The sequence below is a fragment of the Portibacter marinus genome (assembly GCF_021533195.1).
Taxonomy (GTDB): Bacteria; Bacteroidota; Bacteroidia; order Chitinophagales; family Saprospiraceae; genus Portibacter; species Portibacter marinus.
Genome location: NZ_JAJNKB010000005.1, coordinates 230,687 through 288,357, shown reverse-complemented (window position 1 = coordinate 288,357; position 57,671 = coordinate 230,687). Strand labels below are relative to the sequence as shown.

Below are 57,671 nucleotides of genomic sequence, written 5' to 3'. Positions count from 1 at the left end.
TGATTGACTAGGACCAACGCTTGTTTTTCATAGCTGCCGGCATCGCCGATTCGACGCCCCTTCCAGCCGGCTTTTTCTATCAACCATCCTGCAGGCACCTTTATATTGTGTTGATTCACAGGATAAGAAGGAATCAAAGGATATTTATGCTTAAGCGCTTCAAATTCTTCGATGGAAATGATTGGGTTTTTAAAAAAACTTCCGGAATTACCTAATTTTGCAGGATCAGGAAGCTTGCTTTGTCTAATTTCAATGACAGCATCACTGATTGCTTTAATCGTAGGTATATCATTGAATCTTGCTGCTAAAGGAGCATAGCTGATGTTTATTTTATGATTGGACTTAGTCAACTGAAAGTAGACGTAGGTAATAAAATATTGGCCTTTCAATTCTTTCTTAAAAACAGAATCCCGATATCCAAAATGACAATCCTCCTTTAAAAATGTTGTTTTTTTACCATTTTCAATCCTAATCGCATCAAGTTTCAGAAATATTTGATCCAATTCCACTCCGTATGCCCCTATATTTTGTATGGGAGAAGCTCCTACCGTACCTGGTATCAATGATAAATTCTCCAGCCCTCCATAGTCATGTTCAACTGCCCATAAAACCAATGAGTGCCAATTGACTCCGCCTCCCACTTTAAGGATTACACTTTCAGCAGTTTCTGAATCTATGATGATGCCATCAATTTCATTTTTCAAAATGGTCAGCTCTTGATCACTTGAAAGTAAAAGATTGGAACCACCACCTAGAATGAAGTAAGGTCCATCTGTTTCTGATAAAACTTTCTGTAGTTGATGTTCAGAGGAAATCTTGTATAACAGTCGACATTTTACATCAATACCAAATGTATTGTATGCTTTAAGGCTGACATCTTCATATTTCTTCATATTACAATAATATGAAATATAAAGACATTTTAATCATCAAATCTATCCAGCTTTCTTTTCAATTTGGTAAAGCCTCGCAAATTGATGTTATAAGAAATACCCACATTCAGGGTCGAAGCTTTGGATTGAGTGTCCCAGCCATATCTGATAAAGGATTCTACTATAAAACCACTGATTCCGTATCCATATCCTATTTCACCAATCATCACAGGATAGAATTCGCGGACAACGTCTTCCTGAGCGGCACTGGTATTGACTCCATACCATTCAGTTCTTGACATTTGGTACCCACCACCAATTGACCAGCCTGATGTCAACTCTGTGTTGAACCCACTATTGGCATTGAAATTTAGTTTGGCAAGCAGAGGAAGTGCAAGATTTCCCATTCCTTTATAATCGCCTACGGACAATGCCGTAGAGCCCCAATTTGCGTGCGCTTCTACAGAAACAGAAAAATTTTGACCACCTATCCAAATCTTGGGTCCAATGTGGAGATTGAGAATGGCATTTCCCGCTGAACCACCATCCGGGTTAACATATCTTTGGTAAACATCGTTACCTACTACAAATCCCAAACCAACCTGGGCTTGCATAGATGTCAAAGAAAGTAAGGTCAGAAGAACAAGAAGAAAGAATTGTTTCATTTTAATAAAGTTGGGTTGTATAAATGATCTAAACTTTCGACGAATGAATGTTTTTAAAAGTTACACATTATTGCCTTGAAATTGCAATTTAGCCAGACTTGAATATGCGCCATCTTCTCTGTCAGCCAAATCCCTGTGTGTACCTTGCTCTACAATATGGCCATTTTCTAAAACGTAAATCTGATCAACATCCACAATAGTAGATAATCTATGTGCGATAATGATAGAAGTTCTTCCTTTCATTAAGGTATTCAGCGCGTCTTGTACCAATTTTTCAGATTCGGAATCCAATGAAGAGGTGGCTTCGTCGAGAATCAGGATTTTTGGATCATTGAGAATGGCTCTTGCAATGGCAATTCTTTGCTTCTGACCACCTGATAATTTAATACCTCTTTCTCCAATCAATGTTTCAAAGCCATCTGGAAATCTTGATATGAACTCATAAGCATTGGCTTGTTCTGCAGCAATGCGAATTTCTTCATCTGATGCATAAGGTTTACCATACGATATATTTTCCTTTATAGATCCACCGAAAAGCAATACTTCCTGTGGAACAATCGAAATGACTGACCTAAAAGCTGTTAAGTCAAACTCCTGTATATCCTTGCCATCCAATGTAATGATGCCACTATTCAAGCGATACAATCTCATCAAGAGCTGAACAATTGTAGATTTGCCAGAGCCACTCTGACCTACCAAAGCAATCTTTTCACCCGTATTAACAGATAAGTTAATTCCTTTTAATACTGGAAGATCCGACCTGCTGGGATAAGAAAAGTGAACATCTTTGAACTGAATACTACCTTGTACGTCAATGGCCTCTATATCCTGATCCAGCGTCAAATTCATCTCTCCATCAGTCTCTAATATTTCTCTTAGTCTCTCAGTACCTCCTAATGTGGAAAGTATCTGGGTGTAGAAAGTGCCCAAACTTCCTAGTGATCCCCCAATAAAGGCCATATATGTAATAAAAGCAATCAATTCGCCAATGGTCATAGTTCCATTATCTACCATTCTGAATCCATACCACAGGATGAAAAATATTCCTCCGAAAAGTACTACTATAATGAATGTCGAAAACAATGCCCTATATTTTGCAAGGTCAAGCGAAATTTTAACAAGCTTGCTTATCTTCTCACCATATCTTACAAACTCGAATACTTCATTCGCGAAAGCTTTAACCGTACGAATTCCTTGTAGCGATTCTTCAACCACTATATTTGTTTCTGCCAATTCCTCTTGTCTTTTCTTCGATAACTTTCTGACAAATCTCCCAAAGAAAACCGCCCCCACTACAATAAAAGGGAAGGATACCAGCATGACCACGGACAACCTAGGTGCTGCATAAATAACGTAAGCAATTCCAACCACCAGAATAAAGATTTGTCTGAGAAACTCAGCAAGTGTCACAGAAAATAATTGTTGTAACTGGTCAACATCTGATGAAATTCTACTCATTAAGTCCCCTACTCTATTCTCTTCAAAAAAGAAAACAGGTAAAGTGATTAATTTTTGATATAGATTCTTTCTGACATCTGCCATTCCACGTTCGCTTACCTGTGCAAAGAAAATCACTCTGAAATATGAAACCAATCCTTGCACCACTAGTAAAACCAGAAGAATCTTAGCAATAGATTGAAAATCTAGGCCATATTTGGAATTTCCCGTTGCGATATCAGCCATTTGACCTGTTAACCATGGAAACACCATCACCAATAAACTGGAGATCGATAACAAGATCAGTCCGCCGATAAAATACCACCGATAAGGCCTAACAAACTTTAGCATTTTCCATGCTTCTGAAAGTTGGGCTCTAGTTAATTTCTTAGGTTTTTCCTCTTTTTCTTTCATATCTTAAATTGCCGCAAAGGTAGTAATTCTGAACCACTCTTAATTTGGAAAGTTTTCAGATGATTTTAATTTTGTAGTCAAATCAAATTTCTAAAGTGATGAGATTTTATATTTTGTTGTTTTTATCGGCCATCCTTTTGACACAATGTGAGGAAAAACCTGAATCTGTACCCGGAGGGATCGATCTTAGTAATTTTGAAACGAAAGCCATCAACGGAAGCAATGCTTTCTATGTGGTAAAGAAAGGGCCTGCAGGCAACAATTTGGAAGAAGGCATGGTCGTCAATGGTCTGCAGGATGGAACTTGGGTAACCTACTGGCCTGATGGTGATGATATGAATAAGATTAAATCCGTCATTTCATATGTCAATGGTGTCGTAAATGGCCCGTACATGGAATTTAACAATCGTGGCCAGGTGGAAAAACGGGTAACTTATGTCAATAATCAATACCATGGATTATATTCAGAATACAAATTCGGAAGACCGATCAAGGAGTATATGTATGACGAAGGTATACTGGACGGTGTATCCAAAGAATATAGCGATCGTGGCAAGCTTACCAAGGAAACTGGGTATAAGGAAGGCAAAATTCACGGCACTTACCGGCAGTATGATGAAGAAGGGAATGTGGTGTTAGAATATGAGTATAAGGACGGTGAAAAAATCAGTGGTGGTATCGTTACGAACGAATAAATACCATTTATTCAACATATAAAATTATTTTTAATATGTATATTTGGCCTTGCTAAAATATGCATACTTGAATACCAATCCCTACAGTCTAAGCAATAAAGAAGTAGAAATACTTGAATTTTTAGGAAAGGATGGAGCCATCGCATTTCTAAAATCTTCCGATTTGTCCAGAAGGACACTCGTCTTAAAGTCATTCCTATTTGCACGACTTGCGGAAGGAAATACCTTCATCTTTAGGACTTCTGCTAAAAAACAGTTGCTTAATATATTGGATGAATGGGGCTTGAATGATTTGGTTTTAGAATTGATGAAGGACACATACATCACCAGAGATCAACTTGATAAGAATGTCTATACAGACAGAGATTATCAAGTAGAAGCCATCAGATCACATATAAAATACAATACGCTCCTATCGAAATTAAGATCTATTCAAAGTAGCTACAATGAAAATGTTTTTGGCAACTATTCGCGAAAAAAATTAAACGAGTTTTTGTATTTATCCAATAAAAGAAATTTAAATCACAAACTTGATTTGGATATTTCTGCTAAAAACTACACCTACACCCAGAATGAATTCTGGACCATTAGAAATAAGATTGAGAAAGCCAGCAAATACTTTAAGAGTACTTATAATTTCTTGAAAACCAGTGATGATTTTAGTAGCGATATATATAAAGATTTTCATCTGTCTGAAAATCAATCCATCATTTTCAGTTATCTGAATAAATTCCTTCAGGATGCCGTAAATCTGTCAGATCAATATAGGAATGCCTTTCAAACTATCAGTAATCAAATGTACGCCAAGTTCAGAGCTCAAATTCAAAAAATCAAGGCATTAAGTGAAGAGCTGGAACTTAAAATTTCTTATTTTCAAATAGAGCAGGATCTTGCCCCAAAGAAGAAAGTTTTTCAAAAAAAGACTGATCCATTAGATGAATCTAAAAAAAATTTGCGGGCGATTTACCAGTTACTGATCGATGCAATTGCAGAAACCCCGCTCTATAAAATAACTTGTCCTGATAACGATTGGAATCCTGATGTAGAAAAGCTCAAAAGCTTTAACATTGACCTACAAAAACTACTGAAGAACGCACACATTATCATTCAGTCAAAAGTGGAGGAGCAGTTGGAAATCATTAATGCCAATAATTATCACGCTCCCGAGCTTATCGATATTAATCAGGAGCAGCAAGCATTGATTTTTGCCATCAATGGTTCTAAAATCTTTAAGGACGCCATACATAATCTCAGTATCAGCTCATGGAAAAATTACAGTTTTCTTAAAGAATTGGTCAGTAAACTCAGAAAAGCAAAACTCTTTCTTGAGGCCAATATGCAATATGCCATTTACCGTAGCTTTGAATTTTCACTAGACAGTAAGACCAATGCCATTATCACCGCCATGGAAAATGTTAAAACTCATCTTTGGTTGGATTCATTTGAAGCATGGTATTTTAAAGCACTTTTTGACAAGTACTATATTCATGAATTGACTGGTATAGAATCTAAGTATCAACTGCTTGCTCAATATAAGCATCTGGACATCAATTTCGAAAGCTTTAGAATTGCTCATGCCTTTGACCGATTGAGATACAACAAAGATTTATTACACAAGAAAATTGGAAAGAATGGATTGGACTGGAAATCAGCCCTCATTGCGGATCGTGATGGATTTAAGTATAATTTCCCGATCATCGTTTGTGATGAGGATTTTTTCACTTCTGAAATAGCCCATTTAAACTATGAGCATTTGATATGTATTGAGAACGAAGATGTACCGTTAAATTTGTTTGCCAACTCGCACTTCAATTCTATTCTGATGGTTGCTGAGAGAAATTTTAGTCGTTCAGTTTTAGAAAATGCTCATTCGGCGAAGAATTACCAACACAAACGGCAATTTCATCTTAAGAGCAAAGCCATTCCTTCCGGGGAAAAATTAAATGACAGCGTTGGATTTAATCTTCAGATGGCTAAATATCTCACCTATGTTCTTCAGGAAGTTTCTTATGAGAAGCAATTCTACAGTGGTAAAGACTTCAGCATCATTACATGCATGTCCGATTTTTGTTCCAAATTGTTGGAAATCGAATTACTGGACCATCGAATAAAAGCGCTTCGACACGATGGGATCGATTCTGGAATCGTTGATGATGTTATTATTAAAGATGATGTCTCTAAATACCTGATCATTCAGGATGGGTTTTTAGATTCCGAAATAGATCTGGAATGGCAAATTTCAGCACTCCATCATTTACAACGCGCAGGCATCAAAGTCCTAAGCCTGGATTCTTTTTCCTTAGCCATGGCGGAAGATGGCAAAATTTTACAACTACTTGAAATTGCTGAGTTGCCATTGAAAAGAAAAGCGACGGTAAAGCATGAATCTTAACCTGGACCTCTTAAAGCAATCAGGCAAACTTGAAATTTCCGAATCAGACGGAAAAAAATGGGTGTATGATATCATTCGCAAGAAACCAATTGTGTTGTTGCCCGAAGAATTGGTACGTCAATGTATCATTTGGTATCTGGTTGATGAAAAAGGGGTTTCAAAGAATTTAATCAGTGTGGAACGAGGGATTAAGGTCAATGGCTTATTTAGAAGATGTGATTTGATTCTCTATGATCGCAATATTTTACCGTACATGATTATCGAAGTAAAAAGACCCGGGCAAGCCATAACACAAAAGGTATTTAACCAAATCGCCATGTATAATATACCTCTCCGAGTTCCTTACCTGATGGTGTCTAATGGCATCGACAATTATGCCTGCCACTTGAATTTCGAAAAAAAGTCCTTCGCATTTATTGATTACATTCCGGCACCTGAAAAATTCTAAGGAAAATCATAAATTTGATAAAAAACAAGTCATGAATTGGAATCAGGAAGAATTTATAGCTTATTTACTCATTTATGCGTCCTATGCTGACGGAGAATTTTCTCCTGAAGAACGACAGCTCATTCTTGAAAAAGTAAGCAATGAAAGTTTTCATCGAATAATGGCTGAGTTTTCTTTAGACACCGAAGACGATAGACTTCGCAAAATCAAGGAGTACGAAGGTGTCTACTACCCTACTTCTGATCAAAAACAAGAACTCAGACACATGGTTCGACAACTTTTTTATTCCGATAAAGTCTTTTCAGATCAAGAAAAAAAGATGTGGGACAGGTTATCTAAAATCATTTAAGTTTTCTTAACGATTTTGTTAAAAAAGCGCTAAGCTGACCCTTGCATTGATACTTACTTCGTTGGTTTTTCGTCTCTAGTGAAAATCAATATTATGAAAAAGACAATAGCTTTATTTTTATTTCTTGCTTTCGGATTCGTAGCAATCCAAGCACAAGACAATTGGAAAGGAGGATCCAATGAGATCAATGTTGGTGTCAAACCATTTCGTTTTGGACCTACAAGTCTTCAGTATAAAGCCAAGATCAGCAGGAAAAATTGGATAAGAATGGGGATCACTGATCTGGGACTTAGAGACGGTGAAAGCGGATTTAGACTGGGTTTAGAAAAACAAAAGAACCTTCTTTTGAGATCTAGATTGGTTTATGGTTTAGAACCAGGAATCCACTTTGATTACGACCGAATCGATAACAATTTCGCCGCTTATGATGTGGATCTGGGGTTTCCCGTTGGAGTACAAATACACTTAACTAAAAAGTTATTGCTCGGATTTGAGTCCCGACCCCATGTTGGCATTTATGAAAGTTACGTAGTAGACGATCAGCCAGAGAGAGTCAGTAAGTTTGGAGGTGGTGTCGATTTATTCAATGGAATAAAATGCAGATTGGGTTACAGATTTTAGTTTAGATAATAAGTTGGAAGTAGGCTGCTTAATGAACAACCAGCAGCCTACTTTTTTCTAATCATGTCAGGCACATCTTTCACGACGATCTGAATCGTCTGGCGTAGCCTTTCTTCGAAAAGCACTATTTTCCCTTTCCTCAAGCTGGTAATAAGGTCCTCTGTATAATGCCTTAATGTGATTAACTCTAATCCATGATCTATTACAATATTAAATTCGTGTTGAACATCTTGAATCAAATGCTCGATACGTTCTTTTATATCGTTGGTACAAACAGAAAAACTGATGGCTGTGTTTCGCATCATATTTATGCGCACTCTGTGATCATTAAATTTTTTAAATAGTTTACTTAAATGTTCTTCACCAACAAAGGAAAAATCTTTGGTTGAGATATGTATCAACGCCTGATTAGGCTCCACAACGATCATGGGTGGATAAGTCAATTCGATTTCTCCACTGATTAAGGTACCTTCTGCTTCTGGGTGTTTAAAAGACTTAACCCACAGTGGTATGTTCTTATTCTGAATGGGCTTGATCGTCTTCGGATGGATAACTTTAGCTCCATAGTAGGTCATCTCAATGGCTTCTTTGTAGGACAACCGGTCTATTTTTGCAACATTTTCAAAAAGTCTGGGATCAGCGGTCAGGATGCCGGGCACATCTTTCCAAATCGCCATATACTCAGCATCCAAACAAAAGCTAAGGATAGCTGCGGTGAAATCTGAGCCTTCACGCCCTAAAGTAGTGGTAAGTCCATCGTTAGTCCCTCCGATAAATCCTTGTGTAATGACTAAGTTTTTGTCTGCAAGAGTCTTCTTGACATGTTTTTCGGTGGTTTTCCAATCAATGATTCCTTCGCGATAAGTGTCATCAGTACGAATAATCTCTCTTGCATCGATTAATTCATTGGTGATACCGATCTCATTCAAATATTCTGAAATGATAGTTGTTGAAATGAGTTCACCGAATGAAACCACCTGATCATAAGCCATATCATAAGGCATGTCTTGAAATTTCACAAGATTTTCCTCAAGTTGGTCTAATAATCTCGATAACTGCTGATTTTGCTTACTGGAGCCATAGAGATTTGTAAGAATCTCCTCGTGACAAGTTCTTAACTGAGTGACTAATTCGCTTTTATTTTCATTATTTCTGGTAGCTCTCAATATTTCCTCTAAGGCGTTAGTAGTCTTACCCATAGCGGAAATGACGACGACTAATGGACCTGATGAATAAGCCTTAATAATGGCTGCAACATTTTTAATATTCTGAGCATCGGCTACTGATGCTCCACCAAATTTATAGACTACCATTTAACCCCAAAGATTAGCAGGATATACACCCTGCTCTATTAAATTATTCAATTTTTCAACCACCACAGGTTTATCCTCCTTATAAGTAACTCCGAACCAAATGGATTCTGACTTTAAAATTTTCACGCTAATGGTGCCTTTTTTAATCAATGTATCGAGCGCAGATGGTATATAAAACTCAGACTTTAGTTCCTGGCCGCGTTCTTTTAAAAATTCTGCAAATAATTGATTGGTATATTCGAAAATAGAGGGCTGAAAGGCAAAAAGATTCATGGAAACAAGGGTATCGGGAGATAATTCAGTCATCCCATTTTCTTCAGGATAAGCTACTTTACCGTTGCTATGAACTCCAATTTTTACGCATTCTTTGATATCAATTAGATTTCCATTCTGATCGACATTACATACTCCTCTATTAACTGTTCCATGTTCGGAAAGTGTATTCTCAAGCAGGTAACTGATTACTGCATAAGTGTCTTCATCTGGTGCACTTTCAAAAAACTGGGCCGCGATTTTAAAAGCTTCTTTACCGTAGTAGTCATCACCGTTGATAACACAAAATGGCTCTTTAATTTGGTTCTGAGCAACGAGAACAGCGTGCATGGTTCCCCAGGGTTTTTCCCTTTCTGGATGTACTGCGATGCCCTCTGGTATGTCATCCAATTCCTGTGCAACATATTCTAAAGCTACTTTATCACTGAATTTTCCATCAAAAACCTCTTTGAATTCGCTTCTAAAATGTTCCCGTATGATAAAAATAACCTTATTAAAACCTGCTTCTATCGCATCATAAATAGAGTAATCTATAATCGTCTCACCATTTGGCCCAAAGGCATCCATTTGCTTTAGACCTCCGTATCTGCTTCCCATGCCAGCTGCTAAAACCAGTAATGTTTTTTTTTTCATTGACTTTAATTTAGGTGCGCAAGATAATAAATTAAAAAAATTCTTAAATTGATCATTGATTTAAAATCACTCCATCAAGACTTCTAAGATTTAACAACAAAACGAATTAGATGACTTTATCAGGATTAGACTGGACGATCGTAGCTATATATTTTGTATTTGTCCTGGCGATCGGTCTTATGGTATCGCGCAAAGCTGGAGCCAATGTTTCTGAATTTTTCTTAAGTGGTCGAAATATGCCATGGTGGTTATTGGGCATTTCAATGGTGGCTACTACATTTTCAGCTGATACTCCTAATCTTGTTACTGATCTGGTCCGACAGAACGGAGTATCGGGAAATTGGGGCTGGTGGTGTCTACTGATTACGGGTATGTTGACTGTTTTTGTCTATGCTAAGTTGTGGAGAAGGTCAATGGTTTTAACAGATATAGAGTTTTACGAGTTGAGGTACAGCGGAAAGGCAGCAGCCTTTCTCAGAGGTTTCAGAGCACTCTATCTTGGTTTGATATTTAATGTGGTGGTGATGGGTGCTGTTTCACTTGCAGCTGTTAAATTCGGTGAGATTATACTAGGCTGGCCTGGTTGGGAAACTCTTTTGATTGCTGGATCTATCACGATATTATATAGTACGCTTGGAGGACTTAAAGCTGTCGTTATTACAGATTTTGTTCAATTTATCCTTGCGATGATTGGGGCGATTTGGGCTTGTATTTATATTGTCAATCTTCCTGAAATCGGAGGGGTGTCTGAGTTAATTACGCATGCCAATGTAGTCGACAAGATCAGAATCTTTCCTGATTTCTCAGATCCATCGATATATGTACCGGTGTTGATTGTTCCACTTGCTGTTCAATGGTGGGCATCTTATTATCCCGGGTCTGAACCTGGAGGTGGAGGATATATTGCCCAGCGAATGTTTTCAGCGAAAGATGAAAAAAATGCCATAGGTGCAACGTTGATTTTTAATATTGCACACTATGCGCTCCGACCATGGCCGTGGATTCTAATCGCGTTGGCTTCACTCATCATTTTTCCGGAATTAAGTGACATTCAGGAGGTCTTTCCTACGATTTCAGAAGGTAAGCTCGGACACGATACGGGTTACCCTGCTATGTTGACCAAACTTCCTTCGGGTCTCCTGGGCCTTGTTGCAGCATCGCTTATTGCAGCTTTTATGTCTACCATGTCTACACAAATGAACCTGGGATCCTCTTACCTTGTCAATGATTTTTATCAGCGATTCATCAAACCAGAAGCCACTGAAAAAGAGAAGATCATGTGGGCCAGAATATTTACAGTAGGTTCTGCTATTTTAGGTCTTGGTTTTGGACTTTTACTTACCGACGCTTCAGGGGCTTTCAATTTACTTTTATTGCTTGGCGCAGGGACTGGTCTGATCTACCTATTGAGATGGTTTTGGTGGAGAATCAATGCGATGACTGAAATCATTGCCATGATTGTTTCCCTGATTGTAGCTGCCTACTTTAGTTTCATTAATCCTTATTTCTCACGATTGAATGCCGAGGTGGGTATTTCACCTGAGGACGTAGTTATCAATCATGGGCTGGAAGGCTGGCAGACTCTTATCGTAGGTACCATTATTACTACTATCGTCTGGATCTTGTCAGTCTACTTTACCAGATCCACAAAAATGGCCACACTTATTGATTTCTATCAAAAAATAAGACCTGGCGGCCCTGGTTGGGATAAAGTTAAAGCCTACGCAGCCACTAAAAATATACCGATGCCTACGGAAAATGGTAATCTTCCGCTTGAATTGACATGCGTTGTGGTAGGATTTGTATCCGTATATGCCTTGTTGTTTTGTGTAGGAAATTGGATCTACGGTCAAATCACATTGTCCATTATTCTAGGAGTTGTTTCTGTGCTAGGAATCCTATTTTTACAGTATGCCTGGAAACGATTAAAGTTTTAAATTATTCGAACATGTATAGACTTTCTGAGTTTACTTTAATACATTTGTAGAGCAAATTAAAACCTGGAGAATTAAATATATAAGAAAATTATTTAATATATTTGATCGTTCCATAACCGAATAATTACTTCCATGAAGCATTTCTTAACGTCTGCTTTTGTACTTGTAATAACCCTTCAGTCTTGTGTCAAAGATCAGATGACGCCTATACCTGATTTGGACTATGAATTGAAGGAACTTCTTTCTGAAGTTTCGCCCAATCGTAAATCAGATTTCTTCATCACCCCCAATCGTGATGACCTGAACAATATACCACAAGATCCTAAAAACCCTCTTACCGTATCCAAAGTCGAATTAGGTAATCTCCTTTTTTATGAAACTGGTATTGCAAAGGATGCCTTAAATGAGGAAGGAATTGGTACTTACTCATGTGCTACTTGTCATATTCCTGAGGCTGGATTTAAGCCTGGAAAAGCACAAGGTATTGCAGATGGAGGTGTTGGATTTGGAATTTTCGGTGAAGAAAGGGTTCGAAACATCAATTACGCTGAAGAACAAATGGATGTGCAGGGAGCCAGACCTCTAAGTATGATCAACGTTGCCTATGCAGAAAACTCTATGTGGAACGGTTCCTTTGGATCAACTGCTACAAATGCTGGACAGGAGCATTTATGGGAGCAAGATGAAGCATTTCATGGAAATCTAGAAGGATTTCACGGATTAGAAGCTCAGAATTTCGAAGGAATGAAGATTCATCGTTTATTTATCGATAAAAGCATTGCTGAGGAGTTAGGATACACAGAATTGTTTGATGCTTCATTTCCGGAATATGAAGGGGATATAAGATATTCAAATACTACAGCTGCTCTGGCATTGTCTGCATACATCAGAACCATATTTCCAAATGAGGCTCCATTTCAGAAATGGCTAAAAGGGGATCATTTTGCAATGAGTACGGATGAAAAGAAAGGGGCGATATTATTTTTTGACAAAGCAGGATGTATCAACTGTCATAAGTCTCCTGGATTAAGCTCGTTAGAATATCACGCTCTGGGAGTTAAAGATATGTATCAGCAACCCTCTTTTGGTACTTCGGCAGAAGACAAAAGAAACCTTGGGCGAGGTGGATACACGCAGTTAGCAGAAGACAATTATAAATTTAAAGTTCCCCAACTTTATAATTTGTCAGATACTCCTTTCTATTTTCATGGAGCAAGTTATACTGATTTGGAAGAACTGGTAAAATATTTCAATGATGCTATTCCAGAAAACCCAAATGTGCCTGATGAGCAAATCTCACCACTATTTAAGCCTTTGAACTTAACTGATGAGGAGATTGATCAATTAACCTTATTTTTGGAAAGATCTTTAAGAGATCCGTCTTTAGAAAGGTATTATCCAGATCACATCTTCTCTGGAAATTGCTTTCCGAATGCAGATTTCCAGTCACGAATGGATTTAGGGTGTAATTAGGTTCTTCTTCATTTTAAAATGCGGAATTCCTACTTCAACAAATTGATCTCCGACTACTTTATATCCTAATTTTTTGTAAAACTCGACCACATTATCCCTTGCATTTAACTCTATTATATCGTAACCTAAGTGAGTCAGGTAGTTTTCAGCATATTGAACCATTTTTGAACCTAATCCCTGGGATTGTAAATCTTCTACAACCGCAACTTGTCGCATTTTAACCACTTTATCTGAAAGTGGTACCAATACCATACAAGCGCAGAGTCTTCCCTCTTCAGTGAAACCCCCAAGGTGAATATGCGCATATTCCTCGCTTAGTTCTTCTTCTTCAAACACAATACCCAAAGGTGCACGTAGAATCTGGTCTCTTAGTGCAACACTCAGAGCATACAATGGAGTAGCAAATTCATAAGTTTCAAAATTGACCTCTCTCATACTCTTATATCTTTTTTTGAGCGTACTGATGAATCGAACACTGTTAAGGAAATATTAATTTATATTGTGAAAACCTGTATCACTGGATTTTTATAAAATAAAGTTGTAATTTTAGAAAATATAGGCCGTATATTCTCGTTATGGATATATAAAATGCAAAATAGAAGTCATTTTGACTTGAAAATATAAGTAGTGAGAGTTTTTTCGTAAGTGGGTTAGAGCTGGAGAGTTCTAACCCTTTTTTTTGGACTACTTTAACAAATCTAGAGCCGATCACTATCTAACAACTCTTGAGCCGATCACTATCTTTTAACTTCTAAATATTTAGAGTTATATCCGGCAAAGATTCCAAATCCTTTGTTAATCCCAGATTGCTTGATATTAGAATAGACCCTCACTGCAGAAGTGTTGGCAGATCCTATAGACGATTGTGCTAAATTGTATTCCTCTAAACTTTTGTAGTATTCATATAACTCAGGACTTGCATTCACCATTCTAATAACAGAGGTTTGATTTCCATTTGCTTCATCAAGGCTCTTCTTGCTCAAAAAATCGAGCGATTTCTTCTGTCCGTTAAAGTTTTCATCTTGTATAAAAAGCCTCCTTGCAACATTCCTGTCTCCATATACCTGAACATCAGAACCATATCCGGATAAAGGTGCCAGCTCGCCATTAGGCAATTCAATTTGGAAAATATATTTCTCCCCCATATCCATACCGTCATCGATAAGTGCTGAAATTTCCATAGCCGGACCATCAGAAAGCAGAATAGTATTGGTATCCAAAACAGAATCATTACCTAATAAAGGAACAGAGCTGGTAGCTGTGAAAACAGTTTCAGGCCAATTGGGATGTGTAACTTCCAGGCTGTATCGTCGCCCGGGAAAGGCAGTCAACTTTGAGGAGGATTTGTAAATTCCTAATCGGTTACTTTCAGTAAGTACTTCTATCAATTTTCCTTCTCCATCCTTTATGGCAACATAAGCATCAGATACAGATTCATTCTTACTGTTGGGGTCCAGAATGTTCCGACTCGTCTTCAATTTGACATTGAATCGCTTGTTAACGTTGAAGGTACAATTGATGATTAGTTTAGGCTCAATTTCATTACTAGCAAAATTAAAATCCTTCGTGCATGTGACCATGGAAATAGCACAAAGCAAAAATAGACACACCTTCTTAAAATTTAAGGCTTTATTCATTGCTAGTAGTTAGTGAAATATGAACAACTCAAATTTAAGTCATTTAATTAACACTTACCAGCAATAAATTATTTTACACGATTTTATTTAACAAGTAATTTTATGAACAGTGATGATACCGGCACTCACTGAATACTCTACATTGAACAGCAAGTCTAATTCTTGTAAAATCTCCAATACCGTAGAATTTTGAATTTTTGTAGTGAGTCTACACGATAAATCAATGGAAGAGGGTGCAATTTTCAGATTTCCATATTCGGTTGCTAAATCATTCAAAACATTAAATAGCGACTCATCTTCATATGATTTTGCAAATAGTCCCCAGTCTTCATCTGCTATATTGCTAATAGATACATCATAATCGTCATTGATTAGAATCTGCCTTCCCTTCTCTACCGTATATGTTGCACCATCATAGTTGGTAATCAGAACCTTACCATCTCTGACTTTAATAATTGTTTCATCATTATTTTCACTCACTTTAAATGATGTTCCTAAAACTTTCAAAGACACTCTTTCCGTTTCTAAGGTAAATGGTGCCTCTGTATTATGAGCCACATTGACAAAGTAACTTCCCTCGGTTCTAAGAAATCTTGAATCTGCCTTGAAATTAGTAGTATAGATTTTCGCATCTTGACTCAGAAACAATTCACTTCCATCATTTAACACTGAAAATTTAAATTCATTTCCGGACAAATAAGAGGCACTGTTGCCCACGCCATTCCCAACAAAATTCCAAAGTGTCGCGGCCAACACAAAAATGAAAATCGCTGCGGCTGCCATGATCTGTCGAGTGATCCTTAGCCCTTTACTTCCAATCTCAGACTGAAATTTATGCCAGGCCTTTTTATTGTCAAAAGTTCTCCAATCTTTTAAATTATTGATTATTTCTAATAGTCGGATCAGCTCTTCGAAAAGTTTCACATTACCTGACGATGATCTTTTCCAATCATCTAAGGAATTCAATTCTTCCTGCGAAGCCTGACCCGAATGAAACTTATCAATGAGGATGAAAGCCTTTTCATTTGAGTTGCTCATATTTTAATTCTATCATTCGCTTTATATGACGAATTCATTCATATAAACCCCCAAATTAGTCCTGAAAAAGAAGAGTCTATATCTTCAACTTTACATTTATATATGGTAAAATGGGAAAAATACTGATCTGTCGCAGAGAATATTCATCAGTGTTGGGGTTTTGGAATAGATAAACATAGTATGGATTTTGCCGATTATACAGATTGTAAGCGCCAATAGACGAGCTGAATTTATAATTTCCGAATTCCCGGTCGTAATTAAGGCTTATGTCGAAACGGTGATAAGGAGGTAGTCGGAAATTATTCCTGGTCTGGTAATTCAAAATTTCATTGCCATTGTCATCCAGAAATCCTTCTAACGGCAGTGTGATCGCATTACCTGTACCATAAATCCAAAGAGCGCCAAGACTTACCCTAGGGTTGATATGAAAGACGGAAGTTACACTAACATCATGTTTTCGGTCATATCGATATGGAAAAGCCTCTCCTCTGTTTATTTCTTGAAAAGTTCTGATAGAACGACCATAGGTATACGATACACTACCTGTCCATCTACCCTCGCGCCTCTTTATCTGTGCTTCCCACCCGTACGCCAGGCCCGTCCCTGAATCAACCCTTGATTCCCAATCCCTGGATTCTTCAAAAACGGGTTGCTGTGATAGGTTGTTGACAACCGGATTAAATAGATCATAAGCCGATCTAAATTCTATTAGGTTCTTAAAGGTCTTATAGTAAACAGAGGTACTGACTCGGTAATTTTCAAAAACATCCATATTATAGCCCAAAGAAAACTGATCTGAAATTTCGGGAGCTAATTCTGTCGTGCTGGGAACCCACAAATCGACAGGCAATCCCAATCCCGGATTGCCCAAAAGGTGAATGAACTGATTCATTCTTGAGTATGATATTCCCAGGAATCCTTGCCAGGGTAATCCCAGATTTACGGAAAGTCTTGGCTGAAGTGACCTATAAGTTTTATCTTTTAATACGTAAGTCGCAAAATGCAACCCTGTATGAATACTTAAATTAGCAAAAGGTCTATAATAACTTTCACCGTAGGCCGTAAATTCAGCAGTATTGGTCGCAATAATATCTGGAAAAATTTCTTGGATGCTACTGCCAAGAAACCGACTCGCTTGCTTAACAGATGGGTTGTAAGTATGTAAAGTATAACCCAGTCCATATTTAATATCTAACTTATTGGACCTGAAATAATCAAAATCAAGCTTAACAATCCTATCCAGTATTCTACTGGTAGAAGCAACGTTTAGCCTCTGATCCTCAATCGATGGATCTACCATATTTGCCAAATCATGTTGTACATTATACAAGTAATTGTAATTAACAAATCCCATGGTTAAGTTGGCAAAAACCTTAGGCCCAATCAGTCTGGACCAGCGCATAGAAGCTACATCCGTGCCCCAGCTCAATTGATTATTGGTGCTTAAATTAAAATCTCCAATTTTTCTTGAATTATCGATGAAAGAAATATTATCTCTCCCATGGTAGGCACTGAAGGTCAATGAATTACTCGTCTGAAACTCCCGTTTAATTTTTACATTAAAATCGTAATAATTAAACCTTGTCCCTTCTACTTCCAGAAAATTATTGACCGTGGGTCCAACAAGGCCTCCTATCCATGAAGTTCTGCCTGCAACATTGAACGAAGATTTCTCTTTTTGAATCGGACCTTCCACATTAAGCTTTCCTCCCAGGACACCTAAGGTTGCAGAACCGCCAAAATTCTTATAGTTTCCATCTTTTAATTGAATATCTACCACCGAAGAAAGCCGGCCTCCGTACTTAGCAGAAAAATCACTTTTATATAAATTAACATTGTTAATCGCATCTTCATTGAACATGGAGACCAATCCAAAAAGATGGTTTACTTCATAAAGTGGTATTCCATCCAGCATGATCAAGTTTTGATCAGGGCTTCCTCCCCTCACCAGCAGACCTCCCTGTGCTTCATTTCCTGATTGAATACCTGGCAACAACGAAATAGACTTTATAACATCTACTTCACCAAAAACTGCAGGTAAATCCCTTATTTCATCCAGTGAAATTTTCTCTCTACCACGCCAAATCATAGAACTGTCCTGATCAATAACGATGATTTCCTCAATTTCATAGTCAGATTTCAGATAGATATCTGCTCGAAGCCGCTTATTGACTTTAAACGTTCTGGATACGGGTGAATATCCAACAAAGGAATAGTTAATGGTTTGAGAACCTTGCGGCATGGTAAAACTGTAATAACCAAATTCGTTGGTAATGGTTCCTCTATTGGTAACCGGATTATAGACTGAAGCACCTATCAGTATTTCACCTGTTTCTGCATCTTTCACATATCCATTAATGGTAAAAAAGTTTCTGGGTCGGAGTCGATTAAAGGTGATATTCTTACTTGGATCTGGTATAATCAGAATTTTTGCCCCTCTGGAAATTGCTCTTACAGGTTGCTCTTCCAGTAAAAGCGAAAACAACTCTGAACAGATATAAGTAGTCGTATCTAGTGTTTTGCGAGCAGAAATATCTACAATACTTGAGCTATAGCTCACCACCACATCATTGTTTTTTTCTAGATTTTCGAAGATTTGTTTAAGTTCACCCTGCTCAATGGTGAGAGTCACTTTGCGGTCGAGGATATCTTTTTGGGCTACAGAAGGCACCTGTAACAGCACCGCGCTTAATATAGCACAGGCAATTCGAAGAATATTCCTCATTAAGTGTAGCGTTACTGAATAATGTAAGTATTTCCTTCTCTATTATACTTAATTCCGGTGATCAAAACAAGTGTTTCCAGCACACTTTCGAAATCTTCACCTTCAAATATATCAGTAACTTGTTGATTCATCGCCTTTGAACCTCCTGAGAAAACTAACCTGGTATGATAATGACGACTGAGGTCCTGTACTACTTTGTGTAGAGGCGTTTCTTCAAATATAAGTTTGTTGGATTTCCAACTAAGATAATTTCCGCTTGGTACAGCTATCTGCTCTATTCTACCATTGCTGCAGCTAACCATTTCATTTTTAGAAAGGATTACTTCATTTTCACCTGAAACAACCTTCACTTTACCTGAAGTCACATAAATATCCACTTTTCCGTCGTGCTCCTCAATGTTAAAACTGGTTCCCAAAACAGTTACTTCAGCTTCATCAGTTACAATGGTAAAAGGACTTTCTTCATCTCTGGCCACATCAAAATATGCTTCACCGTCAAGGATGATACTTCGATTATCAGCAAAATTTGTGGCATAATCCACAGCAGAGTTGCGGTTAATATAGATATCTGAACCGTCTGGCAAAGTAAAACTTTCAATTAATCCATCAGCTGTGATATGATTGTAACCATCAATTGTTCCAACGTCCAGCGTGAATATTGAGAATAGTATGATTGCGATGGTAGCTGCGATTCCCGCTGCCCATTTCAATTGTAAAATTTTATAAGATTTCTTAGGAGTTTCTTGAGGTGATTGCTCTTCAATCTGAGAGTTAATAAGATCCCAGGCGTTATTCTTATCAAATTCTTTATAGTCTTTCAAATCAATCGAGTCATTCCAAATCGATTGCATTTCCAGAAGTTCATTCAGATTATCCTGGGATTCTTGCTTCCAGGTCTCAAGTGCGTTCCATTCTTCCTTTGTCGTTTTATTCACAAGAAAGCGTGCAATTAGGTTATGTATTCTCATTGTCCGATCTCATTTTAGTTAGCTTTTCTCTCAATAACTTTAATCCTCTGCCTATTTGATTTTCCACTGTCTTCACGGAGAGATCAAGCTCTTCGGCAATTTCACCGTAAGTTAAGCCATTCATCTTGCTTAACACAAATATTTTTTGACATTTGGGAGGTAATTGTCGGATAGACTTAAATAATTGTTCTTTGAGAAGATAATTTTCGGACTCATCTTCTAGTTCATAAGTGGTTTCAGCCTTCTGAATCTCTTCATCTACGTAGGCTGCTTGCAGCTTATTTCTCCTTATCAGTTCAATGGCCTTATTTCTGGTAGACTGAAATAAATAGCTTTTAATGCCACTGGTCAATTTAATCTTTTCTCTTTTTTGCCACATTTGCACAAAAACCTCCTGGACAACATCTTCTGCTGTATCTGAGTTGTTCACATACTTGTAGGCAAAATTACACAGAGGATTATAATACTCCTCAAAAACCTGCTTATACTCTTCTTTCGACTGAAATAACAATTCTCATCCTATTTGCACGACTCACATCATAGTTAATTAAAATTAATATCAGATCACTTCGCTATGAAATCTCTCCATTAATTTAAGGCATATACAACACAATATATTTTATAACGGAAATATCTTCGAAGACATTTTAAGCGCCTTTTCAAATTCTGTCATATTCAGATTTAACTGCTCTTTCTTTGACTCAAAGAAATAGAGTACATTTTCCGTCGCCATATTACCTGTCAGATCATCCTTAGCCATTGGACACCCGCCAAACCCTTTAATTGCTGAATCAAATCTCTTGCACCCTGCTGAATATGCTGCTTCTAATTTTTCTCGCCAATTATGAACCTGCGTATGCAAATGTGCACCAAACTCTACATCCGGATATGGAGGAATCAAATTAGAAAATAAGTAGGTAATACTATTTGGATTTGCAACGCCAATAGTATCCGACAAAGCTATAGTTCTAATGCCCATATCAGCCAGGATATCCACCCACTTTTGACAAATTTCAACATTCCAGGGATCCCCATATGGATTACCAAAACCCATCGAAATATATATCACAAGAGACTTTCCATACAAAACAGCTAATTCCTGTATTTTATCAACGCGTACCAGTGATTCCTCAATACTGCTATTGGTGTTTCTTTTCTGAAACGTTTCAGAAATCGAAAAGGGGTAGCCCAAGTAGTTGATCTGTTCAAAGTCACAAGCATCTCTGGCCCCTCTTTCATTAGCTACAATTGCAAGTAATTTCGACCTGTTTTTATCCAAATCTAGTTGCGACAATACTTGAGCGGTGTCTCTCATTTGAGGGATGGCCTTAGGAGAAACGAAACTCCCAAAGTCAATAGTATCATATCCAACTTTGAGCAGCTGGTTAATATATGCTGCTTTCTTTTCTACAGGAATGTACTCATGTATACCCTGCATTGCATCTCTTGGACATTCTATAATCTTGTACACCAGATATTCGCTTTACTTTCAAAGTAACGAAATAAGCACTGAAAATCTTAAGTGAACAGCAATCTAAAATAAAAAAACCTGAATGGGTACATCCAGGTTTAAAAAGTGTTCAGACAAATACTCAGGGTATGAGTCCTACGGCCGGGGTCAAAAGGGTTGTGTTTTTCAGTTATTGTATAAATGACACATTATCTGCTATTCTTCCCCTATTGGAACCCTATAAAATACTGATTTGCATTAGTTATTGAATTTTTACCACATAATTGATGGTTGCAAGAGATGTTTTAAGTTTTTAATGGTATTTTAAATCACTAGATAAAAGCTTAACTATTTCATGCTTGAGGTAAACGAAAAGTTCTATCTTCTGTTTATTTAATATCTTTACGGACGAAATCTGATACATGAAGAAAGCGCTATTTACCATTCTCGGTTTTACCTTATTAATCATTGGTTTTCTATCATTGATTCTGATGGGACTGGGATTACAATTAAGTTATCTGAAATTCATCGACAATCTGGGTGCATTGTTGGGTTTCTTGATTAGAATAGTTATGATCGTTGCAGGATTGATCATTATTTATGTTACAAGAACCTCGACTGCTGTTTCAAAATAAAAAAGGGTCCGAAAATGAATTTTCAGACCCTGGAGTATTAATTAACGTATCTGTATCTTAACTGCTAACAGTTTTTATTATTCTGGCAGCCACCTTATAAGGATCTGCCGCAGAATTTGGTCTACGGTCTTCCAGGTAACCACTCCAATCATGTTCTACTGTATACAGCGGAATTCTAATAGAGGCTCCTCTGTCTGAAACACCGTATGAAAAATCGGTGATTGCAGCTGTTTCATGTAATCCTGTCAGCCGTTGATCGTTGTCATGCCCATATACCGCGATATGCTCATCGACAACATCTCTGAATTTCTCACATATTTCATAAAACTTTTCTTTTGAATTGGCTGTACGTAACTCCGAATTTGAAAAATTAGCGTGCATTCCAGATCCATTCCAATCTCCTTTGACAGGCTTACATTCCCAATTGATGCTTAAACCATATTTCTCAGCTGTTCTTTCTAGTAAGTATCTTGCCACCCAGATCTGATCCCCTGCAGACTCAGCTCCTTTTGCAAAGATCTGAAATTCCCATTGACCACACATTACTTCAGCGTTAATCCCTTCTACATTCAGACCAGCCTCAAGACATAGATCTAAATGCTCCTCTACAAGTTCTCTTCCGACAGCATTGCCTGTGCCGACTCCACAGTAATAAGGGCCTTGAGGTGCAGGATATCCATTGGCAGGAAATCCTACCGGCAAATCCGTTTCTGGGTTCCATATGGTATATTCTTGTTCAAATCCAAACCAAAATTCATCACTTTTATCTTGTACAGTAGCTCGCCCGTTAGACTCATGTGGTGTTCCATCAGCATTCAAAACCTCACACATCACCAGAAAAGCATTTTTTCTATCAGCATCAGGACAAATGAATACAGGCTTCAGAACACAATCTGAAGAATTACCTTCAGCCTGCTGAGTAGAAGAACCATCGAATGACCAATTAGGACAATCTTTCAATTTGCCTGAAAAGCCCGAATCCATAATCTTCGTTTTGCTTCTCAATCCTTGCATTGGTTGGCTACCATCCAGCCATATGTACTCTAATTTAACTTTTGACATCGCTTAATATTAGTTTTGTAATTAAAATTCAATGCATGCAAAAATATCATAAGGTGTGCCAATTCAAAGCAGCATTTAGCCTTTATTGTTATCTCTAAGTGATATACACACGCATTAATCATTTGATTATCAGTATAATATATTATTATTAATTGTTATGCCAAGTAAATAGACGCTTAAATTTCTCAGGGATTTTATACCTTCAATCATATGTTACGGTGGTTACTCATTCTGGGATGCTGTTTTTTGATTTCAAAAGGAATTGCTGCTCAATCTCTCGAAGCGCAAGAGTGGATTGAAAGCATTCTTGCGAATCAGGATGAAGATGGAGACTTAGATCTGAATACCATCCTGGAACAAATCAATGAGTACTTAGACCGACCTGCTGACCTGAATGATATCACAAGAGAGCAACTATCTGCATTGTTTTTTCTGAGTGATCTAGAGATCAACGCTATTTTAAAACACAGAGAAGATCACGGAGATTTCGTCAGCGTCCTGGAACTTCAGAGTGTAGAAGGACTTTCTATTGATAAAGTCAGGCTTCTGTCATCTCTCGTAAAAGTGGGCGCTCAGTCTGACCGGGAATTTAATCAGGGCTTATTGAGAGATCAAAAAAGTGAACTTTACCTCAAATGGCGCCGGGTTTTAGAAACACAAAGAGGTTATACCGATGAGCCTCTGAATCCCTATCTCGGAGATCCTAATAAACTGTATGTAAGATATAAATACACTGCAGGACGAAAGGTACAGCTGGGTCTGACCGCAGAGAAAGATGCAGGTGAGGAGTTCTTTAGAGGTTCTAATCAGCAAGGATTTGACTACTACTCAGGACACTTGCAAATTAAGAATCCGATCAACACCGTTGATCAGATAATCATAGGGGACTATTCAGTAAGTATGGGACAAGGGTTGGTAGCAGCCATGGGGTTTGGCACTGGAAAAAGTACTCAGGTGATGAGGGTGAAGAACAGAACAAGAACACTTCGACCCTATACTTCAGTAAATGAATTTAATTATCTACGTGGTGCGGCTTTTGATATCCGTTTAAACGACCACCTCTCACTAACCAGTTTCGCTTCCTATCAAAAAAGAGATGCAAATTTCTTTGTAGATACCATTAACAATAACCCCTTTACCTTCTACACCTCATTGCCATCTGACGGATTTCACCGGACTATCAACGAAATAAGAAAGGAAGACCAGTTAGGATATACAGACATTGGTGGAAGTCTGAGATATCGTAAAAATGTTTTTAACTTGAATGCTAATTTTCTGTATTCCGGCTTTAACGGGTCACTCAATACGCGCACTCAGCTATATCAGTTATTCAGCAGCCTTCAGAGGTCTTATGTCAATGGTAGTTTGGATTATAGTTATATCTGGAAAAACTTTAATCTTTTCGGTGAATTTGCCTCTGATAAAGAGGGTGATCTAGCTATATTGAACGGACTTATTCTTGGGCTGGATAAAAGTTTTGAACTATCGATTGTCTACAGGAATATTGCCCGGGACTATCAAACCATCTATGCCAATTCATTTACTGAATCAAGTACTGCCAGAAATGAAAAAGGAGTATATCTTTCATCCATCATAAGATTGAATAAAAGTCTTCAAGTTCATGGATATGCCGATTTCTTTACTTTTCCCTGGTTGAGGTTTAGAGTGGATTCCCCGTCCAATGGAAGGGAATACTTTATCAAATTTTGGTATCACAAAAAAAGAAAAGCTGATTTTTACATTCAATACTTTTTTGAGCAAAAAGATCAAAATCAATCAAATGAGAACTTCAAAACGACCAGAGTTGCAAGTACTAATAGGCATCGACTGCGCTTTCATAATACCTATGTTGTCAATGCTAGTATTGAAATCAGAAATCGACTAGAGTTGAGCAGGTTTACCAAAACAAACAATATCTCGACTGGATTCTTACTGTATCAAGACCTTATTTTTAGGTCAAATGATTTTCCACTTTCAGCAATATTTAGATATGCGGTCTTTGACACTGATGATTATGATAGTAGAATTTATGCCTACGAAAATGACTTACTTTATGAATTTAGTATACCTGCCTTTTCTAACAGAGGATTTAGAACTTATGCCAACCTAAGATATAGGGTCAACCGCTTTTTGACAGCAGAGTTTCGCATCGCACGCACCTATTTTAACGATAGAGAAACCGTAGGAAGTGGTTTAGAAGAAATAGGTGATAATAAAAGAACCGACGTAAAGGCCCAATTAAGATTTAAGTTTTGATTTATACTTTATTCATATATTAAATACTTTGATCTAGTTCTTTTATAATTGCTTAATGCCGGTTCCCAACTGGCCCTGATCTCTTTTTCCGATAAGCCAGCTTGTATCTGTTTCCTAAGTTGGTCGCTTCCAGCTAGTCTATCAAAAAAACTACTCTTTAAGAAGAACTCCTCTTTATCTGGAAAAGCTTGATATGCTTCTAATAGATAAGAAAGGTCTAATTTTGCCACTCCTTTTAAATAGTCTACGGACAATTCGGTGAGATCTCTTCCGTAGCACTTTTGACCTTGCAACTTTGGTGAAGTGGCTCCTGGCTTTGATTCAGGAGTAAATGTAAATTCATAATTATCCAATTCAGGATGTCCGATCAATTGGAATTGTTTATCAGTACCCCTGCCTATACTTATTTTAGTCCCTTCAAAAAAGCAAATGGATGGATACAAAAGAATAGATCTTAAATTAGGCAAATTAGGTGATGGTTTAATTGGCAGGTCATAAGTCATGTTGTGCGTATAATTTACACAAGGAATGACAACCAGTTCGCATTGCATACCATCGGGCAGCCAATTTTCACCGTTGATCATTTTTGCATATTCTCCTACAGTCATGCCATGCACGACAGGGATCTTATGCATTCCCACAAAAGACTTATAATTCTTGTCGAGAACAGGTCCATCTACAAAAAAGCCATTTGGATTAGGCCTGTCAAGTACTAGTAATGGAATGTTATTTTCCGCGCACGCTTCCATAATATAATGCAGTGTGGAGATATAAGTATAAAATCGAGCACCTACATCCTGAATGTCAAAAATCATCAAATCGATACCCGCCAGTTGTTCTTTTGTTGGTTTTTTATTTTTCCCATAAATCGAAACGATATTCACACCTGTCAATGGGTCCTTACCCGATGTGATATGCTCGCCTGCGTCTGCTTCACCTCTGAAACCATGTTCAGGAGCAAAGATTGCAGCGATATCCGCTTCTAATTCTAGCAAGGTATCGACTAAATGCTTATCATTCACCATACTGGTTTGATTAACAACCAGCCCTATCTTCCGATCTTTAATATAGGGATAGTAAGCACCCATTTGCTCTGCTCCTACAGAGATAGAGACATCAGCTGAGACAAACTTCCCATTGGACTTGTCATAACCGTTTGCAATAGAATTTGAATGCTCTTCACAAGCTGCTAATCCAAATAAAACACATGTAATAAAGTATATATATCTAATCATCTAATTTATATTAAATTTGCATCTCAATTGTTAACGCCTTAATCGTCAAATTTAGTGAAAAAATATGCCATTATTGACATCGAAACAACTGGTGGAATGGCAAAACGCGATAAAATCACTGAAATAGGAGTCGTTGTACATGATGGAAATCGTGTTTTAGAAACCTATGAAACACTCATCAATCCAGGAAGGAGTATTCCTCCGAATATTGTGAGAATAACAGGAATAACGGATGAAATGGTCGCCGATGCTCCTAGATTCTACGAAGTGGCAAAGAAGATCGTCGAACTTACCGAAGGGGCTATTTTCGTCGCGCATAATGTGAGATTTGATTACACTTTTATTAAAGAGGCATTTAAAGATTTAGGTTACACCTATAGCAAACGCCAGCTGGATACCGTCAGATTGGCCCGAAAGACTTTTCCAGGTCTGAAATCATACAGCCTGGGAAACCTGATCAAGCACTTTGGAATAGAGGTCAATGCCAGACATAGAGCCCTAGCAGATGCCATGGCTACGACGGAACTATTGGAGAAAATTTTTAAAGTCGAAGATTCTGCCGATAATATCAAAATGTACATTAATCATGGACTAAGAGAATCTCAACTGCCCAAGTCCATTACCATGGAGCGTTTACACCAGCTTCCGGAAGAGTGTGGCGTCTACTACTTTTATAATTCTTATGGAAAAGTGGTCTACATTGGAAAAAGTGTGAACATTAAAAAAAGGGTCATTCAGCACTTTGTTAAGACGACTAAGAAAGCAGAGAATTTGCAAAAACACGTTGATTCTATCGATTTTGAGCTAACTGGTAGTGAACTTATTTCACTGCTCCATGAATCTAGAGAAATAAAATTACATCAGCCTGAAATCAATCGAGCTTCCAGAAATAAACATTTTCCATATTTCGTCCATCATTTTATAGATGATTTGGGATATTTAAGACTTCGTATTGAGAAAACTAGCAAGAAACGTAGAAAGGACAAAAACATTCTTTCAGACTATTCCAGCCTTCAAAGTGCAAAATCACATATCAAAAATGTTTCGAAGGAATTTACACTTTGCTTAAAATTAAATGACCTGGAAAGCGGCGATGGTCCGTGCTTCGATTATAAGCTAGGTAACTGCTTGGGTGCCTGTATTCTCAAGGAATCTGTAGAAGATTATAATGAAAGAGCCAATCTGGCCATATCGAGCCTATCCCGGCTTTTTCGTGAAAATTTCATTCTGGTCGATCAGGGTCGTCATAAAGAGGAATACTCAGTTATTCTAGTCGAAGAAGGATATTACAGAGGTTTTGGATACGCCACTGTGGAAGACCTGAACATGGGCATAGAGGAAATCAAGGAAACCATTAACTATGTCCCTGAAAATCCAGAAACCAATAATATTGTAAGAAACTATATCCTGGAACACCCTCATCTTAAGATCATTTCATTTTAGACACACAATGCATGAAATGCAAGCATCAGTTAGTACAAGTCATATCTGAAACGATTTTCCATTCCTCATCTATTTTCCGCCAGATCAACGTGAAAAATCCGCTCAAATCCTCATCCATTCTTTCAAGGTAGTAAGATCCCGTTAATGCCGCGGAACCATCGGTTATAGGATATATATCAAATATTTCAAAAGTCAACTTTCCCATTTTCTCTAAAGTCGGATACGCTTTAATATAGCCTTCAAGTGTATTCTGCCAACCCATATTGGTTCGACCTGAACTGGTAAATCTTAATGAATCAGATTTCCAATATCCTTCCATAAAGGCTGGAATGTCTCCTTCATTCCACGCATTCTCCTGAAAATTCATCACCTCAATAATTTCTTCTCGATCCTCAGAGCTTATCTGTGCTGAGCACAAGAAGGGTAAGGTAAAAAGGCAAAAGATCATTAACTTTACTTTCATTATGATATCTATTTTGAAACAAGATAATATTTATCAAACAGAGCGACTGACCATAAGGCAACTTACTTCGTATGACTTTGACGCATTTCATGAAATGCAAGGCGATCCCGAGGTTATGAAATATGTAGCTAAAAAAGCAAACACCGAAAAGGAGAATCGAAAAGATTTAAAAAAGGTAATATCCAGGTATCTTGACGAAGAAAATGAATTTTGGGTGTGGGCAGTAGTCAAGAAGGAAAGTGAAGATTTTGTGGGTACCATTGCCTTGATTAAAGACAAGGAAGATAACTGGGAAATTGGCTATCGCTTGCTTAGAAAATATTGGGGTAAAGGATTTGGAAGCGAAATGGTCGCTGGACTTATTAGATTGTGTGAGGAAATACCAGAGATTAACAACCTCGTTGCATATGCTGACCGCCGAAATATTGCAAGTCAATGCGTTTTAAATAAAAATGGCTTTGTTAATTTAGGTATCAAGTACAATGATGAAGAAGATTGCGAGGACTATATCTATTCAGTAAGTACTACGTAGAACTATTGGATAAAACCTTTTTGTTTTAGAATCTTAGCCATTTCAATTTGCAACTCTTGAGCCTTGATCCCAGCATCACGAGCGAATGATTTACCCGTAGAAGCAAAAATAATACCTCTCGAAGAATTAATCAACAATCCTACTTGATCATTCATGCCATGCCTACAAACGCCTTCCAGGGAACCACCCTGAGCTCCAACTCCCGGAACCAGAAAAAAATGCTCTGGAGCCAATGATCGGATTTTTCTAAAGGCCTCCGGATGGGTCGCCCCTATTACAAACATTAGTTCGTCGGGACTTGCCCATTGCTGTGCCTTAGTCACTACCAGTTCATGTAACTCCTGACCATTTTCATTTTTAAAATGTTGAAAATCGGTGCTTCCTCTATTAGAAGTAAGTCCCAGTAAAATAACATACTTCTTAAATCCTAAAAATGGTGTGACGGAGTCTTCTCCCATATAAGGAGCAATGGTCACGCTGTCGAACTCATAGGTTTGGAAAAAGGTGCGCGCATATTGTGCGGAAGTATAACCGATATCTCCCCTTTTGGCATCTGCAATGGTAAAGATATCCTCTGGGATATATTCGAGGGTCTTATGTAACGAGTGCCACCCCTTTGGTCCTAAAGATTCGTAAAATGCAATATTCGGTTTGTAAGCGACGCAAAAATCTTTTGTCGCATCAATAATCGCTTTATTAAATTCAAATACAGGATCTTCCGTATCCTTTAAGTGATCCGGTATTCGTTCGAAATCGCTGTCTAATCCTACACAAAGGAAGGATTGCTTCTTTAAAATATACTCGAAAATTCGTTGATTATTGAACTCCATTGACTGCCACTACACCATTGATTTCAGGCACCCTGGATTTGATTGCCTGCTCTACCCCAGCTTTCATGGTCATCGTAGACATGGAACACATTTCGCAATTACCAAGCCACTTCACTTCCACCAACAGTTCATCGGTAACATCCATGACCTCGATATTTCCACCGTCCACGGCTAAGTGAGGCCTAATGTCTTCTAGAGCAGTATCTACTCTATTGATCCATTCCTTTCTTTCATTGTCAGACATACTGCAAAATTACGTTTTTATTTTCACTATTTGGGTTGGTGCCATCACTTCATTTCGCAAATTGACCTGGTGAAGTGTTTTTTCTGCCATCGATTTGAAATACGGGAAGGCGAGATGATCCTTTTGCGTCATTGCTGGTGCACCACTGTCACCGGACTCCCTTACACTTTGGATCAACGGTATTTGACCTAGAAGGGTTGTATTGCTTTCCTTAACCAATCTTTTACCAGCCCCTTTTCCAAAAATATAATACTTGTGATCAGGAAGCTCTCCAGGTGTAAACCACGCCATATTTTCTACCACACCCAAAATTGGAACATTGACGTTAGACAGTTTAAACATATTCATCGCCTTAAGTGCATCTACATACGCCAATTCCTGTGGAGTGGTCACCATAACAACACCAGTGACCGGAACGGTCTGAACCATAGTCAATTGAATATCGCCTGTTCCCGGAGGTAAGTCAATAATTAAAAAATCTAATTCCGGCCAAAGACAATCGTTGATAAATTGCTTGATAATTCCACCTAACCTGGGACCCCGTAAAACTACCGCCTGCTCGGGCTCAATGATGAATCCAATAGAAATGGTCGATATCCCATATTTTTCCAATGGTCTCATTTTCGGTTGACCATACAATTTCTCAATCTTAGGCCGCTCACCCTGCATACCTAGCAAGGTAGGTACAGAAGGTCCATATAAATCGGCATCCATTAAACCCACACTGGCACCAAGCTCTTTCAGCCCTAGTGCAAGATTGACAGCAACCGTAGATTTTCCTACTCCGCCTTTCCCGCTACCCACAGCAATTATGTTCTTGATTTGAGGAAGGGTCCCTTTCTTATTTGGAGTACCGGATCCGGCCATATGAACATGCACATTGGCCTCCGGATATACATTCTGAATGGCAGCAATACAGGCAAAATTAATTTCACTCTTAATTTGAGGGTCATCTGAAGGCACATTCAGAGTAAAAGTAACATTCAAATTGTCAATTTTCAGTCCTTCCACCATCTTCGATCGGATGATATTCAACCCGGTCTTGGGGTCTTTCACAGTCCCTAATGCACTTACCACCTTATTGTTGTCAATCGACATTGTTTTATAATTTACTACAAATGTAAAACATTTAATATTCATTAATGTTTCAGTGGTTTTTTAAGACCTTAATTTTATTACTTTTGCATAAATTTTACTCCCGACAAGTAAATGAGAATATTTCGAAAGCTGGAAGAAATTCCAGAGATTGAAAATGCTGTAGTGACGATTGGCTCTTTTGATGGTGTGCATCGGGGACATCAAAAGATCATTGCTCGAATTAACCAGTTGGCGACGGAGATCAATGGAAAGAGCGTCATTGTAACGTTTGATCCACACCCAAGAAGTGTGATTTATCCCAAAGACCAATCCTTGTCACTACTGACCTCACTTGAGGAAAAAATAGAACTTCTAGAAAAATTTGGCGTGGACATACTCGTTATCGTGCCCTTTACAGTCGAATTTTCACAGATGCACCCACGAGATTACGTGGAGAACTTTCTGGAGAGATATTTCAAGCCTAGCTTTATCGTCATCGGATATGATCACAGATTTGGATTGAATCGTGAAGGGAATATTGACCTGCTAAAGGCATATCAGGAAAAATTTCAGTTCAAGGTGGTTCAGATAGAAGCACAGGAAATAGAAGAAATCACCATCTCAAGTACGAAGATCCGAAAAGCCATATTGAATGCAGAGATGTCAGCTGCACATAAATTTCTGAATTACCATTATGTCATCACCGGAAAAGTCATCAGTGGCGAGCAAATAGGTAAAGAATTAGGTTTTCCCACAGCCAATATTCAAATTAGCGAAAAACATAAATTGATTCCTCCCGATGGGATATATGCTGTTTTTGTTAAAATCGGAGCAGAACGTTACCAGGGAATGCTTTACATAGGCAAAAGACCGACTTTAAAAGGGAAAGAGGAAAGGAGAATCGAGGTTAATATATTTGAATTTGATCATGATATTTACGGTGAAACACTAACACTTGAATTGGTTATGTTCATTAGGGATGACATGACTTTTGATAATCTCCAAAAGTTAAAAGTTCAATTACATGAAGATGAACAGCATGCAAAGCTCGTATTGCATCAGTATTTGGTAAGGCAAATGGAGCAATCTGCAAAATGCACTATTGCTATTATCAATTATAATGGATTGGATTACCTTGAATCATACTTGCCTTCGGTTTTGTATAGTAGTAAAGATGACGTGGATATACTGGTCATAGACAATGCTTCAACGGATGAATCGGTAGCATATCTGGAAGAATGGCATCCTGAGGTTAACGTCTTAGCCTACTCAAAGAATTATGGATTCGCAGAAGGTTATAACAGGTCAATGAAAGACGTGGACACAGAATTCACCGTCCTCTTAAACAATGATGTTTTAGTAACTGAAAACTGGCTAGACCCCATCCTTAAATTAATGTCTAACGATAAGACGATAGGAGCATGCCAGCCTAAGATCAGATCGCTTTCCGAGCCTACAAAGTTTGAACATGCCGGAGCAGCCGGAGGCTATCTTGATGCTTTATCTTATGCATTTTGTAAAGGTCGAATTTTTGACGAAGTAGAATTAGATGAAGGACAATTCGATCATACTTTAGAGGTTTTTTGGGCAAGTGGTGCTGCTATGGTGGTCAGAACAGAGCTATTCAACAACCTTGGAGGTTTTGACGAAACTTACTTTGCACATTATGAGGAGATAGATTTATGCTGGCGTATGAAAAGGGCAGGATACAAGGTCATGTCTGTCAATGAAAGTGTGGTTTACCATCTGGGCGGAGGCACGCTACCCTACCAAAGTTCTAAGAAGATCTATCTTAACTTCAGAAATAGTTTGAAAACTTTCCTTAAAAATGAGACCGGCTTGATGAAGTATCCCAAGTTTATCTTGAGACTAGTCCTCGATGGCGGAGCAGCCTTACTGTTGTTCATGAAAGGTCAATGGGATGCTATTCCGACAGTCGTTAAAGCTCATTTATCGGTCTATGGTAATTTTAGGAAAATCATGAAGTCGAAAAGAAACTTCAACCGCCTGATAGAGGAAAATGCCATCGGCCCGGAGAATCACACTGGAAAGTATAACAAGGTCATACCTATTAGTTTTTATTTGCTAGGAAAAAGAAAATTCGAAGAGCTGTGAAACCCCTGGCTGAAATCTTATTCGAAGACGAGTTTTTAATTGTAGTCAATAAACCATCCGGGATTCCTGTGATTCCGACAAGAACGGCCGAGATGGATAAATCTTTAAAATATTACTACAAGAAAAAATTGGGTGAAATTTTTATCGTCCATCGTATTGATATGGAAACTAGCGGAATTGTAATTCTGGCAAAGGATGCTGAAACACACAGGTTGCTTAGCTTAATGTTTCAAAATAGACAAATTCGAAAATTCTATGTCTTATTGACCAGAGGACTTCCGAGACCTGACGAAGGGCAAATTGATTTACCTTTGAAAAAATTGAATAACCAAAATAAAAGTGTTGTAGCTAAAGATGGGAAAAGTGCCTCTACAGTTTATAAGGTAGTGGAAACTTTCGGAAACTTTGCGTTATTAGAAGCTGAAATCTTGACTGGACGTCATCATCAAATAAGAGTACATTTTCAGAATATCATTACACCCTTACTGGTCGATCCCATCTATGGTGATAATGCCTTCTTTCTATCAGAAATTAAAGGAAAAAAGTACAGGAAAGCTAAACACGAAGAAGAGAAACCATTGCTTTCAAGAGTAAGTCTACATGCCCATAAACTGGAATTCAAACATCCTATGACCAATAATTCTTTAGAACTGGCCGCAGAATTACCCAAGGATTTAAGGGCCGTGATCAATCAATTACGCAAATCCGTCTAGAGATTCTACCTGAGATTCCCAGTCTTCCATTTTTTGAGCCAACTCCTTCTTCATCTCGTTGTGCCTGGAAATTACTTTTTGACTATCTGGGTCGTTGTAAAAATCAGGTTCATACATTTTATTCTGAACCGCCTCAATTTTTGTTTCTAATTTTTCAATATCTCTCTCCAAATACTGAATTTTTCTCTTCATTTTTTTTACTTCGTCCTCAGACAGCTTGGACTTCTCTTCACGCTGGTCGGTTATCTTCTCTGTTCTCTCGACCTGGCGCATATTATCCAACTCCCTCTTCTTTAAGAAATAATTCACATCTCCTAAATACTCTATCAATTGATTATCTCGGAACTCGTAGGTTTTATCGGTTAGGCCGGATAAAAATTCTCTGTCGTGTGACACAATGATACAAGTGCCTTCATAGTTATCAACAGTATCTTTCAGCACCGCTTTTGCTTGAATATCTAAATGATTCGTAGGCTCATCTAATATCAAAAGATTGAAAGATCTTAGAACCATCACCGCCAAAGCAAGTCTCGCTCTTTCACCTCCTGAAAGGACACTTACTTTCTTATCCACATCCTCACCGGAAAACATAAAACTACCCAGGATACTTCGTAAATTTGGTCTCTGTTCTGCGGAGGAATGATCCTGCATGGTTTCTAAAAGCGTTTTCTCTCTATCTAACTCTTCAGCCTGATTTTGAGCATAGTACCCAATCTCGACGTTGTGCCCAAGCTCTATATTCCCACTGCTTGGTTCAATTTGTCCAACAATAAGTTTAGCCAGCGTAGATTTTCCTTGTCCATTTTGTCCAACAAAAGCTACTTTTTCCCCACGTTCAATTGAAAACTGAATATCACTTAAGACTTTCAGGTGGCCATAGCTTTTAGAACAATGAGCGTCTACAACCAGCCTGCCTGATCTGGGAGGATCTGGAAATCTTAGATTCATGTTCCTGGTGTCAAAATGGTCAATGGATATTCTTTCCATTTTATCCAATTGCTTCTGCATGGATTGCGCCATCTTTGTTTTATTGGCCTTCGCCATAAAGCGTTTAATGGTCTTTTCTTTCTGCTCAATATCTTTCTGCTGATTCTTAAACGCTGCAGTTTGAATAGCGATCCGCTCTTCCCTCAATTCAATGTATTTGTAGTAGGATGCTTTGTACTCATGGAATTGACCACCATCTATTTCAATGGTTTTATTGCAAATGGTGTCAAGAAACTGAGTATCGTGGGAAATGAGCACGATTGTACCTTCATAGTTTTTCAAGTATTTCTCCAACCATATAATACTTTCAATATCCAGGTGATTGGTTGGTTCATCCAGTAAAAGTACGTCCGGTTTTTTCAATAACAACTTCGCAATTTCTACTCTCATTTGCCAACCACCACTAAATTCACTTAGCTTACGAGTCAGATCCGTAGATTTAAAACCCAAACCCAGTAAAATTTTTTCAGCTTCACTTTCTATCGTATTTCCACCAAGAATCTCTAATCTGTTAAACAAGTCACCCTGACGCTCAAGAAGCTTGGTCATATAATCCATATCCTCAATGCCCTTCTCTAATTCAGCATTGATCTTTTCCAGGTCTTGCTTTAGTTTATTGACGTGCTCGAAAGCCTTTTTAGCTTCCGTTAGTATCGGTGTATCATAGTTCAGGTCAAGGTCTTGTTCAAGATAACCCATGGTAACACCGTTTTGTACTTCTATGCTTCCTTCATCGGGAGTAAACTTACCACATAATAGCTTTAAAAGACTCGATTTGCCAGCACCATTCCGACCGATCAATGCGATCTTCTCATTTTTCTCGATGGTGAGATTTGGTCGATTAAAAAGAATTCTGTCTCCGTATTGGATATACAGACCTTGCACATTAATCATAACACTAATTCAATCTGTGTGATTCGGAAATTTGGCCAATGACGCCATAAGAACTACCTTTATTTTCCATGACCTTCTTCCAAAGTTTACCTTCCTCCTTATGAAAAAGATAATTAAAATCCATATCTGCAACAACCCACGATCCAATCTCCAATTCAGCATCCAGTTGTTCTTCAGACCATCCTGAATATCCTACAAAAAATTTAATATTACTGGCCAGAATGAGTTTGTTTTCGATTAGAAACTTAAGCCTTGTGTAGTCACCGCCCCAATAAATTCCCTTATGAATTTCTATACTATCCTGTAGAAGGTCACCTTTATCGTGTATGTAGTGTAAGGTGTCTGTTGCTACCGGTCCACCGTAAAAAACATCTGCTTCTATATCCGGAAAGTCACCCACTAGTTCTAAAATCTGCATATTCAAAGGTTTATTCAGAATAAAACCAAGTGATCCCTTGGCAGAATCATGCTCACACAAAAGCACTACAGATCTCTTAAAATTAGGATCTAACATAAAAGGTTGGGCCAAAAGTAATTTTCCTACTTCAACATTCATATCAGTCCCAAATATAACAAGGTTTTATAAAGTTTCACAAGGCATCTTGCGATCGACTTTCTTGACCAAACCTGATAGTACTTTGCCTGTTCCACCGACTTCTACGAAGGTAGTGACACCAGCCTTGATCATATTGTTCATGGTCTGTGTCCACAAAACTGGTGCTGTTAACTGTTTAATCAGATTTGATTTAATGATTTCAGGATTGGTTTGTGCTTCACCATCTACGTTTTGAAAAATAGGTATCATCGGCGAATCAATCTGTGCTTCTTGAATTGCCGATTGTAAAGATTCTCTCGCCGGCTCCATCAATGGTGAGTGAAATGCTCCTCCCACATTTAAAATCAACGCTCTTCTTGCACCTGCTTCATTTGCTAGCTGGACAGCCTCCTGAACTCCATTTATGGTTCCTGAAATAACCAGTTGACCAGGACAATTATAATTTGCAGGTACCACTAGATCTTTCACTTTTCCACATATTTCCTCTACAACAGCGTCATCTAATCCCAAAATTGCAGCCATGGTGGATTCTTGCATTTCGCAAGCTTCTTGCATTGCCAAAGCGCGCTTACTTACCAGGCTAAGACCTTCTTCAAACGACAATGCACCTGCCGCTGCAAGTGCTGAGAATTCACCCAAACTGTGTCCTGCTACGAAATCCGGCTGAAAAGCATCACCTGCCAATTTAGCCTTTATCACTGAATGTAAATATATGGCCGGCTGGGTTACTTTAGTTTCTTTTAGCTCGTCTGCACTACCAGACACCATGACTTCTGAAATCTTGAAATCCAATATTTCATCTGCCTTTTTAAACAAGAGTTTGGCTTCGTCTGATGTAGCCATCAACTCTGACGCCATTCCTTCAAATTGAGCCCCCTGTCCAGGAAATATATATGCTTTCATTTTCTATACTCTGTTAGATAGTAATAACTTAAGAAATTCATTTCTTGTCTCTGTTTTTCTAAATTCACCAGTAAACGCTGAAGTGGTGGTGATAGAATTCTGTTTTTCTACACCCCTCATCATCATACACATATGACGTGCTTCTATTACAACAGCAGCACCAAGCGGATTAAGAGTGTCTTGAAGACAATTTAGGATCTCATGTGTTAACCTTTCTTGTACTTGTAATCTTCTGGCAAAAACGTCCACTACCCTGGGCAACTTACTCAAGCCCACAACATGTCCATTCGGGATGTAGGCAATATGAGCTTTACCAAAAAATGGTAGAATATGATGTTCACACATAGAATAAACCTCTATATCTTTTACAATCACAATTTCACTGTAGTCTTCAGGAAACAAAGCGGAACTTAAAATTTCCTTTGCATCCATCGAATACCCTTGAGTTAGAAATTGCATAGCCTTAGCAGCTCTTTCAGGCGTTTTCACTAATCCCTCTCTGGAAGGATCCTCCCCTATTTCCGTGATGATACTGGTGAAGTTCTCTTTTAGTATTTCGGTGGTTTCCTGATTGTATTCTTCTGTTTTTTTATATGCCATGTTCAAACTTTATTCACCATAATACTCAGCGTATATGGTGTCTGTCTCAATTAATTTTACACAATGTAAGGTACAACTATCGAGATGGGGTTTCAGTTCATTCCAAATCAGGATTACTAAATTTTCGGTGGTCGGCATCGTATTGCGAGGAATAAAATCCACATCTAAATTAAGATTGCTGTGGTCTAATTTATCAGTCACATGCACTCTTATCAATTTACTTAGTTTTTTAGCGTCAATCACAAAGCCAGTGACTGGATCAGGTTTGCCTTTAACTGTGACAAGCAGCTTGTAATTATGGCCATGCCAATTCTTATTGCTGCACTTACCAAATACTTCACGGTTTTTCTCCTCTGACCAGTCCTTCACCCATAACTTATGGGCAGCATTAAACTTTTCTATCCTAGTCAAATAAACCATCCTTAGCTTTAATTTCGCGCAAAAGTACAAATAAGCTTGAAAAAACTATCTTTATTTTTGGAAGTGATTCATCGATCGCTGGTGATGATTGATCTAAAAACAAGCCATAGGAAAACCAATTTTCAGTTGGAATCATTGTAAATACAGATGATGAGTATTAGATCGGATTTGAAGTTCAACATACCGGATTGGGCAAAACGGGATACTTTATTTCATGCTCTTTTCTGGGTAGGGCTCTACATTGCATTGATATTAATAGACCCTAACCCCTCAAGCGTTTTTACACTTATCAAAGAGTTAGTGACGATCTGTTTTTACATGGTCATTGTGTACTTCAATTTATATTTTTTAATTCCCAATTATCTTAGAAGAAATAGTGGAATCAATTATGCCATTGCACTGGTTCTTACAGCCATCATTCTCACCCCCTTAAAGACCATTATTTTTTACCTGCTGTTCAGTGATCAACCGGGAGTTCAGACCTATTTTATATCGAGGCAAGGCATTATTTTTTTCCAACTGCTCTTCTATGGGTCTATTTCTACCATCTTTCAAATCATTCTAGACTGGCAGAAAGGAAGTGTGGAAAAGATGGAACTTCAACATAAAAATACGGAGTCCGAGCTAAATTTTCTCAAATCTCAAATCAATCCTCACTTTCTGTTTAACACGCTCAACAACCTTTATGCCTTGACCTTAAAGAAGTCAGACCAAGCTCCTGAAATCGTTCTGAAACTTTCAGAAATGATGCGATATATGCTTTATGAATGTAATGAGGAAAGGGTGCCTTTGAGGAAGGAAGTGAATTATCTGGAGAATTACCTGGAACTTGAAAAACTAAGGCAGAAAAAAAATATAAAAATAGATTTTTTGGTATCCGGTCTGATAAAGGATCAAAAAATAGCTCCGCTATTATTCATTCCCTTTCTGGAGAATAGTTTTAAACACGGCTTGAGTAATCAATTAAGCGGGGGATATGTGAAAATATTGATGAAGATATCAGAGAATGATGTCCACTTTTCTATTGACAATAGCAAAGCTGAATCTGCGCCCAATCCTAACGGGAAAAAAAGTGGAGGTATCGGACTTGTCAATGTCAAACGACGACTGAACCTGCTTTATCCTGATAGCCATGAACTGAGCATTAAGGACAGCCCCAATAACTACTGTATAGATTTGAAAATAAAATTAAATAACTAACTAAATTTGTGAAATGATCGATGTATTAATAATAGATGATGAACCCTTGGCCCTAGATGTTCTTGAAACATTTATCGAACAGATGCCGGAAGTCAACTTAGTTCAAAGGTGTGAAAATGCATTTGAAGCCAATGATGCTTTAAAGAAGCATGATATTGACCTTATTTTTCTTGATATTCAAATGCCTCAATTGACTGGTATCGATTTCTATAAATCCTTGAAAAATCCGCCGGAAGTCATATTTACAACAGCTTATTCAAATTATGCTGTAGAAGGTTTTGAAATGGACGCTGTGGACTATTTGGTTAAACCTATTTCACTAGATCGCTTCATGAAGGCGGTAAATAAAGCTACAGAGAAGATTGGCTCAAAGTCAGATAGTGGATCAGCTGGGAATGACGATGATGAGTATATTTTTGTGAAGGCTGATAAGAAATTGATCAAGGTTAATTACAATGACATCTTATATATTGAGGGCCTGAAAGATTATGTCATTATAAGGATGGAAACTGGCAGAGTCATAACCCTTCAGACTATGAAGAGCCTGGAGGACAAACTTCCTGAGAAGTTCTTTAAGCGAATTCACCGTTCCTATATTTTGGGATTGAATAAGATCCAGGCTGTGGTTGGAAATACTGTCGAAGTCTTAGAAAATGGCAAAGTCAAGCAATTGCCCATCGGCAAAAATTACAGGGATGAATTGTTGGATATTGTCAATCAAAACAGGTTGTGATACTGGCTACTTAAAAAAGGTAGAAAAGGTTAGATATGGTTAACATCTAAAAGACTTTTCAAGTGGACTTAGTTTGTGCTAGGGACTCGGTATTTTTCTGACCAGAGGCTTTAGGTACTTTTCCGACAAATGGAATTTGCCAGTCCCAAAACTCGTGAATATCGAACAGTTTAACATCCGAGCTTAAAAAGAAAAAACAAAAGATTATTTTAGAACTTCAAACCTCTCTACCCTTATTCCAGAAGTAGTATTGGCCTTTAAGATGTATACGCCTGGATTCAAATCATTGACATAAAAAACCTCAGAGCGATTTAGAAGACCAGATTGGGCTTTCACCACCTGTCCATTGATGTTCAATACCTGATAAGAAAGAATTTCATGTCCTCCATTCATGTGAAGATTTAGGACATTTTGAGCGGGGTTAGGAAATACCAAAAGTCGAGCATTTTCCTTTTCTTCAGACCTTTTATTCACATTGATATAAATTGTTATTCCAGTGTCGTCAAGTGCACCAATGGCACCATCTCCTGTTGCAACTTGAATGTCTGAAACTTGAATCGTTAGTGGTATAATTCCATCATTTTTTACTCTAAAACCACCCACTACATCTTCTTCTACAATAAAACTAATCTTACCAATAACCCCATGACCACTCTTATGTGCTGGACTCAATCTGCCGACAGCTGATTCGACCCATCCTTTCCGTATTTGTTTCGAAATTGAAACTAATTTTTCATCAATGCCAAACCAAGAGTTGCTTTGATAAGCAACTTTAAATGATGTAGAGTCTACAAAAGAGGGCGGAAATCCTAGGGAGTAAGACAAACCATTGACCTCTAGTGCTGGGTAATATGCGTTTCCAATTCCAATATCAAATGTGATCAAATCTCCCGCATAAACGGTATCTTTCTCCAGATCAATAGTGAAAGGGAAATCTCGTCTTTCTATAAACTGAGGAGGAACCAGTGCATGATTTTGATTGTAGTTTTCCTCAATCGCATCAAAATCGAATTCATCAACAAGCCCATTTCCGTCAGAATCGGCAAACTTAGCATTAATCCCATTGTCAGAAACAAAATTCCAATCCTCTGTTTTCCTTCCCAACCATACACCACCCATGTCAGAGTCGGCACCACTTTCGCCAAAAGCACTCGCCATTGAAATTAAATCAGAAGCATTGACCACTCCATCATTATTGGCATCACCAGCCCACACACACCCTGTATAGCAATGACAAATATCTTCTTTGTTCTGCACTACATCAACAGCAATTTCGATATTCTTACATGATCCTTCTACGCAGTATCTTACTCTAAAAGCATCTTTCCCTGTATAATTATAATCTGGATCATAAAGAATAAGGTTGTTACCCGAAATGGCGTCACATTCAAAATTAATGGTGGATTTACCATCGTTAATGACTACACTACCACGTTCAGGCGCTTCTATTAATTCAAAAGTGAATTTCTCGATCGGAATACTATAGTTGATGACCAGCGTATTATTCCCCAATGCTAGAAATTCATAATCATGTCTTGTTTGAGGATTAAAATTATTAACATGAACCGTAACAAATCCAGTTTCACTATCATAACCATCGCTGACTGTGTAAGTCATCTTCCTAGAACCCGTGTAGTAGGATGGCGGTTCATAGGTAAATAGGCCACTGGATAACCCGGGAACCAAGTCACTGGAGTGCTGAATGATCTGCTGATTTTTCTTAAGGTCATTCTTGGTTACATCAAGGGTAACTTTCTCCCCCTTTGTCGTATATCTCACATCATCTCTTACCCAACTATTAGGACGAGGCATATAGATCATTTTAACATTGATCTTCCTCGTAATTCCATCCTTTTTAAGTTCAAAAACTTCTGTAGTGGATTGATTGCCCGACGGAATATACATATTAGCACCGTCGACTTGCTTGAAAGAACCATAGCTCAAATTTCCATTAACCTTAAAACCGTTCAATGGTAAATCTATTTCAACTGGTTCTCCGCCATAACTAATATAAAAGAGCTCTTTTTTCTGTGGAATAGTCGCAAGATCAACCACCTTAACTTTAAGCAAACCAGATCCTTTCTTCCCTTTTTGGTCTTTTACGCTATAATAAATAAACGCATCTCCCACAAAATCATGATCTGGCATAAACATAATCCTACCATTGATGATTGTGGCTGCTCCATTTTCCGAGTAAAGTAAAGACTCTAAAACCAACGGCCCATCAGTTCTACTGTCATTGGCCAACACATCAACAGAAGTAATACCAGCATTCTTCTCAATGATGATTCGATCATCTGAACAACTTATAAGCGAAGGTGTGATTCTGAAATATATAGTGGTATAGTCAGGAGTTAAGGCACCAGTAACTTCATTTACTCTATAATACTCAATAACTGCTTGTGTCTCCCCTTCTGCTATACCTGGTGCATAAGTATAGTTATAGGTATTTTCACCATCAGGTGTAGTTTGTAAGCTAAAACTACCATGGGATGGGTGTTCTAAAACTACAGGAGGTGCAGCACTACTAATGAAGGAAAAATGAAATTCAGAATCTATGATATCTTTATATAGAACCTGAGGATTTGACTGAGACATACCCAAAACTGGCAGTAGTAGAAATACTACCACAACATTTAAGAGCGATTTAATAATCACTTTTGTCATGGGAATTGCAGTTAAAATGGTTATTACAGGAAGCAAGATAAGAAGAAAAAAGAATAATTCGATTACATATATTTTTTTTTAATATAAAAAAACGGTCAATTTTCACTCAAAAGCACACATATCATATTTTTTCTAATATATTCAAATGGGTTTAAACAGATTACATATTAAATTAAATCAAAATATTTAAGTTTTAAAGGGTAAAAATAGTTTGAAAGCCCCTTGATTTAGTTGTTAGGCTACAAACTTGGTACGGCCGAGATAAAAAAAAGTTTTAAAGTAAAGACGCCGACACTATGGTTTGTTGTCGACGTCAGGTCATGGGAAGTGGTAACTTTAATTTCGCCTTCGTTAATTTACGTATTTTAGTACTGAAAAAGCACCAACATTTTACTCCGATTGTTATATTTTTAATTTTGTTATATATAGAAACTTCCTAAATCTAGCAATGCAGAATCTTAAGTTTTATAGAGCATTGAACCGCCTGAGTATCTATGACTTAAACAGGTTTAAAAAGTTTATATACTCTCCGTATTTCAATCAGAATGAGAAGCTCATCAATTTATTTGACTTCTATTATCAGGAAATCAAGAAAGGGGAAACTGAAGATTACACAAAGGAGCAAATTTGGAAAAAGGTTTTTAAACAGGAGGGTTTCAAGGATTCCAGATTTCGCAAGTACAATACTGATCTACTCAGCTTGCTAGAACAATTTTTATCAGTCGAACAATTTAAAGCTCAGCCTCTAAAGGAATCTACCAGCCTATTGGAAGCGGTGATTGATAATAAGATGCCGGAACTTTACAACTCTGTACTTAAAACTACTGAACGCCTTTCCGAACGACATTTAGAACGAAATGCCAACTACTACTTCTATCAATATATGGCAGAAAAACATCGTTTTAATCTAACCAGTGAGTTTGAAAAAAAATCTGCCTCAAAATCTAAAATTCAATTCTACAACATTCAGGACATCAATGACAACCTGGACTATTTCTTTATAGCCGAGAAGCTTCGCTACTACTGTTCCATGCTATCGTGGAAGAACGTCGTCAAACACGATATTGAATTGCTTTTTATAGAAGACATCGTGGAACTGGTCAAAGACAAAAAATATTACAATATTCCCACTATTGGTATTTACTATCAGATCTACTTGACGACAATAGAGCCGGAAGAAGTCGAACACTATTACAAACTTAAAGAACTGATACAGAAAAACCTCAACCTTTTTCCTCAGCAAGAAGCGAAGCACATATTTGATGCAGCGCTTAACTATTGTGTCAGAAAGGTAAATAAAGGGATGAAAAACTTCAATTCGGAACTGTTGACCATTTATAATGAAGGTTTAGAAAAAGAAGTTTTACTGGTCAATGGCGAAATCACACCTACATCCTTCAGAAATATTTGCATCATAGGCTTAAGACTAGGTGACATTGAGTGGGTGGAAAAATTCATCAAAGAGTATGCTCAAAAGATCAATCCTAAGTATCGGGCGAATGCACTCCAATTTAATCTGGCTAGAGTGGCTTTATTTAAGAAGGACTATGATGGATTAATTGACTTGTTGAATGAAGTTGAGTTTGATGACCTTGTGTATACCCTTGATTCTAAACTTATGCTTATTATTGCTTATTACGAAATGAACAACAAGGATCTGGCGCAGTCTTCAGTGAATGCATTTAAAGTATTTCTGGTCAGACATAAAAACATACCGGATCAATATAAATTGATCTTCGGCAACTTCAACAGTTATATTGAGAAAATAATGAAATTAGCCTACTCTAAACCTAAACTTAAAAAGCTGAAAGATGATCTGGCCAGAGATGGCAGTGTTGCTTCCCGAAATTGGCTGGTTGAAAAAATTGATGAATTATTGTGAGAAAGGAATTGGTTATAAATACGTTGGAGGAATTTAAGACTTTACTTGCAGATGGGGCATATCACAAAGACATTACTTTTCAAAATATTAATCTAAAGGATCAGCAAATATCTGCGGATAAATTCAAAAGATGTACACTCACTTTTCTTGGATGTGAATTAGATAAAGATCTGGAGGTGGAACTCATTCATGATGGCGCGCTTATATTGCCGGATTATAATGAGTTACCGTACAATCCTTACAGAGCCTCTCTTTACACCTGGCAGGAACTGGAAAAAGTGATAGAAAAAGGAAGAACGAAGGATCTGAACATTTACGAACATTTTTCAGAGACCAGGTTTTCCCCGTCAATAAATGAATCTTTATGGCAAAGAATACATGATCATGCCGTGGACCACGCTTTAAGAGAATTACTAGGTGCAAGGTCAAAGGGGGATTATGAACTCAAAGTGGTTGGATTTATGGGTGGACATGGGACTTTGAGAACAGACCTTTTCTTCAGCAAAACAGCCTATACTGCTAAAGCTATCACAGAACATGGATATTTTGTGGCGTCTGGTGGAGGTCCGGGTATTATGGAAGCGGCCAATTTGGGGGCATATTTTGCAGGAAAATCAGATCAAGCGCTTGCAGAAGCCATTCGAAAGCTTTCTTTTGCACCCCATTATACGGATGATGGATATATGGAAATTGCTAAAGAAGTGCTCCATGAGTTTCCCGAAGGGCAGGAAAGCCTGGCCATACCCACCTGGTTTTATGGACATGAGCCCAGCAATGTCTTCGCATCACATATAGCGAAGTATTTTTCCAATAGTATCCGTGAAGATACCTTACTTGCGATATGTTTACACGGCATCGTTTACGCTCCCGGAAGTGCTGGAACAACGCAGGAAATTTTTATGGATGCTGCTCAGAATCATTACGCTACATTTGGATATATCAGTCCAATGGTTTTTCTGGGCAGACAGCGATATGAGATGGATACCATGCTCTTTCCGGTACTGAAACAGCTTTCAAATCAAAAGGCATATCAACGACTGCTCATGCTGACCGATGACCCGGAAGAAGTAGTCCATTTTATCGAAAAAAATCCGCCGATTAAGGTTTAATTGTTTAAAAGTGTAAACTAAAAAGCTCCACTAGGCCAAAAATTTCACTGCAATATTCGGACATTTGTAAATCATTTTATTTAGTACTGTCTAAATATTTATTTAGATTATGCTAAATAAAGTTGTAATGATAAAGTTCTTTAAAGGGTTTTAGGTCAATGGCCGCTTGCCTTGTTAAAAATTTCGAAACCTATAACTATTTGATTTCCAACATAATAACATATGAACATATGGTCATTTATCAACATTAAAGATTTTGTTAAAACTTCGCCTGATCTTTGGAATTATGAATTAATTGGCACAATATTGTCATGTCTTAAAGCAAGAGACGAATAAATTATGAATGATATTACATTTAAAGCCGGGACCATAAGAATAGCAATGATGTGCTGTTGTTGTTGCATGATGAATGATTCATCTGGATCGGATCTTTAATGTATTTATATAGTATACTAAAATCCCTTCGAGATGAAATTTCGAAGGGATTTTTTTTTGAATCAAATTAGGATAATGTCAGTAACGAGTAGAACAAAAGAACAATTTATTGCAGAGGCCAACGCTGATGTAGATGAGCTTAAGTTCAAAATTGAGCAATTCAAAAAAGGTCAAATGAATGAAGACAAATTCAAACATTATAGACTAACAAGAGGCGTTTACGGTCAAAGGCAACTGGGTGTCCATATGTTTAGAACCAAAATTCCATTTGGACATGTTACAGCCGATCAATTGTACAGACTTGCTGACATCTCTGACGCATATGCAACCGGCAATCTGCATATTACAACCAGGCAAAATATTCAATTTCACTATGTCAAGCTTAAAAATTCTCCTAAGGTTTGGGAATTGATGGCTGACGTTGGCATGAATGCAAGAGAAGCTTGTGGAAATACTGTCAGAAATATTACAGCATCTTCTAATGCGGGCATCGACCCTGAAGAGCTTTTTGATATTACACCATATGTCGTTGGTGTTTACAACTATTTTTTAAGAAATCCCATTTGCCAGGAAATGGGCAGGAAAATTAAAATTGCCTTTTCATCCAGCGATGCGGATTCAGCTTTTACATACTTTCATGATTTTGGCTTTATACCCAGAATTAATAAGGGACAGCGTGGTTTTAAACTACTATTAGCAGGAGGATTGGGTGCACAAGCAATGGAAGCTGCAACCATCAGTGAGTTTATATCGACTGAGGAGATCATACCCTTTATGGAAGCAGCCATTCGTGTATTCGATAGATATGGAGAGCGGGAAAAGAGATTTAAGGCCAGAATGAAGTTCTTACTCAAGAGCTTTGGGCAGGAAGAATTATTAAGACTTATTCATGAAGAACTCAAAGCATTACCTGCTCAGCAAATAGAAATTGCTGAAGACTTATGGCAGGCTCCCCAGCCCAAAAAACAAGCCATTCCTTATGAGCTGAAAGCTACCGACGATAGAGCATTTGAGTTGTGGAAACAAACCAATCTCAAAAAAATAAAAGGTACAGATTACTATTCAGTTAATATTAAAATCAGGCTTGGAGATATTTCATCGGACAGAGCGCGTGCGCTTTCTAAAATTGTCAAACGATATTTTGCAGATGACATCCGCTTTACTGTTCACCAGGGAATCTTATTGAGATTTGCAGCGGCTCAGGACATTGAGCAAATCTACAATGAGCTAAACATCATAGGTCTTGCGGACTTTGGGGCTGAAACCATTTTAGACGTAACAGCCTGCCCGGGTACCGACACGTGTAATCTGGCCGTAACCAATTCTACTGGATTGGCTGAAGAAATTGAAAATCACATCAAAAAAACACATGAGGCTTTCTTAATAAATGAAGATATCAGCATCAAAATTAGTGGCTGTATGAATGCCTGCGGACAGCACATGGCCGCCAGTATAGGACTTCATGGAAGTTCAATTAAAGTCGATGGTCGAATTCTACCCGCTATGCAGGTAGTGTTAGGTGGCGGTGTGGTGGGACATAAAGCGTATATCGCCGAAAAGATCATTAAGTTACCTACGAAGAGAATCCCTGAAGCCATCAGCATACTTCTAAATGACTACCATGAAGTGGCTGAAATCGACGAGCACTTTACAGAATATGCCGTACGATTAGGTAAAAAATATTTTTACGAATTACTTAAAGACCTGGCGGACAAAGATAGCCTGACCAATTTAGATTTTCTGGATTGGGGACATGAGGAAGAATATGTACAAGCTATTGGAGTGGGTGAATGCGCAGGTGTAGCATTGGACATGCTTTCTTCGATCGTTAAAGATTCAGATGAAAAACTAGAAAGTGCCTGGGCAAAATTAGAGATCAGTGAGTATTCAGAAGCCATCTATCATGCATACACTTCATTTATAGTAGGAGCTAAGGCGCTTCTCCTTGCTAAGGATGTGAAGTGCAATACCCACATTAAAATTCTGGAAGATTTCCAAACACACTATGGACAAGACCCTCTTTGGGCAAAAGAATCAAATTTTCCAGAATATGTATTGAGAATGAAGACAGAAAATGCGGATCAGGAATTTGCTGTCAAATATCTTGAAGACGCTTCAGCTTTTAATCAAAAGGTTCATGCAGTAAGATCAGATAAAACCCAGAGTCCTGACGATTTATTGGTCACAGCAAGCTACTACAATGCATAATCAAATTGGCTTAAAGGAAAGAAACATGCAACAAGACTCAATGAATAAAATATCACTCGTTGGAGCTGGACCAGGAGATCCGGATCTGATTACCTTAAGAGGTTTGAAGACCATTCAATCAGCAGATGTCTTATTGTATGATGCATTGGTTCATCCAGCACTTATTGCTGAAGCTCCTTCTCATGCATTGAAAATTTTTGTAGGAAAACGAGCTGCAAAACATTTCGCAACGCAGGAAGAAATCAATGACAAACTAATCGATTTTGTAAGAATCGGTCATGTTGTCCGCCTGAAGGGAGGAGATCCATTTGTTTTCGGACGAGGATTCGAAGAACTAATACATGCAGAAAAATTAGGGATTCCGGTAGAAATTATTCCCGGTTTGTCCAGTGCTACTGCAGTGAGCGCCTGGAATGGACTACCAGTCACGCTAAGAAATATTAGTCGTAGTTTTCATGTTGTCACCGCTGTAGGTAAAAATGGAAACTTGAGTAAGGACTTTTTAGAAGCCACAGATCTTCAAGGTACAGTTGTAGTGTTAATGGGCTTGGGAAAGCTTGATGAAATAGTTCAAAAGTATCTTGAAATTAATAGAGCAAATCTAGGAATAGCAGTTATTCAAAATGGAACGCTTTGTCATCAAAAGGCGGTCTATGGTACAATAAATGAGATTCGAGAGAAAGTTAGCAAAGCTGGCATTGCTACCCCTGCGATAATCTATATCGGAGAGGTAGTAAATGCTTATTTAGAACATTCTAAAACTGTAGAGAATGCAACAGAAAAATCAGTTGTTTCCGGTATTTTTCAGGCTTGACCGACTGAAAGTACTTGTCGTTGGTGCGGGTGAAGTGGGATATGAAAAATTGTTTTTCATGTTAAAAAGCAGCCCCATCACCCATGTAAAGATCGTAGCACCAGAAATCAATGATCGTATTTGGGCGATGATGGAAGGTTATTATGAGACCAGTTTCAAGATTGAACAGAAAGAATTTTCAGATGAAGATGTTGAAGGATACGATCTCGTGATCGCAGCAACCAACATTGAATCTTTAAACAAAGAGGTTTGGAAAGTGGCAAAAGCCAAAGGAAAACTTGTAAATGTGGCAGATACTCCAGACCTTTGCGATTTTTATTTGGGATCCATCGTGACTAAAGGGCATCTTAAAATTGCTATATCTACTAATGGCAAATCCCCTACCCTGGCTAAACGACTTAGGCAGGTTTTCGAAGAAGTATTTCCAGAAGATACCAACCAATTGTTACAAAACTTACATGCCTTTCGCGGCAAGTTGAAGCGAAATTTTGAAGAAAAAGTCAAAATCCTTAACGATTTGACTAAAAGTATGATTGAACTAAAAGAATTTAAGAATTGATGATTTCTAGTAAGGAGACAAAGGAAGAGCGTTTTGATTTTGAGCGGTTTTCAATAGGTAAGTACAATGGCATTTTTGAGAATTTAAATCCGGAAGAAAGACTAAGGAAGCTTTACCAATATTTTGACGAAGATGAAATACTTTTCACTTCCTCTTTTGGTACCAACTCTTCCTATTTGCTATTCTTATTGAGCAAAGTTAACCCAAAACAAAAGGTTCATTTTATCAATACCGGCTATCTATTTGAAGAAACCATTATCTATAAAAATCAACTTTCTGAGCGGTTTGGCTTAGAAATTGTAGAAATTCAACCTCTACAGCAGGAACATGCTCTTACATTCGAAGAAGAATGGTGGAATGATCATCCCAAAATGTGTTGTGCCATCAATAAAATTGCACCACTTGATAAGGTTAAAAAAGGAAAAAAGATTTGGGTTTCAGGTGTGCTAGGTTTTCAAACTGATTTCAGATCAGATTTAGGTATCTTTGCACCTCATGGAGACTTATATAAGTTTCATCCGATGATCGATATGGAAGAAGGCCAATTTTTATACGAAATGAATTATTTTGGATTACCTAAACATCCATTGGCAGAATTCGGTTATGGTTCTGTAGGATGCACTCATTGCACAGTTAAAGGCAAAGGGCGAAATGGAAGGTGGGCGGATTCAGAAAAAACCGAGTGTGGCTTACACACTCATTATTTTACCAATAAAAAAGAATTAAATGAGTCAAAATAGTGTAGATACTGACTTGCTAATTGTAGGAGCAGGACCGGTTGGTCTGTTTACCGTTTTTGAAGCTGGATTATTAAAAATGAGATGTCACCTGATTGATGCACTACCTATTCCTGGTGGTCAATGTGCCGAAATCTATCCCAAGAAACCTATTTACGACATCCCCGGATATCCTTCTATTTTAGCTGGAGACCTGATTGACAATTTAATGAAACAGATTGAGCCATTTAAACCGACCTTTACATTAGGTGAGAGAGCTCAGGCTTTACAAAAACTTGACGATGGTTCTTTCATGGTCACTTCTTCAAGAGGTACCATTATAAAAGCTAAGGCCATTGCCATTGCCGCAGGTTTAGGTTGTTTTGAACCTCGAAAACCGGCCCTTGAAAACCTTGAAAAATATGAAGACAAGGGCGTGGATTATATCATCCGAGATCCTGAAGTCTATCGAAATAAAAAGGTTGTGATCGCAGGGGGCGGAGATTCTGCATTAGACTGGACCATCTTTTTAGCAGATGTAGCCGAAGAGGTGACACTGGTACACAGGCGAAGTAGTTTTAGGGGTGCCATCGATAGCGCAGAAAAAGTCGCTGTTCTCGCAGGCCAGGGCAGAGTCAATCTGCTGACAGATACCGAAGCTAAGGAGTTGAACGGTAATGGAGTGTTGAAGGAAGTGATTTTAAATCATAAGACAGAAGGTCAAATCAAACTACCAGCTGACAATTTCATACCTCTTTTTGGACTGTCGCCAAAGCTTGGACCGATCGCTGATTGGGAATTGAATATCAGTAAGAATGCGATTGAGGTTGATACCACAGATTACTCTACGAATATTCCAGGTATTTATGCAATTGGTGATATTAATACATATCCAGGTAAATTAAAATTAATACTTTGTGGCTTCCATGAGGGAACTTTGGCGGTGCAATCAGCATTCAAATACATGTACCCTGATAAAAAACTAAGTTTTAAATACACGACTGTTCAGGGCGTGAATGCATTTTAATGGATTGATGGACGAAATTACAATACACCTTACAGATCGAGAAGGTGAGCTGCACGATATAGAAATTCCTTTGGATATTGATTTAAATCTAATGGAAGTTTGCAAAGCTTCAGATTTAGATGTAGACGGCACTTGTGGTGGCATGGCTCTGTGCGCGAGTTGTCACATGTATGTGGAAAGTGATCATGAGCTTCCTGAACCTTCAGAAGATGAAGAAATTATGTTGGACCAGGTTTTGTTTGTGGAGGACAACTCCAGACTTGGATGCCAGATCAAGGTAACTGAGGACATTCATGGATTGAAAGTAAGATTGGCCCATTTAGGGAGCGAATAGGATAAAATCAAGAAAAACCATGAATGGAAATAGATCTACCGTTGTATTGACCAGAGCAGAAAATAATTTGGCAGAAATCAAAACAAGATATCCTCAAATTAATTGGATAGATTTTCCCTTGATTGATTTTGCTTATCAAACTTTGACCGATCAAGTCAAGTATGAAATCGAAGAAAATTACGACTGGTTAATATTTACATCCCAAAATGGTGTTAAATCCTTTTTTGACCAAAGTGAAAATATAATCAACCTCAATAATCATAAAATAGCTTGCGTTGGTCCTAAAACCGCTGGACTCGTCGAAGATTATGGATATGAAATTGACTTCATTCCTTCCCATTATACATCTCTCATTTTAGCTAAAGAACTCCCTTCTACAACTGAGGAAAGCATTTGTTATATCGGAGGGAATTTGAGTCGCTACGAAACGTTGCAAGTCTTAAAGGACAAGGCCAAATTATTTATGCAAGTTGAGGTTTACCATACGGTCTCATATTTTCACGCATTAGAAGATTGGCAACATCTATTTGCCACATCTCCAGACATTATCAGCTTTTGCAGCCCTTCTGCTGTTGATTCGTTTAACACACAATTGGAAAAATACAGGCTTCACGTTCCCAGTCACGTGAAATTTGCGGCGATAGGAACAACGACTGCTGATTCCATTCTTGCTAGTTTCAATCAGGAAGCAATGGTAGGTGAAAGCCACACTTTTCAAGGAATGTTAGATGCCATCGTGCAATCAGCCAGATGATTTGCGTTGTTATAAAGCAACTTCTTCCTTTCGAAATTACCCAATCATTACAAACAATTAAGTTGATCCAATTGTAATCATTTATCTTCGCGTCACATATAAATCATTATGAGTAGAAGACCAAGAAGGTTGCGTGTAACAGATTCAGTAAGATCTGCCGTAAGAGAAAATAATATACAGGCGGATGATTTGATTTACCCATTGTTTGTAGTAGAGGGTGATCAAAAAAAAATCACAATTTCCTCCATGCCCGGTATCTTTAAACAAAGTATTGACCTAATCCTGAAGGAAATTGAAGAATGTACCCAATTGGGCATCAAGGCTTTCATCTTATTTGGTACTCCGTCCACAAAAGACGCCAGAGCTACCAAGGCTTATGATACGAATAACATCGTTCAAAAAGCTACCCGTGCCATAAAATCAAAATTTCCGGACGTCTGGCTTATTGCGGATATTTGCGTTTGCAGTTATACTGACCATGGACATTGCGGAATTCTCGACCATGGTAAGGTCTTGAATGATGAATCTCTAGAGGTTCTTGCAAAGATGGCGGTGTCCTGTTCCAATGCAGGAGTAGACACCGTAGCCCCTAGTGCCATGATGGACAACCAGATTCAGGCATTAAGGACTGCACTTGACAAAGAACATCTGATCGAGACTTCCATCATGTCTTACTCTGCAAAATATTTTTCTTCTTTTTATGGCCCCTTTCGTGAAGCAGCTGATTCAGCTCCACAGCAGGGTGATCGATCCACTTACCAGATGGATCCGGGCAACAGCAAAGAAGCTATTGTAGAGACACAAATTGACATTGATCAAGGTGCAGACTTTATCATGGTCAAACCAGCCATGAGTTATATGGATATTATAACTAAACTAGATGCTGCCTTTGATATCCCATTGGTTGCCTACAATGTCAGTGGAGAATATTCCATGATCAAGGCTGCTGCAGAAAAAGGCTGGATAGACGAAAAAAAATTGGTGCATGAACTCCTTCTTAGTTTCAAGCGAGCGGGTGCTGATCTGATCATATCCTACTTCGCAAAGGACTTTTTAAAGCATCAAAACGGATTTCAGTCTTAGGTTATATCAACAGATTATAGTCAATCGGTAAAAATGCGAAAAGACCATAACGAAGAAGACTTTTGGAATAATAGATATCAGGAAGGTTCTACAGGATGGGATATTGGCTACCCTTCTACTCCTATTAAAGCTTACGTCGATCAAATAGAAGACAAAAATATTCGCATCCTTATTCCCGGGGCTGGAAATGCTTACGAAGCAGAGTATCTATGGCAAAACGGTTTCACAAACACATTCATTCTCGATCTTTCCAAACTGCCTTTGCTATCATTTCAAAAAAGGAACCCAGATTTTCCTTCCAATCAAATAATTCATGGAAACTTTTTTGAACATCAGGGAGAATACAATCTAATAATTGAACAGACCTTCTTCTGCTCTTTCGATCCAGAAGAGATTGATAGATCCCGATACGCAGAAAAAATGTACGAACTATTGTTGCCAGGAGGCAAGTTGGTAGGCGTTTGGTTCAAACACCCTTACATTAAAGGAGTAAGCAGCCGTCCATTTGGTGGAAATAAGGAGGAATATTTGACTTATTTTAAGCCTTATTTTAGAATAAATACCTTTGAAAATTGCCATAACTCAATAACTCCAAGATCCGGTAATGAATTATTTGGTATTTTCGAAAAAAAATAATCCTTATGGCTAAGCAATTGGATTCATTGACAGAAAAGCTTACTGATTTTATCAATGAACAGCATATTTTTTTCGTTGGGACAGCAGCTTCTGATGGAAGGGTTAATGTATCTCCAAAAGGTATGGATACTTTAAGAGTTACTGGTCCGAATGAGCTGATTTGGCTGAATTTAACAGGTAGCGGAAATGAAACCGCAGCCCATATCCTTCAGAACAACCGGATGACCATCATGTTCTGTGCCTTTGAAGGTAAACCATTGATCCTACGACTATATGGACAGTCAGAAATCCTACACCCCAGGAATGACGCCTTTAAAGAGCTTATCAAGAATTTTGGCGATACGGAAGGTGCCCGCCAAATATTTAGAATGAAAATTGATCTCGTTCAGACCTCTTGCGGATTTGCCGTGCCGCTGATGGATTTCCAACAGGATAGGTCCATATTGAAAGACTGGGCAAAGAATAAAGGGGAATCTGGAATTAAGGAATATTGGAAAGAAAAGAATCAATCTAGTCTAGACGGCTATAAAACAAATATTTTAATCGACCACTCCTCGAATTAGTAGTCACAGGTTCATTATCGAAATAAATTATGGTCTCGAAACTATACGCATTGGCATTTTTGCTTTTCCTAACACACAATCTTTTTGGACAATCCGAGTCTTTAAAGGTTTTTATCGACTGTGATTGTGACAGGAGCTATTTGAGGCAAGAACTTTCTTACCTCAATCACGTAAGGGATCAAGATTTGTCCGATGTTCAGATTTTTGTGAATGCGATCAGAAATGGTGGTGGTGGCGCCAATTATGATATTACTTTTAGAGGGCGAAACGAATACGAAGGTGCGCCTCGCGAATTGTCATTTTCCACAACAAATACGATGTCTAATGATGAGATCAGAGAACTTCTAAAGAAGAAAATTGAACAAGGGATTTTATACTATCTATTAGATACTGATCTGGCCAACAGGATTGAATTTATCATTCCTAGCGATACTGTTACAATCATTAACAAAACAGTTGAAGAGGATCCATGGAATAACTGGATATTCGAAATAGGAGCTCAGGGAAACGGAGATAAAGAAAGTAATCGAAGTTCTTTTAGATATGAGGTAGATTTTGAAGTTGACCGTGTTACTGAAGAATGGAGGCTGAGAGGTGATGCTGGTTTTGATCGTGCCGAAATCAAATATCAAAATGACGGCGATGAATTCCTAAGTGTCAGAGAAAGCTATTACCTACGAGGGAGTGTGGTGAAAAGTATCAATAATCATTGGTCTAGTGGAATCTTTACAGGTCTTAATCACAACACCTACAGTAACATTGGGCTGGCCACTTATATTCAACCAGCGCTTGAGTATAACATTTTTCCTTATGAAGAAGTGATCAGAAGAGAAATCACCTTTGCCTATAAAATTGGGTATCTGAATAATCAATATATTGAAAGAACCATTTTTGACAAAGTCACTGAGGATGTATTCAGGCATTCTTTAAGTGTAAATATTAGATTTCGTCAGCCCTGGGGAGATATCTTTGCAAGTTTATTGGCCAGAACATTCATTACTGATATCACCAAAAACAGAGTGGCTCTGGACAGCTATTTAAACATTCGAATATTCAAGGGTCTGTCTTTAAGATTGTCCGCAGACTTTTCATTAATCAGAGACCAGATCAATCTCCCAAGTGGAAATGCGTCTCTGGAAGATATTTTACTCCAGCAAAAGCAAATTGCTACCGACTTCCAGATCAGGGGGTTCGTTGGCCTTAGTTACACTTTTGGCTCAGCTTTCAACAATATATTAAATACCAGATTGTAATTATGGCTGAAATTTGGTTAATTCAGTAGAGCTGGTCACTTTGCCCCTTTTATTGTAATCCTCCTGCTTGACCAATCCCACTCCTTTAGCAATCCATTGTTTGGCTGATCCTTTTTTCTCCAGTCCCATTTTGATACTGGAGGTGTATTCGATTACGATACAGTCAAATGTGCCGGCAGGAACGGTCACTTGCTCCTTTCCTATAACTTTTCTGTCTGTCATCGATACATCCACATTCATATCAATTCCTCCCATACTCACTGTGATGTACATTTCGGCATCTTCTAACTCATCTCCCTCTTCCAGATCATTGGGTAAGGACAGCTCACTTCCACTGATACTTGTTTCCATATTCTCATATTGAGACATCAAAGAGGGACTGTAAAGAGCCTGAATATCAATTAAGATTCCATCATCATCACATTTCATTTCATATTCGCTCTGAGCTATTTCCTCACCTTCGCTATCAAGTACCTGTGATTGCATGGTTACAGAACCACCGCTAACTTCTAACACCTTATAGTTTACAACAGCTGCTACCTTTCCTTTTTTATCGTAAGTCGTTAACTCAGTCTCTGTGCCTTGCTGAAAGGGATAGTAATCACTGCATTCTGACTGTGCACTGAGTGTAAGACAGACCATTGAAAGAAATAAAATAAAGTAAAATTTCATGATTTAATTTTATAGTGGTGAAGATGAATTGCCCATACTAAAATCTTTGATATCCTTTTCTATCGATAAAGCTTTACTATGATCTCCCAATTTTTCGTACGCTATTTTCATTCCCATCATTGCGTTTCGACGATTAGGCGCTCGCTCTAGGCTCTTTTCGAATTGGTCCAGAGCTTCTTCATAACGCTCATGATCGATCAGCCAATAGCCGTATCTTTCAAAACTAGGTAAAGGAATATCAATGGGCCCGAAAGAATAATCTGTATCTGCTTCAAGTGCCACCGCTTTTTGAAGGAAAGACTCGACATCTTTCTCAGATGACTCCAATTTGGCTTTTAGTGCATAAATTTGATGGAGAACTGCTTCAGACTCTTTGATAGCTTCCTCATTCGGAGCATATCTGGAAGGGCCAGCACTACACATCGAAGCTTTGTCTTGTGAAACATACAATTTGCCTTTTTCGATTTCAGATTTAAGATGGTCAATGATGGCCTCCAAATCTGTATTGTTTCCTTTATGATAAGCCATCTGAGCATCGAATAGAGCTTCACTGTACTGTGCACTTAAGCCTAAGTCGGATTTATCCACATCCAACACCTCAAGTTGCTCTGGCCATTGACCCGTTTCGAAAAGCTGGGCTGCCTGCATAGAGGCAATATAAGATCTGATGCTTTTTGACTGCGTATTTTCAAAGTATTGGGCAATGTCAGCTAATAATCGA

The 57,671-nt window shown here is 38.1% G+C and carries 54 protein-coding genes (2 of these 54 running past the window's edge); 28 read left to right on the top strand and 26 right to left on the bottom strand.

Annotation, left to right across the window (positions count from 1 at the left end; genetic code table 11):
* The 3 genes in view from murB to L2567_RS13895 are tightly spaced (at most 60 nt apart) and all read right to left on the bottom strand, a layout consistent with a single transcriptional unit that may run on beyond the window.
* Positions 1–893 carry the 5' portion of a UDP-N-acetylmuramate dehydrogenase gene (gene murB / locus L2567_RS13905; protein WP_235298400.1) on the bottom strand. 106 nt of this gene lie to the left of the window's left edge, so only the first 893 of its 999 coding nucleotides appear in the window; the start codon lies at positions 891–893; its stop codon lies beyond the left edge, outside the window.
* Between the two features lie 29 nt (positions 894–922).
* Complete coding sequence (locus L2567_RS13900; RefSeq protein WP_235298399.1) at positions 923–1,537, bottom strand: hypothetical protein; 615 nt, start codon at positions 1,535–1,537, stop codon at positions 923–925.
* A 60-nt stretch (positions 1,538–1,597) separates the two neighbouring features.
* Positions 1,598–3,388: an ABC transporter ATP-binding protein gene (locus tag L2567_RS13895; protein ID WP_235298398.1), complete on the bottom strand. Its 1,791-nt coding sequence runs from the start codon at positions 3,386–3,388 to the stop codon at positions 1,598–1,600.
* Between the two features lie 98 nt (positions 3,389–3,486).
* Between L2567_RS13895 and L2567_RS13890 the strand changes: the two genes are divergently transcribed.
* The 5 genes from L2567_RS13890 (at position 3,487) to L2567_RS13870 (ending at position 7,893) form a co-directional block, all read left to right on the top strand.
* On the top strand, positions 3,487–4,083 hold the full coding sequence (locus L2567_RS13890; protein WP_235298397.1) for a toxin-antitoxin system YwqK family antitoxin: 597 nt from the start codon (positions 3,487–3,489) through the stop codon (positions 4,081–4,083).
* A gap of 67 nt (positions 4,084–4,150) precedes the next feature.
* Positions 4,151–6,475: a hypothetical protein gene (locus tag L2567_RS13885; RefSeq protein ID WP_235298396.1), complete on the top strand. Its 2,325-nt coding sequence runs from the start codon at positions 4,151–4,153 to the stop codon at positions 6,473–6,475.
* Positions 6,465–6,923: a type I restriction enzyme HsdR N-terminal domain-containing protein gene (locus L2567_RS13880; RefSeq protein ID WP_235298395.1), complete on the top strand. Its 459-nt coding sequence runs from the start codon at positions 6,465–6,467 to the stop codon at positions 6,921–6,923. The genes L2567_RS13885 and L2567_RS13880 overlap by 11 nt, the downstream gene beginning before the upstream one ends.
* Positions 6,924–6,954: 31 nt before the next feature.
* Positions 6,955–7,272: a tellurite resistance TerB family protein gene (locus L2567_RS13875; protein WP_235298394.1), complete on the top strand. Its 318-nt coding sequence runs from the start codon at positions 6,955–6,957 to the stop codon at positions 7,270–7,272.
* Positions 7,273–7,365: 93 nt separating this feature from the next.
* The gene (locus L2567_RS13870) at positions 7,366–7,893 is read left to right on the top strand and encodes a hypothetical protein (RefSeq protein ID WP_235298393.1); all 528 of its coding nucleotides are present in this window, start codon (positions 7,366–7,368) and stop codon (positions 7,891–7,893) included.
* Positions 7,894–7,940: 47 nt separating this feature from the next.
* Here L2567_RS13870 and L2567_RS13865 read toward each other — a convergent pair whose 3' ends face one another.
* Both L2567_RS13865 and L2567_RS13860 read right to left on the bottom strand, forming a co-directional pair.
* Positions 7,941–9,206: an aspartate kinase gene (locus tag L2567_RS13865; protein WP_235298392.1), complete on the bottom strand. Its 1,266-nt coding sequence runs from the start codon at positions 9,204–9,206 to the stop codon at positions 7,941–7,943.
* Complete coding sequence (locus tag L2567_RS13860; RefSeq protein WP_235298391.1) at positions 9,207–10,112, bottom strand: nucleotidyltransferase family protein; 906 nt, start codon at positions 10,110–10,112, stop codon at positions 9,207–9,209.
* Between the two features lie 110 nt (positions 10,113–10,222).
* On the opposite strand from L2567_RS13860, the gene L2567_RS13855 reads away from it, so the two are divergent.
* Positions 10,223–12,049 (top strand): sodium:solute symporter family protein, encoded by a 1,827-nt coding sequence (locus tag L2567_RS13855; protein WP_235298390.1) that lies wholly within the window; start codon positions 10,223–10,225, stop codon positions 12,047–12,049.
* Positions 12,050–12,181: 132 nt separating this feature from the next.
* Positions 12,182–13,522, top strand: coding sequence for a cytochrome-c peroxidase (locus L2567_RS13850; RefSeq protein ID WP_235298389.1), 1,341 nt, complete (start codon positions 12,182–12,184; stop codon positions 13,520–13,522).
* Here the strand turns inward: L2567_RS13850 and L2567_RS13845 are convergent.
* The 7 genes from L2567_RS13845 to L2567_RS13815 form a co-directional block, all read right to left on the bottom strand.
* Entirely contained in the window at positions 13,508–13,957 is a 450-nt protein-coding gene (locus L2567_RS13845; protein ID WP_235298388.1) for a GNAT family N-acetyltransferase, read from the bottom strand. The two genes, L2567_RS13850 and L2567_RS13845, sit on opposite strands and share 15 nt — an antisense overlap.
* A 302-nt stretch (positions 13,958–14,259) precedes the next feature.
* The gene (locus L2567_RS13840) at positions 14,260–15,159 is read right to left on the bottom strand and encodes a DUF4249 family protein (RefSeq protein WP_235298387.1); all 900 of its coding nucleotides are present in this window, start codon (positions 15,157–15,159) and stop codon (positions 14,260–14,262) included.
* Positions 15,160–15,246: 87 nt separating this feature from the next.
* Complete coding sequence (locus L2567_RS13835) at positions 15,247–16,197, bottom strand: FecR family protein (RefSeq protein WP_235298386.1); 951 nt, start codon at positions 16,195–16,197, stop codon at positions 15,247–15,249.
* Between the two features lie 76 nt (positions 16,198–16,273).
* Complete coding sequence (locus L2567_RS13830; protein ID WP_235298385.1) at positions 16,274–18,922, bottom strand: TonB-dependent receptor; 2,649 nt, start codon at positions 18,920–18,922, stop codon at positions 16,274–16,276.
* Between the two features lie 11 nt (positions 18,923–18,933).
* The gene (locus L2567_RS13825; protein ID WP_235298384.1) at positions 18,934–19,890 is read right to left on the bottom strand and encodes a FecR family protein; all 957 of its coding nucleotides are present in this window, start codon (positions 19,888–19,890) and stop codon (positions 18,934–18,936) included.
* Positions 19,877–20,401 (bottom strand): RNA polymerase sigma-70 factor, encoded by a 525-nt coding sequence (locus L2567_RS13820; protein ID WP_235298383.1) that lies wholly within the window; start codon positions 20,399–20,401, stop codon positions 19,877–19,879. The genes L2567_RS13825 and L2567_RS13820 overlap by 14 nt, the downstream gene beginning before the upstream one ends.
* Positions 20,402–20,509: 108 nt before the next feature.
* Positions 20,510–21,328: a hydroxymethylglutaryl-CoA lyase gene (locus L2567_RS13815; protein ID WP_262913177.1), complete on the bottom strand. Its 819-nt coding sequence runs from the start codon at positions 21,326–21,328 to the stop codon at positions 20,510–20,512.
* A gap of 434 nt (positions 21,329–21,762) precedes the next feature.
* Between L2567_RS13815 and L2567_RS13810 the strand changes: the two genes are divergently transcribed.
* The gene (locus tag L2567_RS13810) at positions 21,763–21,975 is read left to right on the top strand and encodes a hypothetical protein (protein ID WP_235298381.1); all 213 of its coding nucleotides are present in this window, start codon (positions 21,763–21,765) and stop codon (positions 21,973–21,975) included.
* Positions 21,976–22,032: 57 nt separating this feature from the next.
* On the opposite strand, the gene L2567_RS13805 is transcribed toward L2567_RS13810, so the two are convergent.
* On the bottom strand, positions 22,033–23,037 hold the full coding sequence (locus L2567_RS13805) for a glutamine synthetase beta-grasp domain-containing protein (RefSeq protein ID WP_235298380.1): 1,005 nt from the start codon (positions 23,035–23,037) through the stop codon (positions 22,033–22,035).
* A 210-nt stretch (positions 23,038–23,247) separates the two neighbouring features.
* Here L2567_RS13805 and L2567_RS13800 point away from each other — a divergent pair, with 210 nt between their 5' ends.
* Complete coding sequence (locus L2567_RS13800; RefSeq protein WP_235298379.1) at positions 23,248–25,293, top strand: ComEA family DNA-binding protein; 2,046 nt, start codon at positions 23,248–23,250, stop codon at positions 25,291–25,293.
* Between the two features lie 8 nt (positions 25,294–25,301).
* Here L2567_RS13800 and L2567_RS13795 read toward each other — a convergent pair whose 3' ends face one another.
* Positions 25,302–26,528: an exo-beta-N-acetylmuramidase NamZ family protein gene (locus L2567_RS13795; RefSeq protein WP_235298378.1), complete on the bottom strand. Its 1,227-nt coding sequence runs from the start codon at positions 26,526–26,528 to the stop codon at positions 25,302–25,304.
* 54 nt (positions 26,529–26,582) lie between these two features.
* Here L2567_RS13795 and L2567_RS21145 point away from each other — a divergent pair, with 54 nt between their 5' ends.
* Positions 26,583–27,971, top strand: coding sequence for an exonuclease domain-containing protein (locus tag L2567_RS21145; protein ID WP_235298377.1), 1,389 nt, complete (start codon positions 26,583–26,585; stop codon positions 27,969–27,971).
* A gap of 25 nt (positions 27,972–27,996) precedes the next feature.
* Here L2567_RS21145 and L2567_RS13785 read toward each other — a convergent pair whose 3' ends face one another.
* Positions 27,997–28,434 carry a YybH family protein gene (locus tag L2567_RS13785; protein ID WP_235298376.1) on the bottom strand — a complete coding sequence of 146 codons (438 nt, stop codon included), beginning with the start codon at positions 28,432–28,434 and terminating at the stop codon, positions 27,997–27,999.
* A gap of 1 nt (position 28,435) precedes the next feature.
* Here L2567_RS13785 and L2567_RS13780 point away from each other — a divergent pair, with 1 nt between their 5' ends.
* Positions 28,436–28,966: a GNAT family N-acetyltransferase gene (locus L2567_RS13780; protein ID WP_235298375.1), complete on the top strand. Its 531-nt coding sequence runs from the start codon at positions 28,436–28,438 to the stop codon at positions 28,964–28,966.
* Between the two features lie 2 nt (positions 28,967–28,968).
* Here L2567_RS13780 and pyrF read toward each other — a convergent pair whose 3' ends face one another.
* Genes pyrF through L2567_RS13765 form a run of 3 tightly spaced genes read right to left on the bottom strand, consistent with a single transcriptional unit; the run spans position 28,969 to position 31,138 of the window.
* Positions 28,969–29,796 carry an orotidine-5'-phosphate decarboxylase gene (gene pyrF, locus L2567_RS13775; RefSeq protein ID WP_235298374.1) on the bottom strand — a complete coding sequence of 276 codons (828 nt, stop codon included), beginning with the start codon at positions 29,794–29,796 and terminating at the stop codon, positions 28,969–28,971.
* Positions 29,783–30,040 (bottom strand): NifU family protein, encoded by a 258-nt coding sequence (locus L2567_RS13770; RefSeq protein WP_235298373.1) that lies wholly within the window; start codon positions 30,038–30,040, stop codon positions 29,783–29,785. The genes pyrF and L2567_RS13770 overlap by 14 nt, the downstream gene beginning before the upstream one ends.
* Positions 30,041–30,049: 9 nt before the next feature.
* Entirely contained in the window at positions 30,050–31,138 is a 1,089-nt protein-coding gene (locus L2567_RS13765; protein WP_235298372.1) for an Mrp/NBP35 family ATP-binding protein, read from the bottom strand.
* Between the two features lie 111 nt (positions 31,139–31,249).
* Here L2567_RS13765 and L2567_RS13760 point away from each other — a divergent pair, with 111 nt between their 5' ends.
* Both L2567_RS13760 and L2567_RS13755 read left to right on the top strand, forming a co-directional pair.
* Positions 31,250–33,232 (top strand): bifunctional riboflavin kinase/FAD synthetase, encoded by a 1,983-nt coding sequence (locus L2567_RS13760; protein WP_235298371.1) that lies wholly within the window; start codon positions 31,250–31,252, stop codon positions 33,230–33,232.
* Positions 33,229–33,945: an RluA family pseudouridine synthase gene (locus tag L2567_RS13755; protein WP_235298370.1), complete on the top strand. Its 717-nt coding sequence runs from the start codon at positions 33,229–33,231 to the stop codon at positions 33,943–33,945. Before L2567_RS13760 ends, L2567_RS13755 begins: the two co-directional genes overlap by 4 nt.
* Here L2567_RS13755 and L2567_RS13750 read toward each other — a convergent pair.
* Genes L2567_RS13750 through L2567_RS13730 form a run of 5 tightly spaced genes read right to left on the bottom strand, consistent with a single transcriptional unit; the run spans position 33,928 to position 38,305 of the window.
* The gene (locus L2567_RS13750; protein WP_235298369.1) at positions 33,928–35,826 is read right to left on the bottom strand and encodes an ABC-F family ATP-binding cassette domain-containing protein; all 1,899 of its coding nucleotides are present in this window, start codon (positions 35,824–35,826) and stop codon (positions 33,928–33,930) included. The two genes, L2567_RS13755 and L2567_RS13750, sit on opposite strands and share 18 nt — an antisense overlap.
* A gap of 4 nt (positions 35,827–35,830) precedes the next feature.
* Complete coding sequence (locus L2567_RS13745) at positions 35,831–36,382, bottom strand: YqgE/AlgH family protein (protein ID WP_235298368.1); 552 nt, start codon at positions 36,380–36,382, stop codon at positions 35,831–35,833.
* 24 nt (positions 36,383–36,406) lie between these two features.
* Positions 36,407–37,285, bottom strand: a complete 879-nt coding sequence (gene fabD / locus L2567_RS13740; protein ID WP_235298367.1) for an ACP S-malonyltransferase — start codon at positions 37,283–37,285, stop codon at positions 36,407–36,409.
* A gap of 3 nt (positions 37,286–37,288) precedes the next feature.
* Positions 37,289–37,885, bottom strand: coding sequence for a GTP cyclohydrolase I FolE (folE, locus tag L2567_RS13735; RefSeq protein ID WP_235298366.1), 597 nt, complete (start codon positions 37,883–37,885; stop codon positions 37,289–37,291).
* A gap of 9 nt (positions 37,886–37,894) precedes the next feature.
* Complete coding sequence (locus L2567_RS13730) at positions 37,895–38,305, bottom strand: 6-pyruvoyl trahydropterin synthase family protein (protein WP_235298365.1); 411 nt, start codon at positions 38,303–38,305, stop codon at positions 37,895–37,897.
* A gap of 150 nt (positions 38,306–38,455) precedes the next feature.
* Here L2567_RS13730 and L2567_RS13725 point away from each other — a divergent pair, with 150 nt between their 5' ends.
* The gene (locus L2567_RS13725) at positions 38,456–39,505 is read left to right on the top strand and encodes a sensor histidine kinase (RefSeq protein ID WP_235298364.1); all 1,050 of its coding nucleotides are present in this window, start codon (positions 38,456–38,458) and stop codon (positions 39,503–39,505) included.
* 13 nt (positions 39,506–39,518) lie between these two features.
* Entirely contained in the window at positions 39,519–40,238 is a 720-nt protein-coding gene (locus L2567_RS13720; RefSeq protein WP_235298363.1) for a LytR/AlgR family response regulator transcription factor, read from the top strand.
* A 204-nt stretch (positions 40,239–40,442) separates the two neighbouring features.
* Here L2567_RS13720 and L2567_RS13715 read toward each other — a convergent pair whose 3' ends face one another.
* On the bottom strand, positions 40,443–42,905 hold the full coding sequence (locus tag L2567_RS13715; protein ID WP_235298362.1) for an Ig-like domain-containing protein: 2,463 nt from the start codon (positions 42,903–42,905) through the stop codon (positions 40,443–40,445).
* Between the two features lie 448 nt (positions 42,906–43,353).
* Between L2567_RS13715 and L2567_RS13710 the strand changes: the two genes are divergently transcribed.
* The 13 genes from L2567_RS13710 (at position 43,354) to L2567_RS13650 (ending at position 56,278) form a co-directional block, all read left to right on the top strand.
* Entirely contained in the window at positions 43,354–44,787 is a 1,434-nt protein-coding gene (locus tag L2567_RS13710; RefSeq protein ID WP_235298361.1) for an outer membrane protein assembly factor BamD, read from the top strand.
* The gene (locus L2567_RS13705) at positions 44,784–45,896 is read left to right on the top strand and encodes an LOG family protein (protein ID WP_235298360.1); all 1,113 of its coding nucleotides are present in this window, start codon (positions 44,784–44,786) and stop codon (positions 45,894–45,896) included. Before L2567_RS13710 ends, L2567_RS13705 begins: the two co-directional genes overlap by 4 nt.
* Before the next feature lie 510 nt (positions 45,897–46,406).
* The gene (locus L2567_RS13700; RefSeq protein ID WP_235298359.1) at positions 46,407–48,539 is read left to right on the top strand and encodes a nitrite/sulfite reductase; all 2,133 of its coding nucleotides are present in this window, start codon (positions 46,407–46,409) and stop codon (positions 48,537–48,539) included.
* Positions 48,540–48,579: 40 nt separating this feature from the next.
* Positions 48,580–49,353 carry a uroporphyrinogen-III C-methyltransferase gene (gene cobA, locus L2567_RS13695; protein WP_235298358.1) on the top strand — a complete coding sequence of 258 codons (774 nt, stop codon included), beginning with the start codon at positions 48,580–48,582 and terminating at the stop codon, positions 49,351–49,353.
* Positions 49,310–49,912 carry a precorrin-2 dehydrogenase/sirohydrochlorin ferrochelatase family protein gene (locus L2567_RS13690; RefSeq protein WP_235298357.1) on the top strand — a complete coding sequence of 201 codons (603 nt, stop codon included), beginning with the start codon at positions 49,310–49,312 and terminating at the stop codon, positions 49,910–49,912. Before cobA ends, L2567_RS13690 begins: the two co-directional genes overlap by 44 nt.
* Entirely contained in the window at positions 49,912–50,652 is a 741-nt protein-coding gene (locus L2567_RS13685; protein ID WP_235298356.1) for a phosphoadenylyl-sulfate reductase, read from the top strand. The genes L2567_RS13690 and L2567_RS13685 overlap by 1 nt, the downstream gene beginning before the upstream one ends.
* Entirely contained in the window at positions 50,639–51,655 is a 1,017-nt protein-coding gene (locus L2567_RS13680; RefSeq protein WP_235298355.1) for an NAD(P)/FAD-dependent oxidoreductase, read from the top strand. Before L2567_RS13685 ends, L2567_RS13680 begins: the two co-directional genes overlap by 14 nt.
* Positions 51,656–51,662: 7 nt before the next feature.
* Complete coding sequence (locus L2567_RS13675) at positions 51,663–51,989, top strand: 2Fe-2S iron-sulfur cluster-binding protein (protein ID WP_235298354.1); 327 nt, start codon at positions 51,663–51,665, stop codon at positions 51,987–51,989.
* A 19-nt stretch (positions 51,990–52,008) separates the two neighbouring features.
* Positions 52,009–52,743, top strand: a complete 735-nt coding sequence (locus tag L2567_RS13670) for a uroporphyrinogen-III synthase (RefSeq protein ID WP_235298353.1) — start codon at positions 52,009–52,011, stop codon at positions 52,741–52,743.
* Between the two features lie 102 nt (positions 52,744–52,845).
* Entirely contained in the window at positions 52,846–53,826 is a 981-nt protein-coding gene (gene hemB / locus L2567_RS13665) for a porphobilinogen synthase (RefSeq protein ID WP_406626695.1), read from the top strand.
* Positions 53,827–53,859: 33 nt separating this feature from the next.
* A complete protein-coding gene (locus tag L2567_RS13660) occupies positions 53,860–54,462 on the top strand; it encodes a TPMT family class I SAM-dependent methyltransferase (RefSeq protein ID WP_235298351.1) in 603 nt (200 codons plus the stop codon).
* A 5-nt stretch (positions 54,463–54,467) separates the two neighbouring features.
* Positions 54,468–55,025, top strand: a complete 558-nt coding sequence (locus tag L2567_RS13655; protein WP_235298350.1) for a pyridoxamine 5'-phosphate oxidase family protein — start codon at positions 54,468–54,470, stop codon at positions 55,023–55,025.
* A 29-nt stretch (positions 55,026–55,054) separates the two neighbouring features.
* The gene (locus tag L2567_RS13650) at positions 55,055–56,278 is read left to right on the top strand and encodes a DUF481 domain-containing protein (protein WP_235298349.1); all 1,224 of its coding nucleotides are present in this window, start codon (positions 55,055–55,057) and stop codon (positions 56,276–56,278) included.
* Here L2567_RS13650 and L2567_RS13645 read toward each other — a convergent pair whose 3' ends face one another.
* Together L2567_RS13645 and L2567_RS13640 are read right to left on the bottom strand one after the other, a co-directional pair.
* Entirely contained in the window at positions 56,279–56,950 is a 672-nt protein-coding gene (locus L2567_RS13645) for a DUF3108 domain-containing protein (protein ID WP_235298348.1), read from the bottom strand. It abuts the gene before it with no gap.
* 9 nt (positions 56,951–56,959) lie between these two features.
* Positions 56,960–57,671: the end of a tetratricopeptide repeat protein gene (locus tag L2567_RS13640; RefSeq protein ID WP_235298347.1), read on the bottom strand. 914 nt of this gene lie beyond the right edge of the window; only the last 712 of its 1,626 coding nucleotides appear in the window; the start codon falls outside the window, past its right edge; it ends in the stop codon at positions 56,960–56,962.

What these genes read in the sequence shown, in the direction of transcription:
- fabD (WP_235298367.1), bottom strand. Translation starts at nt 37,285, where the DNA reads ATGAAAGCATATATATTTCCTGGACAGGGGGCTCAATTTGAAGGAATG.
- L2567_RS13825 (WP_235298384.1), bottom strand. Translation starts at nt 19,890, where the DNA reads ATGAGAATACATAACCTAATTGCACGCTTTCTTGTGAATAAAACGACA.
- L2567_RS13815 (WP_262913177.1), bottom strand. Translation starts at nt 21,328, where the DNA reads ATGCAGGGTATACATGAGTACATTCCTGTAGAAAAGAAAGCAGCATAT.
- L2567_RS13870 (WP_235298393.1), top strand. Translation starts at nt 7,366, where the DNA reads ATGAAAAAGACAATAGCTTTATTTTTATTTCTTGCTTTCGGATTCGTA.
- L2567_RS13750 (WP_235298369.1), bottom strand. Translation starts at nt 35,826, where the DNA reads ATGATTAATGTGCAAGGTCTGTATATCCAATACGGAGACAGAATTCTT.
- L2567_RS13650 (WP_235298349.1), top strand. Translation starts at nt 55,055, where the DNA reads ATGGTCTCGAAACTATACGCATTGGCATTTTTGCTTTTCCTAACACAC.
- L2567_RS13770 (WP_235298373.1), bottom strand. Translation starts at nt 30,040, where the DNA reads ATGTCTGACAATGAAAGAAAGGAATGGATCAATAGAGTAGATACTGCT.
- L2567_RS13805 (WP_235298380.1), bottom strand. Translation starts at nt 23,037, where the DNA reads ATGTCAAAAGTTAAATTAGAGTACATATGGCTGGATGGTAGCCAACCA.
- L2567_RS13715 (WP_235298362.1), bottom strand. Translation starts at nt 42,905, where the DNA reads ATGACAAAAGTGATTATTAAATCGCTCTTAAATGTTGTGGTAGTATTT.
- L2567_RS13725 (WP_235298364.1), top strand. Translation starts at nt 38,456, where the DNA reads ATGAGTATTAGATCGGATTTGAAGTTCAACATACCGGATTGGGCAAAA.
- L2567_RS13760 (WP_235298371.1), top strand. Translation starts at nt 31,250, where the DNA reads ATGAGAATATTTCGAAAGCTGGAAGAAATTCCAGAGATTGAAAATGCT.
- L2567_RS13840 (WP_235298387.1), bottom strand. Translation starts at nt 15,159, where the DNA reads ATGAATAAAGCCTTAAATTTTAAGAAGGTGTGTCTATTTTTGCTTTGT.
- L2567_RS13720 (WP_235298363.1), top strand. Translation starts at nt 39,519, where the DNA reads ATGATCGATGTATTAATAATAGATGATGAACCCTTGGCCCTAGATGTT.
- L2567_RS13860 (WP_235298391.1), bottom strand. Translation starts at nt 10,112, where the DNA reads ATGAAAAAAAAAACATTACTGGTTTTAGCAGCTGGCATGGGAAGCAGA.
- L2567_RS13875 (WP_235298394.1), top strand. Translation starts at nt 6,955, where the DNA reads ATGAATTGGAATCAGGAAGAATTTATAGCTTATTTACTCATTTATGCG.
- L2567_RS13710 (WP_235298361.1), top strand. Translation starts at nt 43,354, where the DNA reads ATGCAGAATCTTAAGTTTTATAGAGCATTGAACCGCCTGAGTATCTAT.
- L2567_RS13780 (WP_235298375.1), top strand. Translation starts at nt 28,436, where the DNA reads ATGATATCTATTTTGAAACAAGATAATATTTATCAAACAGAGCGACTG.
- L2567_RS13660 (WP_235298351.1), top strand. Translation starts at nt 53,860, where the DNA reads ATGCGAAAAGACCATAACGAAGAAGACTTTTGGAATAATAGATATCAG.
- L2567_RS13810 (WP_235298381.1), top strand. Translation starts at nt 21,763, where the DNA reads ATGAAGAAAGCGCTATTTACCATTCTCGGTTTTACCTTATTAATCATT.
- L2567_RS13865 (WP_235298392.1), bottom strand. Translation starts at nt 9,206, where the DNA reads ATGGTAGTCTATAAATTTGGTGGAGCATCAGTAGCCGATGCTCAGAAT.
- L2567_RS13880 (WP_235298395.1), top strand. Translation starts at nt 6,465, where the DNA reads ATGAATCTTAACCTGGACCTCTTAAAGCAATCAGGCAAACTTGAAATT.
- L2567_RS13800 (WP_235298379.1), top strand. Translation starts at nt 23,248, where the DNA reads ATGTTACGGTGGTTACTCATTCTGGGATGCTGTTTTTTGATTTCAAAA.
- L2567_RS13845 (WP_235298388.1), bottom strand. Translation starts at nt 13,957, where the DNA reads ATGAGAGAGGTCAATTTTGAAACTTATGAATTTGCTACTCCATTGTAT.
- L2567_RS13745 (WP_235298368.1), bottom strand. Translation starts at nt 36,382, where the DNA reads ATGAATGTTGAAGTAGGAAAATTACTTTTGGCCCAACCTTTTATGTTA.
- L2567_RS13680 (WP_235298355.1), top strand. Translation starts at nt 50,639, where the DNA reads ATGAGTCAAAATAGTGTAGATACTGACTTGCTAATTGTAGGAGCAGGA.
- L2567_RS13645 (WP_235298348.1), bottom strand. Translation starts at nt 56,950, where the DNA reads ATGAAATTTTACTTTATTTTATTTCTTTCAATGGTCTGTCTTACACTC.
- L2567_RS13730 (WP_235298365.1), bottom strand. Translation starts at nt 38,305, where the DNA reads ATGGTTTATTTGACTAGGATAGAAAAGTTTAATGCTGCCCATAAGTTA.
- L2567_RS13890 (WP_235298397.1), top strand. Translation starts at nt 3,487, where the DNA reads ATGAGATTTTATATTTTGTTGTTTTTATCGGCCATCCTTTTGACACAA.
- L2567_RS13895 (WP_235298398.1), bottom strand. Translation starts at nt 3,388, where the DNA reads ATGAAAGAAAAAGAGGAAAAACCTAAGAAATTAACTAGAGCCCAACTT.
- L2567_RS13850 (WP_235298389.1), top strand. Translation starts at nt 12,182, where the DNA reads ATGAAGCATTTCTTAACGTCTGCTTTTGTACTTGTAATAACCCTTCAG.
- L2567_RS13900 (WP_235298399.1), bottom strand. Translation starts at nt 1,537, where the DNA reads ATGAAACAATTCTTTCTTCTTGTTCTTCTGACCTTACTTTCTTTGACA.
- L2567_RS13835 (WP_235298386.1), bottom strand. Translation starts at nt 16,197, where the DNA reads ATGAGCAACTCAAATGAAAAGGCTTTCATCCTCATTGATAAGTTTCAT.
- L2567_RS13675 (WP_235298354.1), top strand. Translation starts at nt 51,663, where the DNA reads ATGGACGAAATTACAATACACCTTACAGATCGAGAAGGTGAGCTGCAC.
- L2567_RS13670 (WP_235298353.1), top strand. Translation starts at nt 52,009, where the DNA reads ATGAATGGAAATAGATCTACCGTTGTATTGACCAGAGCAGAAAATAAT.
- L2567_RS13785 (WP_235298376.1), bottom strand. Translation starts at nt 28,434, where the DNA reads ATGAAAGTAAAGTTAATGATCTTTTGCCTTTTTACCTTACCCTTCTTG.
- L2567_RS13685 (WP_235298356.1), top strand. Translation starts at nt 49,912, where the DNA reads ATGATTTCTAGTAAGGAGACAAAGGAAGAGCGTTTTGATTTTGAGCGG.
- L2567_RS13655 (WP_235298350.1), top strand. Translation starts at nt 54,468, where the DNA reads ATGGCTAAGCAATTGGATTCATTGACAGAAAAGCTTACTGATTTTATC.
- pyrF (WP_235298374.1), bottom strand. Translation starts at nt 29,796, where the DNA reads ATGGAGTTCAATAATCAACGAATTTTCGAGTATATTTTAAAGAAGCAA.
- L2567_RS13765 (WP_235298372.1), bottom strand. Translation starts at nt 31,138, where the DNA reads ATGTCGATTGACAACAATAAGGTGGTAAGTGCATTAGGGACTGTGAAA.
- L2567_RS13830 (WP_235298385.1), bottom strand. Translation starts at nt 18,922, where the DNA reads ATGAGGAATATTCTTCGAATTGCCTGTGCTATATTAAGCGCGGTGCTG.
- L2567_RS13700 (WP_235298359.1), top strand. Translation starts at nt 46,407, where the DNA reads ATGTCAGTAACGAGTAGAACAAAAGAACAATTTATTGCAGAGGCCAAC.
- L2567_RS13855 (WP_235298390.1), top strand. Translation starts at nt 10,223, where the DNA reads ATGACTTTATCAGGATTAGACTGGACGATCGTAGCTATATATTTTGTA.
- cobA (WP_235298358.1), top strand. Translation starts at nt 48,580, where the DNA reads ATGAATAAAATATCACTCGTTGGAGCTGGACCAGGAGATCCGGATCTG.
- L2567_RS13795 (WP_235298378.1), bottom strand. Translation starts at nt 26,528, where the DNA reads ATGATTAGATATATATACTTTATTACATGTGTTTTATTTGGATTAGCA.
- L2567_RS13690 (WP_235298357.1), top strand. Translation starts at nt 49,310, where the DNA reads ATGCAACAGAAAAATCAGTTGTTTCCGGTATTTTTCAGGCTTGACCGA.
- folE (WP_235298366.1), bottom strand. Translation starts at nt 37,885, where the DNA reads ATGGCATATAAAAAAACAGAAGAATACAATCAGGAAACCACCGAAATA.